51 protein-coding genes (1 of these 51 running past the window's edge) are annotated in these 57,671 nt (G+C 64.6%); 12 read left to right on the forward strand and 39 right to left on the reverse strand.

From position 1 onward, the window contains the following. Positions 1 to 645: 645 nt before the first annotated feature. Both OXG30_05860 and OXG30_05865 read left to right on the forward strand, forming a co-directional pair. A complete protein-coding gene (locus OXG30_05860) occupies positions 646 to 1,239 on the forward strand; it encodes a hypothetical protein (GenBank protein MCY4134421.1) in 594 nt (197 codons plus the stop codon). 104 nt (positions 1,240 to 1,343) lie between these two features. Next, positions 1,344 to 2,024: a hypothetical protein gene (locus OXG30_05865; GenBank protein MCY4134422.1), complete on the forward strand. Its 681-nt coding sequence runs from the start codon at positions 1,344 to 1,346 to the stop codon at positions 2,022 to 2,024. 713 nt (positions 2,025 to 2,737) lie between these two features. On the opposite strand, the gene OXG30_05870 is transcribed toward OXG30_05865, so the two are convergent. From OXG30_05870 to OXG30_05900, 7 genes are all read right to left on the reverse strand, one after another. Further along, positions 2,738 to 2,986, reverse strand: coding sequence for a hypothetical protein (locus tag OXG30_05870; protein MCY4134423.1), 249 nt, complete (start codon positions 2,984 to 2,986; stop codon positions 2,738 to 2,740). A gap of 113 nt (positions 2,987 to 3,099) precedes the next feature. Beyond that, positions 3,100 to 3,360 (reverse strand): hypothetical protein, encoded by a 261-nt coding sequence (locus OXG30_05875; GenBank protein MCY4134424.1) that lies wholly within the window; start codon positions 3,358 to 3,360, stop codon positions 3,100 to 3,102. A 349-nt stretch (positions 3,361 to 3,709) separates the two neighbouring features. Then, the gene (locus OXG30_05880) at positions 3,710 to 4,429 is read right to left on the reverse strand and encodes a hypothetical protein (protein MCY4134425.1); all 720 of its coding nucleotides are present in this window, start codon (positions 4,427 to 4,429) and stop codon (positions 3,710 to 3,712) included. Between the two features lie 71 nt (positions 4,430 to 4,500). Next, positions 4,501 to 5,727: a potassium channel protein gene (locus OXG30_05885; protein ID MCY4134426.1), complete on the reverse strand. Its 1,227-nt coding sequence runs from the start codon at positions 5,725 to 5,727 to the stop codon at positions 4,501 to 4,503. 51 nt (positions 5,728 to 5,778) lie between these two features. After that, entirely contained in the window at positions 5,779 to 7,035 is a 1,257-nt protein-coding gene (locus OXG30_05890; GenBank protein ID MCY4134427.1) for a magnesium transporter, read from the reverse strand. 20 nt (positions 7,036 to 7,055) lie between these two features. Further along, positions 7,056 to 7,985, reverse strand: a complete 930-nt coding sequence (locus OXG30_05895; GenBank protein MCY4134428.1) for a nitronate monooxygenase — start codon at positions 7,983 to 7,985, stop codon at positions 7,056 to 7,058. A gap of 37 nt (positions 7,986 to 8,022) precedes the next feature. Then, the gene (locus OXG30_05900) at positions 8,023 to 9,168 is read right to left on the reverse strand and encodes a hypothetical protein (GenBank protein ID MCY4134429.1); all 1,146 of its coding nucleotides are present in this window, start codon (positions 9,166 to 9,168) and stop codon (positions 8,023 to 8,025) included. A 126-nt stretch (positions 9,169 to 9,294) separates the two neighbouring features. Between OXG30_05900 and OXG30_05905 the strand changes: the two genes are divergently transcribed. The 4 genes from OXG30_05905 (at position 9,295) to OXG30_05920 (ending at position 17,018) form a co-directional block, all read left to right on the forward strand. Beyond that, positions 9,295 to 10,686 carry an aromatic ring-hydroxylating dioxygenase subunit alpha gene (locus tag OXG30_05905; protein MCY4134430.1) on the forward strand — a complete coding sequence of 464 codons (1,392 nt, stop codon included), beginning with the start codon at positions 9,295 to 9,297 and terminating at the stop codon, positions 10,684 to 10,686. A gap of 83 nt (positions 10,687 to 10,769) precedes the next feature. Beyond that, positions 10,770 to 11,861: a hypothetical protein gene (locus OXG30_05910; GenBank protein ID MCY4134431.1), complete on the forward strand. Its 1,092-nt coding sequence runs from the start codon at positions 10,770 to 10,772 to the stop codon at positions 11,859 to 11,861. 87 nt (positions 11,862 to 11,948) lie between these two features. Then, positions 11,949 to 16,058 carry an AAA domain-containing protein gene (locus OXG30_05915; protein ID MCY4134432.1) on the forward strand — a complete coding sequence of 1,370 codons (4,110 nt, stop codon included), beginning with the start codon at positions 11,949 to 11,951 and terminating at the stop codon, positions 16,056 to 16,058. A gap of 192 nt (positions 16,059 to 16,250) precedes the next feature. After that, positions 16,251 to 17,018: a DUF3800 domain-containing protein gene (locus OXG30_05920; GenBank protein ID MCY4134433.1), complete on the forward strand. Its 768-nt coding sequence runs from the start codon at positions 16,251 to 16,253 to the stop codon at positions 17,016 to 17,018. Between the two features lie 138 nt (positions 17,019 to 17,156). Here OXG30_05920 and OXG30_05925 read toward each other — a convergent pair whose 3' ends face one another. From OXG30_05925 to infC, 4 genes are read right to left on the reverse strand one after another with little or no spacing between them, the layout of a single operon-like run. Continuing rightward, positions 17,157 to 17,858 carry an RNA methyltransferase gene (locus OXG30_05925; GenBank protein ID MCY4134434.1) on the reverse strand — a complete coding sequence of 234 codons (702 nt, stop codon included), beginning with the start codon at positions 17,856 to 17,858 and terminating at the stop codon, positions 17,157 to 17,159. A 41-nt stretch (positions 17,859 to 17,899) separates the two neighbouring features. Beyond that, positions 17,900 to 18,283 (reverse strand): 50S ribosomal protein L20, encoded by a 384-nt coding sequence (gene rplT / locus OXG30_05930; GenBank protein ID MCY4134435.1) that lies wholly within the window; start codon positions 18,281 to 18,283, stop codon positions 17,900 to 17,902. A gap of 40 nt (positions 18,284 to 18,323) precedes the next feature. Further along, positions 18,324 to 18,518 (reverse strand): 50S ribosomal protein L35, encoded by a 195-nt coding sequence (gene rpmI, locus OXG30_05935; GenBank protein MCY4134436.1) that lies wholly within the window; start codon positions 18,516 to 18,518, stop codon positions 18,324 to 18,326. A gap of 54 nt (positions 18,519 to 18,572) precedes the next feature. Beyond that, positions 18,573 to 19,139 (reverse strand): translation initiation factor IF-3, encoded by a 567-nt coding sequence (gene infC, locus OXG30_05940; GenBank protein MCY4134437.1) that lies wholly within the window; start codon positions 19,137 to 19,139, stop codon positions 18,573 to 18,575. A 191-nt stretch (positions 19,140 to 19,330) separates the two neighbouring features. Between infC and OXG30_05945 the strand changes: the two genes are divergently transcribed. Beyond that, the gene (locus OXG30_05945; protein ID MCY4134438.1) at positions 19,331 to 19,807 is read left to right on the forward strand and encodes a DUF1844 domain-containing protein; all 477 of its coding nucleotides are present in this window, start codon (positions 19,331 to 19,333) and stop codon (positions 19,805 to 19,807) included. On the opposite strand, the gene OXG30_05950 is transcribed toward OXG30_05945, so the two are convergent. From OXG30_05950 to def, 7 genes are all read right to left on the reverse strand, one after another. Beyond that, positions 19,794 to 20,018 carry a cold shock domain-containing protein gene (locus OXG30_05950; GenBank protein MCY4134439.1) on the reverse strand — a complete coding sequence of 75 codons (225 nt, stop codon included), beginning with the start codon at positions 20,016 to 20,018 and terminating at the stop codon, positions 19,794 to 19,796. The two genes, OXG30_05945 and OXG30_05950, sit on opposite strands and share 14 nt — an antisense overlap. Continuing rightward, entirely contained in the window at positions 20,015 to 20,890 is an 876-nt protein-coding gene (gene hisG, locus OXG30_05955; GenBank protein MCY4134440.1) for an ATP phosphoribosyltransferase, read from the reverse strand. The genes OXG30_05950 and hisG overlap by 4 nt, the downstream gene beginning before the upstream one ends. A 93-nt stretch (positions 20,891 to 20,983) precedes the next feature. Next, positions 20,984 to 21,967: a bifunctional diaminohydroxyphosphoribosylaminopyrimidine deaminase/5-amino-6-(5-phosphoribosylamino)uracil reductase RibD gene (gene ribD, locus OXG30_05960; protein MCY4134441.1), complete on the reverse strand. Its 984-nt coding sequence runs from the start codon at positions 21,965 to 21,967 to the stop codon at positions 20,984 to 20,986. Positions 21,968 to 21,993: 26 nt separating this feature from the next. Further along, on the reverse strand, positions 21,994 to 22,482 hold the full coding sequence (locus tag OXG30_05965; protein ID MCY4134442.1) for a MogA/MoaB family molybdenum cofactor biosynthesis protein: 489 nt from the start codon (positions 22,480 to 22,482) through the stop codon (positions 21,994 to 21,996). Positions 22,483 to 22,493: 11 nt separating this feature from the next. Further along, positions 22,494 to 23,630 carry a hypothetical protein gene (locus OXG30_05970; protein ID MCY4134443.1) on the reverse strand — a complete coding sequence of 379 codons (1,137 nt, stop codon included), beginning with the start codon at positions 23,628 to 23,630 and terminating at the stop codon, positions 22,494 to 22,496. Continuing rightward, on the reverse strand, positions 23,627 to 24,508 hold the full coding sequence (locus OXG30_05975) for a methionyl-tRNA formyltransferase (GenBank protein MCY4134444.1): 882 nt from the start codon (positions 24,506 to 24,508) through the stop codon (positions 23,627 to 23,629). The genes OXG30_05970 and OXG30_05975 overlap by 4 nt, the downstream gene beginning before the upstream one ends. Next, complete coding sequence (def, locus tag OXG30_05980) at positions 24,505 to 25,038, reverse strand: peptide deformylase (protein MCY4134445.1); 534 nt, start codon at positions 25,036 to 25,038, stop codon at positions 24,505 to 24,507. Before def ends, OXG30_05975 begins: the two co-directional genes overlap by 4 nt. Positions 25,039 to 25,060: 22 nt before the next feature. On the opposite strand from def, the gene OXG30_05985 reads away from it, so the two are divergent. Then, complete coding sequence (locus OXG30_05985; protein ID MCY4134446.1) at positions 25,061 to 25,663, forward strand: methyltransferase; 603 nt, start codon at positions 25,061 to 25,063, stop codon at positions 25,661 to 25,663. Positions 25,664 to 25,738: 75 nt separating this feature from the next. Further along, on the forward strand, positions 25,739 to 25,957 hold the full coding sequence (locus OXG30_05990) for a hypothetical protein (protein MCY4134447.1): 219 nt from the start codon (positions 25,739 to 25,741) through the stop codon (positions 25,955 to 25,957). Here OXG30_05990 and OXG30_05995 read toward each other — a convergent pair. The 14 genes from OXG30_05995 to pyrR all read right to left on the reverse strand — a co-directional run bounded on the left by OXG30_05995 (position 25,954) and on the right by pyrR (position 43,826). Beyond that, on the reverse strand, positions 25,954 to 27,666 hold the full coding sequence (locus OXG30_05995) for a hypothetical protein (GenBank protein MCY4134448.1): 1,713 nt from the start codon (positions 27,664 to 27,666) through the stop codon (positions 25,954 to 25,956). The genes OXG30_05990 and OXG30_05995 overlap by 4 nt on opposite strands. 13 nt (positions 27,667 to 27,679) lie before the next feature. Next, positions 27,680 to 28,855: a methionine adenosyltransferase gene (metK, locus tag OXG30_06000; GenBank protein ID MCY4134449.1), complete on the reverse strand. Its 1,176-nt coding sequence runs from the start codon at positions 28,853 to 28,855 to the stop codon at positions 27,680 to 27,682. Beyond that, positions 28,852 to 30,093, reverse strand: a complete 1,242-nt coding sequence (gene coaBC / locus OXG30_06005; protein ID MCY4134450.1) for a bifunctional phosphopantothenoylcysteine decarboxylase/phosphopantothenate--cysteine ligase CoaBC — start codon at positions 30,091 to 30,093, stop codon at positions 28,852 to 28,854. The genes metK and coaBC overlap by 4 nt, the downstream gene beginning before the upstream one ends. A 7-nt stretch (positions 30,094 to 30,100) precedes the next feature. Next, a complete protein-coding gene (gene rpoZ, locus OXG30_06010) occupies positions 30,101 to 30,466 on the reverse strand; it encodes a DNA-directed RNA polymerase subunit omega (protein MCY4134451.1) in 366 nt (121 codons plus the stop codon). A gap of 94 nt (positions 30,467 to 30,560) precedes the next feature. Then, positions 30,561 to 31,094 (reverse strand): guanylate kinase, encoded by a 534-nt coding sequence (locus OXG30_06015; GenBank protein MCY4134452.1) that lies wholly within the window; start codon positions 31,092 to 31,094, stop codon positions 30,561 to 30,563. Between the two features lie 23 nt (positions 31,095 to 31,117). Next, positions 31,118 to 31,435 carry an integration host factor, actinobacterial type gene (gene mihF, locus OXG30_06020; protein ID MCY4134453.1) on the reverse strand — a complete coding sequence of 106 codons (318 nt, stop codon included), beginning with the start codon at positions 31,433 to 31,435 and terminating at the stop codon, positions 31,118 to 31,120. A gap of 56 nt (positions 31,436 to 31,491) precedes the next feature. Continuing rightward, positions 31,492 to 34,668 carry a LysM peptidoglycan-binding domain-containing protein gene (locus OXG30_06025; protein ID MCY4134454.1) on the reverse strand — a complete coding sequence of 1,059 codons (3,177 nt, stop codon included), beginning with the start codon at positions 34,666 to 34,668 and terminating at the stop codon, positions 31,492 to 31,494. Between the two features lie 172 nt (positions 34,669 to 34,840). Beyond that, positions 34,841 to 35,572 carry an orotidine-5'-phosphate decarboxylase gene (pyrF, locus tag OXG30_06030; protein MCY4134455.1) on the reverse strand — a complete coding sequence of 244 codons (732 nt, stop codon included), beginning with the start codon at positions 35,570 to 35,572 and terminating at the stop codon, positions 34,841 to 34,843. Beyond that, entirely contained in the window at positions 35,565 to 36,503 is a 939-nt protein-coding gene (locus OXG30_06035) for a dihydroorotate dehydrogenase (GenBank protein ID MCY4134456.1), read from the reverse strand. Before OXG30_06035 ends, pyrF begins: the two co-directional genes overlap by 8 nt. Before the next feature lie 7 nt (positions 36,504 to 36,510). Next, entirely contained in the window at positions 36,511 to 39,849 is a 3,339-nt protein-coding gene (gene carB, locus OXG30_06040; protein MCY4134457.1) for a carbamoyl-phosphate synthase large subunit, read from the reverse strand. After that, a complete protein-coding gene (carA, locus tag OXG30_06045) occupies positions 39,842 to 40,990 on the reverse strand; it encodes a glutamine-hydrolyzing carbamoyl-phosphate synthase small subunit (protein ID MCY4134458.1) in 1,149 nt (382 codons plus the stop codon). Before carA ends, carB begins: the two co-directional genes overlap by 8 nt. A gap of 43 nt (positions 40,991 to 41,033) precedes the next feature. Beyond that, complete coding sequence (locus OXG30_06050; protein MCY4134459.1) at positions 41,034 to 42,305, reverse strand: dihydroorotase; 1,272 nt, start codon at positions 42,303 to 42,305, stop codon at positions 41,034 to 41,036. Between the two features lie 19 nt (positions 42,306 to 42,324). After that, positions 42,325 to 43,263, reverse strand: coding sequence for an aspartate carbamoyltransferase catalytic subunit (locus tag OXG30_06055; protein ID MCY4134460.1), 939 nt, complete (start codon positions 43,261 to 43,263; stop codon positions 42,325 to 42,327). Then, on the reverse strand, positions 43,260 to 43,826 hold the full coding sequence (gene pyrR / locus OXG30_06060) for a bifunctional pyr operon transcriptional regulator/uracil phosphoribosyltransferase PyrR (protein MCY4134461.1): 567 nt from the start codon (positions 43,824 to 43,826) through the stop codon (positions 43,260 to 43,262). Before pyrR ends, OXG30_06055 begins: the two co-directional genes overlap by 4 nt. Positions 43,827 to 43,919: 93 nt before the next feature. Between pyrR and OXG30_06065 the strand changes: the two genes are divergently transcribed. After that, positions 43,920 to 45,779 carry a fatty acid desaturase gene (locus OXG30_06065; GenBank protein MCY4134462.1) on the forward strand — a complete coding sequence of 620 codons (1,860 nt, stop codon included), beginning with the start codon at positions 43,920 to 43,922 and terminating at the stop codon, positions 45,777 to 45,779. Positions 45,780 to 45,804: 25 nt separating this feature from the next. Further along, complete coding sequence (locus tag OXG30_06070) at positions 45,805 to 46,677, forward strand: polyprenyl synthetase family protein (GenBank protein ID MCY4134463.1); 873 nt, start codon at positions 45,805 to 45,807, stop codon at positions 46,675 to 46,677. Between the two features lie 25 nt (positions 46,678 to 46,702). On the opposite strand, the gene OXG30_06075 is transcribed toward OXG30_06070, so the two are convergent. The 3 genes from OXG30_06075 to OXG30_06085 are packed head-to-tail and all read right to left on the reverse strand — an operon-like array spanning position 46,703 to position 52,588. After that, positions 46,703 to 49,774, reverse strand: a complete 3,072-nt coding sequence (locus OXG30_06075) for an ATP-binding cassette domain-containing protein (protein MCY4134464.1) — start codon at positions 49,772 to 49,774, stop codon at positions 46,703 to 46,705. After that, positions 49,771 to 51,999 carry an ATP-binding cassette domain-containing protein gene (locus OXG30_06080; protein ID MCY4134465.1) on the reverse strand — a complete coding sequence of 743 codons (2,229 nt, stop codon included), beginning with the start codon at positions 51,997 to 51,999 and terminating at the stop codon, positions 49,771 to 49,773. The genes OXG30_06075 and OXG30_06080 overlap by 4 nt, the downstream gene beginning before the upstream one ends. A 7-nt stretch (positions 52,000 to 52,006) precedes the next feature. Further along, entirely contained in the window at positions 52,007 to 52,588 is a 582-nt protein-coding gene (locus OXG30_06085) for a hypothetical protein (protein ID MCY4134466.1), read from the reverse strand. A 172-nt stretch (positions 52,589 to 52,760) separates the two neighbouring features. Here OXG30_06085 and OXG30_06090 point away from each other — a divergent pair, with 172 nt between their 5' ends. Further along, a complete protein-coding gene (locus OXG30_06090; protein MCY4134467.1) occupies positions 52,761 to 53,048 on the forward strand; it encodes an NHLP leader peptide family RiPP precursor in 288 nt (95 codons plus the stop codon). A gap of 9 nt (positions 53,049 to 53,057) precedes the next feature. Here the strand turns inward: OXG30_06090 and OXG30_06095 are convergent, their stop codons facing one another. The 4 genes from OXG30_06095 to efp all read right to left on the reverse strand — a co-directional run. Further along, positions 53,058 to 54,203 carry a hypothetical protein gene (locus OXG30_06095; protein MCY4134468.1) on the reverse strand — a complete coding sequence of 382 codons (1,146 nt, stop codon included), beginning with the start codon at positions 54,201 to 54,203 and terminating at the stop codon, positions 53,058 to 53,060. Positions 54,204 to 54,272: 69 nt separating this feature from the next. Next, positions 54,273 to 56,576, reverse strand: a complete 2,304-nt coding sequence (locus OXG30_06100) for a TOMM precursor leader peptide-binding protein (protein ID MCY4134469.1) — start codon at positions 56,574 to 56,576, stop codon at positions 54,273 to 54,275. Positions 56,577 to 56,670: 94 nt separating this feature from the next. Next, on the reverse strand, positions 56,671 to 57,099 hold the full coding sequence (nusB, locus tag OXG30_06105; protein MCY4134470.1) for a transcription antitermination factor NusB: 429 nt from the start codon (positions 57,097 to 57,099) through the stop codon (positions 56,671 to 56,673). A 35-nt stretch (positions 57,100 to 57,134) separates the two neighbouring features. Beyond that, positions 57,135 to 57,671 carry the 3' portion of an elongation factor P gene (gene efp / locus OXG30_06110; GenBank protein ID MCY4134471.1) on the reverse strand. It continues 27 nt past the right edge of the window, so 537 of the gene's 564 nt are visible here — the last part of the coding sequence; the start codon falls outside the window, past its right edge; it ends in the stop codon at positions 57,135 to 57,137.

Here is a 57,671-nt window from a genome sequence, read left to right on the forward strand (position 1 = left end):
ACGACTAGACCAAGCCGCATAAACCAAGTGACCGGACAACAGGGGGAACCTCACCAGTGCAGCGGAAGAGGGCAGCTTGTTCACTGGCTCAGGTCACAGGCACATCACGCTCAAGGCGCACAAACCAGGACAGGTAGTGCTTGACTTCGGACTCATCCAACCTGAGGAGGGCAGAGAGTCCGAAACGCCATTCACTGTCGGCACCACTATCACTTCCGCCCCCGTTTCAGAAGTTGGCCAAGGCATTTCGGTGAATCAGCAGGAACAGATTCTCAATCCGCTCAAGGCCTGACATATGACCCTGTTAGCTAGAGGTGCGGCGCAATTGGATCCTGGCAAAGACAAGAATCCTGGTCGGAGCCGCCATTTTGCTTGCGCGACTGCAATGGACGATCCGCCCTTAAGCGAGGGCGACGCCAACCCCATCGTAGGAGCCCTCACCCGAGTACCACCTCAGAGCGGCCGAATGTCCAACTCACACACAACCGGTCTAGCACCTGACCTCGCATTTCAACTCAAGCTCCTGCATGCACCCCAACAACCAGGGGAAATGCAGTCCACGCAGTTCGATCACCTCCGATCTCTGACGAACGGCGTATCAACCCTTGATCAAAGATCACAACCATGTAGTATGCGGAAATAAGGATGACTACTGATCAAGTGCAACCCGCTGTTCGGTCATTCCCGACCGAGGACGATCTCAACCAGGCGACCCGCGCCCTCGTTCGATCAGCAGCCGCCTGCGCCGCCTTCTGCGAGCACATCGAACACAATGAGCCAACAACCACTCATGAGGTCGTTGCAGCGGCGCAAGTCTTGCGTGATACCGCAGCTCAGCTGGCCCACAAGTCGGGGCTCTCGCTGTGTGAGGCTTACGCAGCGAGAATTCGAGGGGTTGAGGAGACCAGCCTGCTCCGCTACACAAGCGGGCCAGAAGGCACAGAGCTTGCCGGCGCCAGAGCTGCCGCTGCAGCCACTCGTTGGGATGAAATTCAAGCCGCTCAGTTAATTCACGACCGACAATTCCATCCAGACGTATTCGGCCTTTCTAAAGTCGATCAGCTACGGCACTATACGTTTCACGTAACGAAGTTGGCTGGGTTGCTCGTCGACGCCATCGACCAGGGCACCTGGGACTCATTCCGAGACGAAAGGCTTGCCGACGTCGCGGTCTTTGGCATCAAGCTCGCAACGGTCTGCAACGAACGCCTGCCCGCTCTCCCCATTGACGTCACATAGGGTGCTCGGGCTGCAGCGAGAAATAGTTTGACTAGTTGAACCTCATGGCAGACTCCCCTGAACTTGACGCCAGTAGGACGTCAGGGTTCTGGTCGTCTGAGACCATGAAGAGGCGATTCTGTGAAGAAGGGCTGATAAAACCCTTTGAGAAGGACCTCATCGCCAATTGCGCCTACGAATTAAGAATGGGGCCAGAGGCTCACCTGACTGGTGAGAAGAATAAGCGCCAAAACTTGGACCAACGGGAGCAACTCAGCATCCAACCTGGCCACTTTGCGCAGCTACTTACTGAAGAGGTAGTTCGTATCCCAGCAGATGCGCTTGGGCTGATATCCATGAAATCGCGCTTGAAGTTGAGGGGACTGGTAAACGTCTCTGGTTTCCACGTTGACCCTGGATTTGAGGGGCAACTTCTCTTCTCTGTCTACAACGCCGGACCACAAGCCGTTGTCGTCTCCCGTGGCGAACCGACTTTTCTGCTGTGGTTAGCCGCGCTCGACTCACCTACCGAAGACCTCTACGAGGGCGACCGAGGGTCCGGCGGTATCACAGATGAGGATGTAATGCGATTGCAGGGAAACGTGTACACCCCGCATGTCCTTGCTAATCGAGTAGAGAAACTAGAAGCTAGAATCGGCTGGCGACAGCAGATCCTCCATTATGTGGCGGCAGCAGTAATTGGGGGCCTCATTACACTTGGGATACAAGCATTGGATTTGGACAGCGACTCCTCCAGCCAGAGCGAAAGTGAACCATCACAGCTTGTGGAGCCGAACAATCCTTAATTCTCGGGAACTAGAGAGCTCAGGCCAAACCCGGCAACTCGCTTTGACGTTGTCCAACTACGGAAAACACGAGGGGGAGAGGGACGATCCGATGGAAGGACCGGACTCCGAGACATAGCCAAGGCACTTCGGGGCTGTATCACGCGAGAACGCTGGGGCGGTGTGTCTGCCCAGGAGGTGGAGGTGTCCGGGTTGAACGCCATGCTGCTGCTGAAGCGCGGCTGCGGCGGATCGGCTACAGGCAGTTATGGCTGGAGTTGCTCAAGCGCTGACTAGTTCAGTCACCTTCGGGGCGCACGAATACTCTCTGACCGTCAGAAGTACTTTGCGGTGCCGACCCAGCAAGACAAGGAGCATCCCCATCGTGATGCTGGGATCCACTGGAATGGGTTCGTCTTTCGACCGGTTTGCGCTGACTCGCGTGGGGACCATGTGGATCGCAGCGGCCTTGAACCCACTGGCACCGGTCTCTGTTACGACGATGACATTGGCACCGTCTGGGTGCAGCACGGCCAAGTCAGCGACAACGTCCCCAATCAGATCGTCCTCCAGTGCTACGTGGCACGGAAGATCTTGTAGCACACGCAAATCGTGTTCCTGCTGGTTGTTCATCCAGTGGTCCACGAACGCCTTGGCGGCGCTATGCCTCTGCGAAACTCGCTCCAATTGACTTCTCCTCTCTCGGTTATCCCATTCTGGGAAGGACACTGGGTCTATCCGACGGATCGGTTCATGGCCCCGAAGTCGGCGAAGTCGCGGCCGATCCTGATGAGGGAGAACTCGCCTTCGCCGAACTGCTCGTAGCCGGCGATGTTCGCAGTTTCAAGATCGTCAAACACACCATCAAGATCGCCATCGTTCATTAGGGCGACTCTGCCGTGGTCGTCGCGCTCCAAGCGCACACGGTGGTCGGACTCGTAGGCGGCTCGGTTCATCTTGACCTGATCCAGGTCACTCTGCATGCCTGACCTCCGGGGTCTTCTCCACTGCCAAGAGGCTATCTTTCTGGAAGCACCCTTACAGGCAGACTTCGTAGGGGTTGGCACCTCACAGGATTACGAGGGGATGTGACCGTTCAGGAATCCTGCTTGTCGGATTCGACGATGTTGCTGACGGTTTTGCGGTTGAGTCCGGAGACCTCGGCGATTTGGCGGAGGGAGGCACCGACGCTGTGGGCGACCCTTATCATGTCGTCTCGAATTGCCGCCTCCTTGTTGGTGCGCTCGGAGCTCAGACCCACTACTGCCAGCGCCGCTCCGGTCTCGCCGTCTTGGCCAGCCCGGTACTTCTCCATTCGCCCAACAGCGGCAAGCACCTCTGTTTCGCTGTAGCTCATGACTCCCCCTTCAGTTCGTCTCTAACGCCATCTACCCGTAATCAGCATTTAGCCATGGCGCGGAGGGCGTCGCACATCCGTCTTCGGCCTTCTTCGTCAAGTTCCCCCAGTTGTTGAGTTAGGACGGATCTTGAAACTGAAGTGAGATTGTCGAATGTGGCCACGCTGTCCTGGTTGAGTCCCTCTGCTGGTCCGACCGGCAAGCATGACGGGGCCGTGTGAAGCGTCCTCGTCACCGGGGCCACCACCAACTTGTTCAGGTTAGAAATGGCCCAATCTCGAGAAACCAATATTACTGGCCGACCCTCCTGATCGGGCTGCTCCATGAGCCAGATCTGACCTTGCTGCATCATTCCCCTGGCCAGTGGTCTCCCCAATCTGGTCGAGAACGGGGAGGGCCTGCGCCAAGGGGAATCCCCTGTTCAATCGCCACATCCTTCGGGATTAGCTCGTTGTCCTCAGTCCACACCCACGGTTCAGCTTGGACGAGAGCTCTTGCGGCAGCGAATCCTGCTGCAATCTCTGCTTCTGTCTCGGGCTGCTGGCGGTAGGACTCGGCACATTCCTCATTGCCCCGGGATCGGCGGACGACTTTGTCCAAGCGTTCTACCGCCCGGCGAATTGCTTCGGGGCGGGTGACGCCGACTTCTTCTGCGACTAGGCGGTCGATCGCCTCATGCTGCTGCTTGCTGAACTTTGTTCGGATTCTGAGGGTCGCCTCATTTCGATCCAGGTTGGGGCGGGGAGGGCATTTGCCAACGGGTATTCCCTGTTCCTCGGCCTCTAGTTCTGGGACGCACCGACCGCCTTCAGTCCACACCCATCGGTCAGGTCCTTCTAGGGCGATTTCCGCGGCCATTGCCCGGATCTCCGTGGGGCCATGCTGGGACTGGTCGCGGTTGGACTGCTCAATCTCCAGTTTGGCCCGCATCTGGCAGATGGCTTCGTCCAGGCTCTCTACCGCCCGGCAGATCACCTCAGAGCGGGACTCCCCCACTCCTTCGGCCACCAAGAGGTCGATCGCCTCGATCTGCTTCTTGCTAAACCGCACCAGAACCGGTGTTACCACCCGATAAGTATGCCCACATCGCAACCAGTTTGGTCAAGCGATTTTCATGATATTTCAAGTAATTGTGATTATCACGATCCCATGGGTTGGAGTTCGTCTTCTACGCCTTCTTCTTCGCGGACCAGGTTCCAGCCGAAGCGCTCGGCTAGGGCTTCGCGGCCTTCGTCGGGGCCGCTGGCGATGATCTCGTCGCCGGCATACAGCGCGGCGCTGCCCGGGGGGCGGTAGATGTAGCGGCCGGCCCGGCGGATGGCCAGCACGGTGAATCCGGGCTCGATGTTGAGGGCCAGTTCTTTGAGCGACGTTCCATCGGCACCGCTCAGGCGGGCCACCGGCAGTTCCACCACCACCTCGTCGGAGTCGCCAAGGGCGATCTCCAGTATGGGGTGGACCTCTTCGCCCTGTTCCACCAGCGAGATCATCTGGCGGGCCTGGTCGCCGATGTCCTCGGCGGCTTGGCCCAGATGCAGCAGTCCCCGCAGCGGCGAGGGGTCGATGTTGTTGGACGCCGCCCGCAGCACCCACAGCTCCAACTGGTGGTTCATCTCGTCGAGGCGGCCCTCCAACAGCCGCACCTGCGCGGCCAGGCCCCGGTCGTGGAGCACCAAGGCCGAATAGGCCAAACCCACCGCGGCCTCCGAGAGGTCCTTCATCTCCACCAGCACGTCCACCGCCCGATCCAGGTCGGAGATCCACGGGTCTTCGGGAGCCACCGGCTCCTCCCACATGGGCGCGGCGGCCAGTTGGTGCAGCCGCATGATGCCCGCGGGTGAGCCCCGCAAGAACAGCACGTCGCCGGGCATCATCAGCTGATCGCCCCTTACATCGGTGATCCAACTGCGGTCCCGGCGGATGGCCATCACCCGCATTCCGGCCACCACGGGCAGCTCTAGGTCGCCCAGGGGGCGGCGCACCATATGGGATCCCTCGTGCACAACGAGGCGGTGGGAGATCTCCTCAGCGCTGGACAAGTCGGCCACCAACTCGGCGGGTATTCCCAGCCGGCGGCTCACAATTCGGGAGATGTCCACCGCATCGTTGGCGATCCGCTCGATGGCGCTGATCACCTGGAGCACCGACGACATGCCCTCGGCCTCCCGGGGGTGGCGCACGGCCATGATGCAGGTCGCCCGCATGTCCTGCACCAGCTGGGTCATTTGGATCTCGAGCTCGTCGACCTCGGTGGCCATGTCCGGGTCGCCGAAGTACAGGGCGGCGTAGGCAAGATCGACCATCAGCTCGGAGAGGTCTTTGGCCTCGGCGAGCATGGCCCGAAGATTGCGGGGTTTATCGTCCATTGTCAGGTCTCTCCACGTTAGTCATCAGATTCAAAATGAGTCATTGGCCTTTCACCCTGCTCCCAAAACCGCGATGGCGAATACCAGCGTGAGCGCTCCCACCAGGTCGAGCACCGCGGTCACCGTCGGAATCCCTACCGAATCGGGGTCGACCCCGAATCGCACCGCGGCGATGGTCCCGTAGTAGGCCACCGCCACCGCGACCATCACCGCCAGGATTCCGCCCACCAGGGCGACCCCCACCAGCAGGCCTGTTCCCGGTCCGGCCAGGTCCACCAGCGAACCCGCCCCCTGCGACACCAGGGCCACAATGGCGAACACCGGCAGCGCCAGCCCGATGGTCACGCCCACATCGGTGCGGGCCCCCCGCTGGGGCAGCACCGAGGGGCCGATCAAGCCCAGGTGAAGCTTGCTCGACAGTCGGTTGGCCAAGATGCCGCCTAGAGCCCCGGCAATGGCCAGGTAACCGGGCACCAGCACCAATAGCACCGGTCGGTCCGAGAACACCTCGAACCGGTTCTCCACCGTCACCCCGGCCATCAGCGACAAGAACCCGGCCAGCACCAGAACCGGGATCGACTCCCGCATCACAGTCTTGATCTGCGGCGCTTTGGACCGGAGCGCGGCCGCCAGAGAAACCACCGTGATGGCCGCCAACAGCCCGGCTACCACCGGGGTCACCGTGCCGCGGCGAACCAGGTAGGAGGCCAGGATGAGCGCAGGCAGGGCTAGCACGTCGCCGGCTGCGGTCACCATGGGTGCGGTCACGTTGTCGGGGTCGAGGCCCCATCGCACCGACGCGGTGGCAATGCCCAGCGTCACCAAGAGCACGAACACCGAGGCAAGCGTTCCCCCCACCACCGACACCACCACGTAGTCGGCCACCCCGATGGCGCCCTCCACCCCGATGCCCGACGCCACCGCCGAGGCCAACAGGGCCAGAACCAGTGTCAATAGGAGCGTCAAGACCAACGAGGCCCACACGTTCTGGCCCACCACGCTGGATGAGCGCAGCGACAGCCGGAACGTTCCGGCATGGATGGCCGTGCCCAGACGACTGCCCAGCGCTCCGAAGATCTTCCCCGGCAAGGCGATGGCCGCCGGCACCAGCAGCAGCAGGCCGGGCAGCTCGGCCAATCGCTCGTGGCTGCGACCCAGAACCACTCCGGCGATCACGCTGGTCACCGCCAAGATGCACAGCGCCCCGAGCGACTGGCGCACACCCCGAGGGTCGGGTCCGAGCAGGCGGACCAGTTGCAGCCGGCTACCTGACCGGCGGAGAAACGAGAGCATTGTGCGGGAGAGCATGAAGATGACTTCCCGCCCGGCTACCCCGTCGCGGCCTGACCCAGTTGGCGCAAACGCACCTGGCAGTCGTCCCAGGCCTCCCGCAGGATGTCGGCCACCGGGCGCACCTCGTCGATGCGGCCCATCACCTGGCCGCCGAAAGGCACGGCCACGTCCATCTGCCCGCCGAAGTACTGGTCCATGAGCCGGTCGAGGCCGGGCATCTGCACCTGGTCGTGGTGCTCCATCTCCGCGGTGAGCTCGGTGCGCAGGGCCCTCATGCCGGGACGACCGAACCGGTTCAACAACACGGTGTCGGTTTCCGCCGCCGCCACCACCGCCTGCTTCCAGTTGTCGTGTACCGGCGACTCGGCGGCCGACAGCATCCTGGTGCCCATCTGCACCCCATCGGCCCCCAGGGCCAAAGCAGCCGCTATCGACACCCCGTCGCTGATCCCGCCGGCAGCGATAACCGGCACATCCACTTCGGCCACCACCAGCGGGGCCAGCACCATGGTGGACGAGCCGTGGGGGTTCTTGAACCCGCCCCCTTCCACCCCCTCCACGATGAGCCCGTCCACCCCGGCATCCACTGCCTTGATGGCCCCCCGCAGGGTGGGCACCACATGGAAAACCGTGATCCCCGCCTCTTTGAGCATCGCGGTGAACCGATTCGGGTCGCCCGCCGATGTGGTGACAAACCCCACTCCGTGCTCGATGACGAAGTCGATCACCGTGGCGTCGGGCACCAGCAGCTGGGCGATGTTCACCCCCCAGGGGCGGTCGGTGAGGTCGCGCATCTTGGCAATCTCCACCTTGATGTCATCGAGCTGGCCCGAGGAGGTCTCGATGATGCCCATGCCCCCGGCGTTGGACACCGCCGAGGCCAGCTGGGCTCGGGCGATGTAGCCCATAGGGGCCTGCACCACAGGAATGTCGATGCCCAACAGTTCGGTGATGCGGGTTTTCATTGCGCCAGCCTCATCGGCCTCAGTGCCCCTGGAGAAATCACCGCCGCCGCCCAGGTCCGAAACCCCGCCGCCGGAGCTCGCGCAACAGCGGGGGCAGGGGGCGGCGCAGGGGACGGTGGAACAAGCGCAGACGTTGGTAGGGAGAGGGCCGGTCGGTGCTCCACTTGCCCGGAGGCGCTGAAGTGATCGAGGCCAATCCCACCAGGCAGTTGTCGTAGTTCACCCGCCAGCCGGCATAGTCGCGCCACGCCTGGTCGCGGTCCTCGACAACTGGCACTCCCGCGTTCCGCAGGGTCTCATAAGTGTCGTAGAACTCGTGGCGGCGCACGGTAATCGTGTCCGTGGGCGCCGGGTCGGGGTCGTAGTCGATGCCGAAGAAGTCGGCAATGTTGCGCAGCGCCACGTAGCCCGCACGGATCATGAACGGCGCCGCGGGTGAGTGGGGCACCGCCACCGTCGACAACATGATGGCGGCAGTGTCCAGGATGCAGCCTGCTGCGGTCACCCATGACCGGTCGGAGCGCACCGACCGGAAGTAGGCCAATGCGGGATAAGACTGGTGGGTTTCTTCAATGTGAATGAACCAGTGCTCCCACTCGGTCCAGGTCTCGCCCATGTCTTCGAGGCCGCCGGTCTCGTGGGCCAGGATGATCATGGCCTCGGGTGTGGGCGGGGTTCCGGCTCTGATCTCCAGGCGGGCCACAGCAGACTCCCGAGCGCTGAACGCGCTGTACATGGTGGGCAAGAAGCTGATCAAGAAAGCCACGATGCCCAAGCCGATGAGTGCTTCGAACCCGGCCAGCGTCAGGGTGAAAAAGTCGGTGGTCGCCCGATAGCCCAAGGTTGTGAGCGACCATCCGCTCAGTGTCAAGGCCTCGCGATAGGGACGCACATCCAGCGCCCAGAACATCAGCGAGAACCCGTAGATCACTCCGGTGGCCCATACCACTGGCAAGAACATGAGCGTGGTCGGGGCGTAACGGGCCAGCAGGGCGTCGCGGGCCTCATAGCTCTTTCGGCGGCGGGCAAGCTCCGAGAACAACATCCACATGCCCACGTACACAAAGCGGATCAACACACTGCGCTCGGCCCGGGGCACCATCACGGTCTGGATGGCAGCGAGGAGCGTGCCCAATGCAACCAGCGCCCCGACTGTGAACACGATGGCTTCGCCCGGTCCCATACGGGATTAAAGACTACGGGACTGCTGATGCCGACTCGGTCAACCCGCCTACGCTTTGGCCATGGCGACACTCAAGAGGAGCTCTGTTTCCACTCCAGCTCCTCCTGCACAGCGGAGATACCAGTAATGGCGAAGATCCAGATCGGCCCTGAGCTCACCAACGATGCCCCGGTGGGAACCGCCATTGGAGCTGTCCCGCCCCGGCGCACGCCGGTCGAGGTGCCCACCCACCGGTATATCTCCCCGGATTGGGCCGAGCTGGAGATGGCCCATGTGTGGCCCCGGGCCTGGCAGCTGGCCTGCACCGTCGACCATGTGCCGTCGCCCGGCGACTGGTTCGAGTACTCGGTGGGCAACCTGTCGGTGCTCATCGTGCGGGGCGACGACGGGGTGCTGCGAGGGTTCCAGAACGTGTGCCGCCACCGGGGCAACGTGCTGTGTACCGGCTCGGGGTCGGGTCTCACCGAGCTGCGCTGCATCTACCACCGATGGAGCTGGACGCTTGACGGCAAGCTGCGGGAGGTGCCGTCGCGCCGGGGCTTCGGGGCGCTGCGCAATGACGACTATCCGCTGTTCCCGGTGCAGGTGGGCATGTGGGGACCGCTGGTGTTCGTGAACTTGGACATGGACGCCGAACCTTTGGACGACTATCTGGAGGCCATTCCCGGCCTGCTGGAGTGGGCCCGCATGGACGAGTATGCCTGCGCCTACGACCTGACCGTGCCGCTGCCGTGCAACTGGAAGACCCTCATCGAGGCGTTCAGCGAGACCTACCACGTGCAGGGCATCCATCGGGAGATGCTGCCCAGCTGCGACGACGTCAACTCGGTGAACCGCCTTTACGGTCGCCACGGCTCATTGCACCAGCCCTATGGGGTGCCCAGCCCCCGGCTGCGCGACGGGGCCACCGACCAGGAGACCTGGGAATCCATCATCGTCACCCAGGGCGCCCGCTACGGCCAGGACTCCGAGAATCCGGGGCCTTGTCCGCCGGTTCCTGACGGCGGCAGCGTGCGCGACGTTCTGGAGGGCCTGGTTCGGGCTCAGACCGCCCAAAAGGGCCTCGACCTCGACAGCTTCGACCAGTCGCAGATGCTGGATTTGTTCCAGTTCAACCTGTTCCCCAACATCACGGTGATCGTGATGTGCGACAGCATCACCGTGCTGCGGTCCCGGCCCGGCGGCACCCCCGACGATGCCTACATGGACTTGCTACACCTCGACCGGCGCCCATCCGACACCGACCGGACCCCGCCGATGCAGGCTGTCATCCCCGCCGAAGAGGCCTCCATGAACCTGGTATTCGACCAGGACCTGTCCAACCTCCAACGAGCCCAGCGGGGCCTGCACCAGCCCGGCCTCGACCACATCGTGTTGAGCCGCGAGGAGATGCGGATCATCAACCTCCACTACAACCTCGAAGAGTTCATCGGCATCCGCGAACTCTCCGACGAAGCCGTCGCCGAAATCGAGGCTCTCAGGGCCCAGCCAGCAGCCATCGGCCCCGTCGTCGGCTAAAGGAGATGCTCCACTCAATCGAGTATCCAATACTCGGTTCAATAGAGTATTAGATACTCCACTCAATGGAGTATACTTGGCGGGTGGATCGAAGTCCCTTTCCATACCACGGCCCGCTAGAAGCTGATCAGGTATCTGGTCGAGAGGCCTTAGTAGTCGACATCGCCCAACGCATCACCGATCGCCGGCTCACTGCACTGGTTGGTCCCCGGCGCTACGGCAAGACCAGTTTGTTGAAGCGGGTGGCCGCTGACCTACAAGCCGTCGGACCTCAGCCGGTGTGGATCGATCTCTACCAGCTGACCTCAATGGCCGATCTGGCTAGCGCGGTCGACCGCGGACTTGCCTCCGTTGTAGGGCCGGTGCGTCAGGTGCTCGACTCCATCGCCAGCAGTGTTTCGCTGAAGATCGGGATGTTGGGTATCGAGCTCTCTCGCCGGCATAAGGACAAAGCCGACCCCGTTCTGGCATTGCGCTCCCTCATTGAAGTGCTGGTGGACACAAGCAGAAGGAATGACATATTCGTTGTATTCGACGAGTTCTCCGGAATTGCCGGCGTCGAGGGTGGCGCCGGCGTGCTGAGAACTGAGCTGCAACATCATTTCCAGTCGCTGGGCATCGTCTTCGCGGGTTCGGAACCCTCCGTCATGAGAACTCTGTTTAGCGAGCAAGCGCAACCCTTCTTCGCCCAAGCCGACCTTGTGGAGGTCGGGCCCTTGGCTGATGTAGCAGTATTCCGCATCATCGAAGACGGATTCGATCGCACCAATCGGAGTACCGGTGGCGTTACCAGCCGCATCGTGGACTTCGCCAAAGGGCACCCTCAGCGAGCAATGCAGCTCTCCGACGCTGTTTGGAGGCTCGTCGAACCAGGCGGGTCCGCCAATTCGCAGACTTGGGAGCAAGCCCTTGCCGAGGTGCGGGCCAACGTGGACACAGGATCGGAGCGCGTCTTCGGATTGCTTCCAACGGGCCACCAAAAGACTCTCAGGGCGGTGGCCTCAGCCGAAAGCATTTACGGCCGTCAGGCACAGCTGCTCAACCTGTCGCCGGGCACCGCCCGAGGCGCGTCTGAGGCCCTAGTCGGAAATGGCCTGCTGCGAAACCAAGACGGCCAACTTGTGGTCGTCGACCCCCTACTAGCCGACTGGCTCCGCCGCCGCTTCCCCCTATGAGCCCACTCAACGATAGGCCCAGATCAGAGGCCATCCTTACATGATCACAGAGTGTCAGTTTTGTGACTGAAAGCTAATCTCTCTTGAGTGAATCGCCGTGAAACAGTCGAGCGAGCCGCGGAGCAGTGGGCCAAGGAACTCACCGACGAATCCGGGCGCAACCGGTTGTTGTACTACCGAGTGCTAAACCGAGGCACACTGGAATTGGACCAAGCCAATCCTGGCGCGAAGAAGCGCCTGTTGACCGGCAAGAGTGTGCAGGCCAAATCGTTGTTTCCCGGTGAGTTATTCGACGACGCTCTCCGGCGCATCCGGGCGGTGAACCGCCAGGCCACTTCCAACTACGAAGAGAAGGGCATCAATACGCTGTTTTTGGGATGGGGGATGGCGACCTGGACACCGGTTTCGTCGCGTGCAACGCCAGCCGCGCCCGTGCTGCTGTGCCCAGTGGACTTGGAGCGAACCGGTGCCGCCGAGACGGATTTCGACATGAAGCTGAGCGGCGACTGGACCCTCAACGAGGCGTTGCTTCAGCACTTGGCCAACGAATTCAAAGTGGATGTGTCGGGCGAAGACCTCATGGACCCCTACGGCGACGGCGAGCAGATCAGCGAAGAGGAGGAAAGGGCTATCTTCGCCAATCTGAGTCAGAGGGCCGAGCGGGTCCCCGCATTTGGCATCGAAGAGCGGGTGGTGCTGGGCAACTTCATGTACAAGAAGATGCCGATGGTCAACGACATCAACGAGAACCTCGGTGCTCTGGCCGAAAGCGATCTCATCGCGGCCATAGCAGGCGACGAGGAGGCTGGTAACTCGCTGCGAACCCACCATGCCAGCGATGTGAAGCCATCGCTGCCCGACCGCCCCCGGCCCCAGAACGAATACTTGGTTCTAGACGCAGACTCATCGCAGAACGCAGCCATAAACGCGGCGGTCGCCGAAGGGTCGTTCGTGCTCCAGGGTCCACCAGGCACTGGCAAGAGCCAGACCATCTCCAACCTCATAGCCACCATGATGGCCGAGGGTAAGAGCGTGCTGTTCGTGGCCGAAAAGCGTGCAGCCATCGACGCAGTCAACAAACGATTGACCCGAGTCGGACTTGACCGGTTCGTTATAGACCTCCACGGAGGCATCTCCTCCCGCAAGGAGTTGGCCCGCCAGTTCAACCAGTCGATCACTGACATCAGCCAGAACCCTCCCGTCGACCGGCAAGACCTCCACCGGCAGTTGCAGGAAGCCCGAGACGAATTGACAGGCCACTCCGAGGCATTGCACCAAGAGCGCGAGCCGTGGGGGGTCTCGTACTTTGAGGTGTTGACAAGGCTACTGTCGCTGAAAGAGTCCGAATCTGCCGGCGACAACAGGCCACAGCCCCCTATCCAGTTCTCACCCCCGGCCCTGGCCGAATTGGATGAAGCCACCGCCCTCCAAGTATGCCGCGACCTCAAGGATTGGGCCGACCTGTCCGAGCCGCTTCGGTCGGGTCGCTCACCGTGGGCCGGCGCACAGGTGGTCACCAGCGAGAACGTCCGCACACTTCAAGAACTCCTCACTCGCCTCCTCGGATATTCGCCTGAGCTTCTCTCTCCCCTTTCACGAGGAAAGGGATCGAGAATATGGGCATGGCTCTCCAGCAGCAGCTACCGAACCGCTGGTAGAACACTCAAACAGCTCAATGGGTTCCTGCCCACTCATCGTCTGGCAAAACAAGCTCCCGCTGACTTGCTATTGGCTGCCAAGATGCTCCTGGATGACCAGGTCACGCTGTCCAGCCTGCCCCGATTAGTCGAAGTGGAACAGCGCCTACGAGGGGCTCACGCGGGTCCGCTAATTGAATGCGTCGGAGATGGAACCTTATCGGCCAATTTGCTGGAAGCTGCCTTCAACAACTCCTGGCTGAGGTCGATACAGCGAGAGATGCTGCTTGAAGACGGCCGATTGTCGGGGTTCCAGGGAAGCCGGCAGAGCCGCTATGTAAGAGAGTTCCAACAGGGTGACACCGAACACATTCAGGGCAATCCAGCCCGGGTAGCCCGGCGCATCGCCGAGCACGCAGTTACCGCGCTCAACGAGAATCCAGATCAAGACCAGCTGATCCGTAAAGAGGCAAAGAAGAAGACGCGCCATTTGCCGCTTCGCCGGATGTTCGAGCAGGCACCCGAGGGGTTACTTGCGCTTCGCCCCTGCTGGGCCATGTCGCCCCTTGATGTGGCTCAGACTTTGCCGCCACGGCCGCTGTTCGATTTGGTGGTGTTCGACGAGGCCAGTCAGGTGTTGCCTTGTGATGCCATTCCTGCCCTGCTGCGGGGGCGGCGGGCCATGGTCGCAGGGGACTCCCGCCAGCTTCCGCCGACGACGTTCTTCGACGGCTCTGGAGGAGACGATGACCTCGACGAGGACGAGGAGTCGATGTCAGACTACGAATCGATCCTGGACGTCATGGATACCCGGCTGTCCCGTCGCCCGCTCGCTTGGCACTACCGCTCTCAGGATGAGCGGCTCATCGCCTACTCCAATCAAGAGATCTACCACGGCAGTCTGACCACCTTTCCCGGCGCCAACTCTGACAAATGCCTGAGTTGGGAACTTGTGCCACACCGGAGGGGGGTGGCCACCGAAAAGGGGAGCAACTCCGACGAGGTACTTCGGGTTGTGGGTCTGATGATCGATCACGCTCACCAGCGACCAGCTGAGAGTCTTGGGGTGATCGCTATGGGATTACACCACGCCAATCGCATCGAAGAAGCACTGCGAAGGCGGATCGAAGAGGAGAACAGCTCAGAACTCGAGGAGTTCTTCAAGGAGTCGCACGAGGAGCGGGCTTTCGTGAAGAACCTAGAGCGGGTGCAGGGCGATGAGCGTGACGCCATAATCTTGAGCATCGGTTACGGCAAGAACGCCGACGGCAAGATGCAGTACCGATTCGGGCCGCTGAACCAGGAGGGCGGCGAGCGGCGGCTGAATGTGGCTATCACCAGAGCCCGCAAGCGCATGACGCTTGTGTCGTCATTCGACTACGCCGACATGGACCCTGAAAGAACCCGTTCTACTGGGGCCAAGATGCTTCGAGGCTTTTTAAAATTCGCCCAATCCGGCGGCACCGAATTGGACGGCGCTGATGAGCAGACACCACTAAACCCATTCGAGCTAGACATTCTCGACAAGCTTGGAGCAGCTGGCCTCGATGTCGTACCCCAGTACGGATGCTCGGGCTATCGAATCGACTTTGCGGTGAGGCATCCGACTGTTCCGGGCCAATTCGCTCTCGCAGTAGAGGCTGACGGCGCGAGCTACCACTCCTCCCCCACCGCCCGGGACCGCGACCGGCTTCGCCAAGAGCATCTGGAGCGCCTTGGTTGGCGATTCTGCCGTATCTGGTCAGCAAACTGGTTCAACGACCACCGAACTGAGGTTGAGCGAGTGCTAGCTGCATACAAAAAGGCGGTCGCCGAGACCGACGGCGGAGGGATGCCCCCCAGCGTCGAATTGTCGGATGAACCCCGCGGCAATCCCGATTGGGGCATTTCGGCAGCTTCGACGGCACTTCTTCCACCACGACTCCCCAAGCCCCGTATACCTCACTACACCTCAATTGATGATTATTCACACGAAGAACTGGTCTCGATAGCCCAATGGATCGAATCCGACGAACTCTTGCGCACGCAGGCCCAATTATTCGAGGAAATTTTCGAAGAGCTGCCCTTCAAACGCCGCGGTACCAAAATCAACGCGGCCATCAACAAGGCCATCCAAGCCTCAGGGGACAACCCAAGGGCAAGGGATTCAAATGGAACCGAGCCCAAGCGGGAACAGCTACCTACACCAGATGCAGCAAGCGGATCTTCAACAGATGGCTCGGCCTCGGGGTTGTCGAGATACACCCACGAGATCGTCGGCATTCAATTGTACCAGGACCGCCTGAGGTGGTTGATGAGAGGAGGGCCAAGAACCAAGGGGGGATGGCAGCTGAGAGAGGTGGGCCTAATACTTGTGGCCCAGCCCCACAACCCCCATGACAGCAACGCAATCAGTATCAAGTATCAGGGCCATGTCGTCGGCCATATCGCTCGAACCCGGACAATTGACTTTCACCGTACCTACGGAGACAGGCTCATCGCTGGCATGGAAGTGGATGGCCTAGTTGTCGGTCGCCCCGACGACTGGAGTGTGATCCTAGACATCAAGAGCATCCGCTAGCTGGGAGTACTCCCCACTGCTGGTCATCTTGATGACGGCACATGTGTATCTAAGGCCGAATCCCAGTCAAAGTTCAAAGTGGCCATTTGCGACTTGGCCGATATGCTCACTTTGACGATCGCTGGAGGGACGTCCAGCCGCTGAATCACATTTCCCCCGCCCAGTCCGTCCTAGCACATCTTTGGACATCCCGTGTGGCTCAGCTATCTGGACGAAAGCGGCAATACCGGTGGCAATCTGGGAGACCCAGATCAGCCGTTCCACCTGATCGCCGCGGTCATGGTCCCCGAAGAACAGGTTCAAGCCCTGTCTGCGGCATTCAATCGCCTGCCTGCCTTTGCCGAGGAGTTTCGCCCGGTACGCGAACTTCGCGGCGCCGATCTCTATTCGGGAAGAGGGCCCTGGAAAAGCTTCTCCCCCTCGGAACGCATCGAGACTTACCGCGTCGCACTATCCCTGCTGGGCCAGCATGGAGCCTTCGTGGCCCATGCCTCGATTGACAAACTGGCTCTGCGTCAATCCGCTTCATCAGAACCAAAGATGCCGCATCTCTTGGCCCTGCGGTTCCTGGCTGAGGAGATCGATAGCTACTTGAAGCAGCAGCACGATCCGCTGAAGCAGCGAACCCTGCTTATCGCCGACGAAACAGATGAACACGAGGCATACGCCCATGGCCTTGTCGCGCAGATGCAAGTACAAAAGGCGTCGTTGGCTGGGGGTCCGGCTCTGACGCGAATCGTGGATCAAGTTCACTTCGTGCAGTCAGAGACGAGTCCGGGCGTTCAGTTGGCAGATCTTGCAGCGTTTGCTCTGACTCGTCGCAAGCGCTTCCCCGCCTCTTCGCGTCGCCCCTCGGATATCGCAATAGCAAGGCTGGCCGAAATTGTGGACAGCAGGGTTGTGGCCTCGCGAGACACATGGCCTCCACGCGATGAAGGCCCGCCAAGCGGACCTTCATAGTGGCTGGATCGCCTCGGTGACCCAAAGCTGCGCCTCGGTGACCCAAAGCGCTCACAGCCAACCAGGATGTTACCCCTTCATCAACCCTGATCAAACGAGGTTGTCCGAGACGACGGATGACTAGGGCTCGATATTGGATCAGCTGCGGCGTTGGCGGGCGACTTCGAAACAGAGGATGGCGGCGGCTGAGGCGACATTGAGGGATTCCACCGGCTCAGCCATGGGGATGGACACCCAGCGGTCAATGGCAGCAGCTTGATCGAGGCCGTGGGTTTCGTTGCCCACCACCAGGGTGAGGGGGCCGGCGAGGTCAGCTTCGTCGCATGGTTCGCCCTGATGGGGATGGGCGCCGATGCGCTCCCCCACCGATGATTCCTCGGCCAATGGAATCTGAAACAGAGCGCCGGCCGACGCCCGAACGGTTTTGGGATTCCAGGGATCCACCGATCCGGGGCTGAACACCACCGCTTGGGCCCCGGCAGCCACTGCACTGCGGACGATGGTTCCCGCGTTGCCCGGATCGGCCACCCCGGCCAGCTCAACAACGAAGTCTCCATCAGCCAAAGGCGCCGGCTCGGGAATGCGGGCGGTGGCCATGACTCCCTGGGGTGTGACCACTGAGCCAACCTTGGCCAGCACACCGTCGCCTACCGTCCAGGTGGGGGCGCCCACTGAGACTCCCAGGTCGGCCCACAGGTCGATCACCGGCTCGACGAACACGTCCACGATCTCCACATCAGCGGCCAGCGCCTCGATCAGCAGCCGCGGACCGTCGATTGCAAACTTGCCGGCCTCGGTGCGCTCTCGACGGCGGTTCACCAAGCGGCGCAGCTCAGTCACCCGAGGATTTCGGGCACTGAGTGGGGTGTTCGGGGGCAGTGCTACCCCACCGAGGCAGACTCTTGCTCCGCCTCGGACGCAGCCTTGGCCACCTCGACCAACGCAGTGAAAGCCGCCGGATCATTCACAGCCATTTCCGCCAGGATCTTGCGGTCCACTTCGACTTCGGCCAACTTCAATCCGTTGATAAACCGGCTGTAGTTGGTGCCGTTCTGGCGGCAGGCGGCGTTGATGCGCTGGATCCACAGGCGGCGGAATTCGCCCTTGCGGGCCCGGCGGTCCCGGAAGGCGTACTGGCCGCTGTGCATCAGCTGCTCATTGGCACCTCGGAACGTGCGGCTCTTGTTGCCGTAATACCCCTTGGCCCGCTTCACCACCGCCCGGCGGCGCTTGCGGGCGGTGACGGCGCGCTTGACTCTGGCCATCGTGTGACTCTCCTTGAACTCGTGCTCGTGCTATCAGGCCCTACAAGCCCAGCTGGCGCTTGACCGCCGGGGCGTCGGCAGACGACACCTGAGCGGGGCCGCGCAGCTGGCGCTTGCGCTTGGGCGACTTCTTCTCGAGGATGTGGTTCTTGTAGGCGCTGCGGCGGCGGATCTTGCCGGTGCCAGTGGTCTTGAACCGCTTGGCCGCGCCTCGGTGGGTTTTCATCTTGGGCATAGCTGTTATCTGCGCTTTAGAGAGTTATAGATCGTATTGATCTAGTGGTTTGATCTATTGGACAGTGTCGGTTGCCGCCGCCTCTTCGGCTGCTTGGCTGGCCGCCCGGGCGGCCTGTTTACGGGACTGTCTTTTTGCCGGTCCCAGCACCATGACCATGTTGCGACCATCCAGCCTTGGATAGACCTCGACCTTGGCCACATCTTCCACCTCGTCGGCGATGTCGTCGAGAATGCGCCTCCCCAATTCGGGATGCTGCACCTCGCGGCCGCGGAACATGATCGTAACCTTGACTTTGGAGCCATCTTCCAAAAAGCCCCGCACCTTGCGTGTCTTGGTCTCAAAGTCGCCAGGCCCGATCTTGGGTCGGTACTTCATCTCCTTGACAATGATGTTGGTGCTGTTTCGTCGAGACTCCTTGGCCCGTTGGGCCGCCTCGTACTTGTACTTGCCGTAGTCCATGATCCGACATACCGGGGGGTTCGCCTTCTCAGCGACCTCCACCAGGTCCAAGCCGGCATCACGGGCCATGTCCAACGCCTCCGGCAGCAGGGTAATACCTATCTGCTGGCCATCCTCGCCAACGAGCCGAACCTCTCGTGCTCTGATCCGGTCGTTGATCCGGGGCTCAGCATCTGCCGTAGCTATGGCCGATCACCGCTCTGCAATGCGCATAATCCTCTCTCTCGACTATGGGGGCTGGCACGCTGGGAACTTTTCGATCCCGTTTGCGTGCCGGAGTTGCGGGGTAACAGTATCAGCGTTAGGGCGCAATCACGCCAGACGAGGCAAAAAGGAGCCGAAGAAAGAAAATGAGCACACTGTGGACTCCCGGCGGCGAGGTGCCGGTTGACGACGGCCGAGAACGGTCGGCAACCCCTCCGCCGCAGGGCGCATCAGATCAAGTTGAAGACCCGCTGGCCGGGTTGAGCGATGAGGAACGGGCTCAGGCCGAGGAACTGGCCCAGCAGCTGGCCGAGGCCCGGGAGCAGATCGCCAACACCCCGGCGTCGGTGGTGGTGGGGAACCACGCCATGGGGCTGTATGAGCTGGGAGCCATCCACCTCAGCCAGCAACCGCCCAACTTGGAAGAGTCCCGATTGGCCATCGACGCCCTGGGTGCGGTGGTGGAGGGGCTGGAGGGACGCCTCGGCGAGCACGAGGCCACCCTCAAAGATGCCCTTCATCAGATCCGCATGGCGTTCGTGCAGGTGTCCCGGGCGATGGAGGGTGGCGCCGAAGACGCCGAATACTCAGAAGAAGACGATCCGGGGTCTAGCGGGGAGTAATTCCTGCCGCTTCCCAAACACCCCGGTGGCCCGCGGCCAATTGGAAGGTCACCGCGACGCCTGCCTCGATAGTGCGGGTCCCGTCGGCAATGGCGGTGCAATGGAAGGGATAGGCCGTACCGTCTCCCGCGGCGATCGTCCCCCAGCCTGTACCGCTGTCGAAGCTGGCAACGGTGCCGATGAGGGGGATGTTGCGACCAGCCAAGCTCAATGGACGATCTTGGCCAGCGGCAGCTCGATGATGTCGCTAGCCCCGGCGTCTCGCAGATCGGGGATCAACACGTTGATGTCCGCTTTGGGCACCACCGTCTCCACCGCATAGCCGTGGCCCCCGAACAGCTCGTTGACCGTGGGTGCCTTCATGGACGGCAGTAAGTCGATCACTTTGTCCAGGCTTTCCGACGGCACGTTCATCTTGACCAGCACCTTGCCCCTGGCTTCCAGCACCCCGCCCAACAGGGTGTGGATCTGCTCCATGGCATGGCGACGCTCAGGGTGGGCGTAGCTGGCCGGGTTGGCGATCAGCTCGGTGTAGGAAGTGAGGATTGTGTGGATGATCTTGAGGCTGGCCGCCCGCAGCGCCCGCCCGGTCTCGGTGATCTCCACCACTGCGTCCACAATGTCAGGGGCCTTTGCCTCGGTGGCTCCGTACGACAGGGCGATGTCGGCCTCAATGCCCAGACCGTCGAAGAACCGCTTGGTCAAAGCGGGATACTCGCTGGAGATCTTCACCCCCTGGGGCAGATCCCCGACTTCTTCCCACGGCGAGTCGTCGGGCACCGCCAGCACCATGCGGATCGGCCGAGAGGTGTTCTTGGAATACTGAAGCTGGCCCAAAGAGACCACGTCACTGTCCGTCTCGGTCACCCAGTCGCGCCCGGTGATGCCCAAATCGAACAGCCCGTCGGCCACATAGCGGGGAATCTCCTGGGGCCGCAGGATGCGGACTTGATCGATGCGGGGGTCGTTGATCGTCGCCTTGTAGGCCACGTCCGAACTGCGGTTCACCGGGATGTCGGCGGCGTCGAAGAGCTCCAAGGTCGCCTTTTCCAACGATCCCTTGGGCAAAACCAACGAGAGCATGACTCCAACGCTACCGGTCGCCGACCGCCGGTCTGCGATTAATACCGGCTATTCGGGACGAAGGTCGATCCGCCGGTCTGCGATCAATACCGGCTATTCGGGACGAAGGTCGATCCGCAGGTCGGGGCCAAGCCGGGTGACCGTAGTGATCTCGCCTCGCCACAGCTCATCGATGGTGGGAACCCCTGGACCCGCCATCATGGGACGGCCGTCGCCGCCGCCGAACAGGGCGGGGGCCAGATACACGGCGTAGTGGTCAACCAAGCCGGCCCGATGGAAGGCAGCCGCGGTCGCTGCGCCCCCCTCGACCAGGAGCTGGATCACTCCCCGCTCCCCCAACTCCCCCAGCACCTGCTCCAGCGGCCCGTCCATCTCCAGAGCGGGATGGACCCGAGCATCGGGCGGGGCGGTGCCCAACACCACCCGCAACGGTTGGCTGGTACGGGGAGGGACCCCAGAGGGCGGCTGCCAGTCGCGCACCGTCAAGGCAGGATCGTCGGCCCGGACGGTGCCCGCTCCCACCAGCACCGCGTTGCTCTCGGCCCGGAGCCGGTGTACATCGGCCCGGGCTTCGGGACCGGTGATCCAGCGGCTGGTGGCATCGGGGGCGGCAATGCGGCCGTCCAGGGTGGCGGCCAGCTTCAGCACCACCCAGGGAAGCCCGGTGCGGCGGTGTTTCAGATACGGCGCCAGCAGATCGGCGGCCTCGGCTCCCCGCACGCCCACCTCGACCAATATCCCCGCCTCTCGGAGCGCAGCGATGCCCCGGCCCGACACCGCAGGATCGGGATCCTGAACGGCCACCACCACCCGGGCCACCCCTGCGGCGACAATGGCCTCGGTACACGGACCGGTACGACCCTGGTGGTCGCACGGCTCCAACGTGGTGTAGAGGTCGGCACCCCGGGCTAACGGACCAGCGGCCTCCAGGGCGTTGATCTCGGCGTGATTGCCACCGGGCGGTGATGTGGCCCCCAGGTACTGATCCTCGCCGGTGTCGACCACACAGCCCACCCACGGATTGGGAGAAGTGACCAGCCGACAGGAGCGGGCCGCCTCCAAGGCCAGATCCATCATCTGGGCTTGTTGATGCTGTCTGGATGTCAATGCTCGGTGGGCTGGTCAGCCAGCAGGCGCAAGGCGTGGGGAACCACGTCGAGCACCGCCTCCAAGCACTCCACTGAGCCTTTGGGCGAGCCGGGCAAGTTCACGATCAGCGCCGTGCCCTTAGTGCCGGCGATGGCCCGGGACAAGCGCCCGAACGGGCTCACCAGCCGGGATGCTTCGGCCAAGCCGTCAGCCCGGCGCTCCAACACGGCGGCGGTGCCCTCAGGAGTGAGATCACGAGGGCCGAATCCAGTCCCCCCAGTGGTGACGACGAGACCGGCGAATCCGTTGGACATGTCCAACAGGGCATCGCGCACCGATTCGACGCCGTCCTCAACGGCCCTGCGGTCGGCGATGTCGTAGCCCTCGCCAGTGAGCATCTCCACCAAGGCATCGCCCGAGCCGTCTTGGCGGGTGCCGGCAATCACGCCGTCCGACACAGTCAGTACTTTGGCGGCCAGACCCGCCGTTTCAAGATCAGCCATTGCCGGTCACACTACCCACCGGAGGTCTTGTATATGACAGCAAACATGCCGTCGGTTCTGTGGTCTTGGGGGAGAACGAGGGCGCCGCGACCGTGGGATCGCCAGCGGGAATCGGTTATGGGAACTATGGCGGCATCGGGGTGCTCTTGGGCCACAAATTCGTCAATGGCCACCGTCTCAGGCCTGGTCATGGTGCAGACGCTGTATATCACCGCTCCCCCTGGGCGGATCAGGCCGAACGCGGCTCCAACCAACTCGGCCTGGAGGCGGGCCAGCTCCTCCACATCATCGGGTTCTACTCGCCAACGGGCGTCGGCCCGCCGCCCCAGCACGCCCAGACCCGAACAGGGGGCGTCAACCAGCACTCGGTCGAAAGTCCCGGGGTGAAACGGCGACCGGAGGCCGTTGGCGGCCACCGCTCCCGCCAGGGAGACACCGGTCTTGGCGGCATTGTCCGCCACCAGGGAGGCTCGATGCCTCCGACTATCAGCCGCCACCACGGTCGCATCACTCCCAGCCAATGCGGTGGCCTTGCCACCGGGGCCGGCGCACATGTCCAGCACCCGCTCTCCCGGCTGGGGGTCGACCAACTCCGCCACCCATTGCGACGCTCGATCCTGGACATAGCCGTCGGGCCGGGTGGACACCACCGCCGGGCGGTTCATCTGCTCCAAGGCAGCGTGGGCATCGTCAGCCCCGAGATCATGCTCCAGCCGGGCCACCATCCAATCCGGATAGCTGAGCCTGACCGCCTCAGTGGGCCAGGCTGGCTCTAGCTCACCCACCCGGCGCAAGACGGCGTTGACGAATCCCCGTTGGCGTCTAGGGGCAGCTTCAACGGTTTCGCTCACCGCGGCATAGGCCGGGGTGTCCAACATGTGCATCTGATAGGCCCCGACTCGCAGCAGATTTCGGGTGGCGAGATCAGGCGGCTCCGACACGAAGGCGTCGATGAGGTGGTCCAAGGCCCGACGCATGCGGGTCACCCCGTAGACCAGCTCGGTTATCAGCCCGGCGTCGCGTTCGGGCAGCTTGGCTGAGGCCAATACCAAATTGGCAAAGGCCCCGTCGCCCTCGATCCGGTCGAGGAGCTGGGCGGCGACGGCTCGGGAGTTCCCCGTCGCCCCACCCGGCCGGGAACGGCTCACGATCCGAGCCGGTCGCCCGGCGTCGGGCGAGCACCCCGGAGCCAGTCTTCGGCGGGTTGGCGCGACTTGCCCTCGGCCTGAACCTCCACCAGGCGGAGTTGCCCGTCGCCAGTGCCTACGACAGGTCCGTCGAGCTCCCCGGACGATTGGGAACCGTCGACTGGGTCAGCCGACCAGATCTTCAGGGTCTTGCCCTTCCACGTCGTCCACGCCCCGCCCACCCGGACTTGGCGATGCAAGAACTCCGCCGAACTCGCCCAGTCGAGGCGAAGCTCTTCGCGGGTGATCTTGGCGGCGTAGACCGGCTCTCCCTGCTGAGGTTCCGGAGTGCCCAGGCCATCTTGTAGGGCGCTGACCAGCATCGGAACCGCGGCCTCCACCAAATCAGCCCGCAACGACGCCGCGGTGGCCTCGGGGGCGATGGGTACTTCTACCCTGCGATAGACCCGGCCGGTGTCGAGCCCCTCGGCCACCTCCATCAAACACACCCCGGTGGTCTGGTCGCCGGCCAGGATGGCCCGCTCCACCGGGGCCGCCCCCCGCCAGCGGGGCAACAGCGAGAAGTGAATGTTGACCATGGCCAACCGATCCAGAACATGGGGCTTGATGATCTGGCCGAAGGCCACCACCACCCCCAGATCGGCGTCGGCGTCCAACACATCGTCCACTTCAGACGACATCGGAATACCCAGGTTCAAAGCCGCGGCCTTCACCGGGCTGGGCGAGGGGTCGGCTCGCCGCCCTCGGCGCTTGTCGGGCCGGGTCACCGCCAAGGCCACATCGAATCCGGCCTCATCCAGTGCCTCCAAGAACGGCACCGACTCCTCAGGAGTGCCGAGGTAAACGAGCCGGCGAATGTCCGCCGGCGGGTCGATCACGGCAGCGACAGCCCGTCGCCACTAGCGGGGGGACTACTCGCCCCGCCCATCGCACGCTGGCGTAGGATGCGCTTGGCCTCCCGGCGCTGATCCTCGTCCAGGTAGTCGAGCAGCATCTTGCCCGCTAAGTGGTCAAGCTCGTGCTGAAACAGCCGAGCCTCAAGGTCCTCGGCCTCAAGGCTGACCTCGTTGCCGTCCAAGTCATAGCCCTTCAAGTGGATGCTGCGGGGGCGGACAATCTCCCACGACAACTCGGGCACCGACAGGCAGCCCTCGTTGTAGGACCACTCCCCGTCGCTCTCGATGATCTCGGGGTTGACCAGCACACCGGGCCCCTCGCCGAAGTCGTACACGAAGAACCGCTGCGACACCCCCACCTGCGGAGCAGCCAAGCCGATGCCGGGGGCCTCGTACATAGCGGTGAGCATCTCCTGGCAAAGATCGGCCATGGTGCCGTCGATGTCGGCCACATCTTCGGCCACGCGCCGCAATACCGGGTCGCCATACACCCGTATCCGCAGTGGGGCCATCGTTTCAGGTTACCGTCAAACCGTGGGCGACTCGCATTACTTCAGCGCCTCACCGGGCGGAAAGCGGCGGCCGGGAACCGTCGGTTTGCGGGTGGGCGATCTGGATGTGGAACTGGCCACCGACCGGGGGGTGTTCTCCCCCGATGAGCTGGACTTCGGCACTCGATATCTGCTGGACGAAGCGCCCCGACCGCCCCAAGACGGCTCATTGCTCGACCTGGGCTGCGGCTACGGCCCTATCGCGGTGGCGCTGGGCCAGTGGGCGCCCCAGGCCCCGCTGTGGGCCGTTGATGTGAACCCCCGGGCCTTGGAGCTGTGCCGGGCCAACCTCGACCGCCACAACCGACCCGACGCCACGGTGTGCCAACCCGACGAAGTGCCCTCCGATGTGCGCTTTGCCGCCATCTACTCCAACCCGCCCATCCGCATCGGCAAAGCCGCCCTCCACGAGGTGCTGGCGACTTGGCTGGGCCGGCTGGCCCCCGACGGCCGGGCCTACCTGGTGGTGAACAAGAACCTGGGCTCCGATTCTCTGGCCCGCTGGCTCAACCAACAGGGCTGGCCCACCACCCGGCTCAGCTCCCGCCGCGGCTACCGAATCTTGGAGATTCGACCACAGAGCTGAGGCACATTGTCATATTTCGGGGCTACAATGAGAGGGCTTCCCCCGAAGCACAACCAGCGCGAAAGACAGACAAACATGGATGTCACCACAACTGTCATGCTGAGCGTTTACGGGGCAAGCATTGTCAGCGTCGTCGGCTTCTATATGCGACGCATCGAGCAGCGCATCGACAAGCTTGAGTCCTACTTGGCAAGTGTCATCGAGCGCTACGACAACAAATTCGAGCGGACCGACGACAGGCTGCACAACCACGGGGAGCGGATTTCCACCCTTGAGGGTCGCAGCCTCGACTAAATCGCTCTGATGGGGTCGACGTCGATACGGAGTCGGCCGCTGGGGCGCTCCACTGAGGCGAGGGCGTCGCAGAGGGTGTCGTAGTCAGGGGCCCGCAGGAAAAACTGCCCACTGGGGGCGGGGGCGATCTGAACTCCCAACGGCGTGCCGAGACGCGCCATATACTCACCGGCCTCCGGCCCGGACACCACCGCGATGGCCCCGTAGGGAGGCAGGACTAGCTCCTGGCGACGATCTCGCTCAGCGCGGGCCAACCGCGACGGATCAGCCCGGAGCGCCGCGGTTACCACGGGATCGTCGGGCAGGCGGGTTTGCAGCACGATCTTGCCGCCAGCGTCACGGGGACCGGTGATCCGGGCCGCTCGGGCAATGAGGGCCAACGCCTGCTCCCGGGCCCGGAATCGGGGAGCCAGCAGCTCCTGGTCCAATTCCAAGAATGCCACCGTGTCGAACGGTCGGCCCAAGTGCAGCACCGCCTCGGTGCCCACCACCACCCGGGCGGTGGGCGGGCCGTCATAGCCGCTGCCGGTGGCCTCGGCCACCGGGGTGCGAATCAGGGCCTCGATCTCCTCGCGAACCCGCTTCACCCCGGCCCGGAGGTTGCGCATCTTGGTGCTGCCGCACTCGGCGCACGCCAGGGGGCGAACATGATCACCCGCCCGACACCGCAACTGCTTGTCCTCGGTCTGGCGCATGGATGCGCCGCACTCAGTGCATACGGCGAGTTCGCCGCACAGGTGGCAGGCCAGCAGCAGCGCCCGGCCCCGGCGGTTCAGCACGCAGGCCACCCGACCTCCGTCTCGCAGGTCCCGCACCAGCTCCGGGGAGTACAGGCCGGCGCGACCAGGGTCTTCACTGCGGCGGTCCACCACAACCACCTGCGGCCAGCTGTCCCGCTCGGTGCCCCGAGAAGGGCGCATCACCAGCCGAGACCGCAGCGCCTCCAAGGAGGGCACCGGCGACAGCAGCACGCAGGGCACGCCCGCCCGCCGGGCCCGCTCGACGGCCACGTCCCGGCCGCTCCACGTGGGCGCCGAATCCGAGCGGTACGACTCGTCGTGCTCGTCTACCACCAGCACTGCGGCCAGTTCAGGGGCCGGCGCCCACGCCGCCGACACCGTGCCCACCACGGTGGCCCCCGCCGCGGCCGCGGCCCAGCCATCGGGGTATCGCACCGCCCACACCCCTTCCCGTGCTAACCGCCTGGCCAGATCATCAGCCCGGTCGTGGTCAGGCGCCAAGATCAGCGCCTGGCCTCGGGACGCGGCGGCAAGGGCGATAGGCAAAGGATCGTCGGAGGGCCCCTGGCGCAGGGTGCGGCCCTCTCCCTCAAAGAGATCGGCGTAGTCTCCCGAGGGCACCAACCGGGAACGCGACGGCCGGGGCAACCCAGCCACCACTCGGGGAGGCGAGGCAGTCCGCAGGAAGTGGGCCCGGCGTCCGGCCCAGCGCCACGCCGCCCACTCGCTCAGATCTATCAGCTCCCGTCCAGGCCCCAAGCTGCTGAGCTTGGCCAGCGGGGTGAGCTCCACCTCTTCGGGAGCCTCCACGCCCACCTCGGTGATCCAGCCCCCCACCCGGCGGCCGTGCAGCACCACCCGCACCATGGCCCCCAGCCCGAACCGGGGATCGTCGGTCCAGCCTTCGGGGACCGTGTAGGTGAACTCGCGATCTATGGCTAAGACGTCGGTCAGAACCCGAACGTTCAAAAGGCCAAGACTGCTAGAGACCCAGGGCGGAGCGGAGGTCGTCCACCCGATCGGTGCGCTCCCAGGTGAAGATGCTCTCGGGACTGCGTCCGAAGTGGCCGTACGCCGCCGTGTTCCGGTAGATCGGCCGCAGCAGCTCCAAATCCCGGATGATGGCCGCAGGGCGCAAATCGAAGATTTCATTCACTTGGTGGCTGATCTTGGCCGGGTCCACCCTCTCAGTGCCAAAGCTCTCCACCATCACCGACATCGGGCGGGCGATGCCGATGGCATACGACACCTGCACTTCGCAGCGGGATGCGGCGCCAGAGGCCACCACATTCTTGGCCACCCAGCGGGCCGCATACGCGGCCGAGCGGTCCACCTTGCTGGGGTCTTTGCCCGAGAAGGCGCCCCCGCCGTGGCGGGCCATGCCCCCGTAGGTGTCGACAATGATCTTGCGCCCAGTCAGGCCGGCGTCGGCCACCGGTCCACCCCTCACGAACTTCCCGGTGGGATTGACCAGCACGTCGTAGTCGTCGTCGCGGAACTGCTCGGGAACCACGGGGTCGATCACCTGCTCTTTGAGGTCGTCCTTCATCTCGTTGAGATCGGTTCCGTCGCGGTGGTGGGCCGAAATCAGTACGGCACTCAGCCCAACCGCCCGGGTTCCCTCGTACTCGAACGTCACCTGGCTCTTGCCGTCGGGCCTCAGGTAGGGCACACACCCCGACCGTCGGACCTCGGTCAGGCGCTCCACCATACGGTGGGCGATGTGGATGGGCAGCGGCATCAGCTCGGGGGTCTCATCGCAGGCAAAGCCGAACATCATTCCCTGGTCGCCGGCCCCCTGCTCCAGCGGATCGAGCCGGTCCACACCCTGGGCAATGTCGGGAGACTGATCATCGATGGACACCATCACCCCGCAGGTGTTGCCGTCGAAGCCGTAGTCCTCTCGGTCATACCCGATCCCGGTGATGGTGTCGCGCACCACCCGGGGAATGTCGATATACCCGTCGGTGGAGATCTCTCCGGCCACCACCACCAGTCCAGTGGTGACCAAAGTCTCACACGCCACCCGGCTGCCGATGTCCACGGCTAGCAGGGCATCTAGCACTCCGTCGGATATCTGATCGGCGATCTTGTCAGGATGGCCGCCGGTGACCGACTCAGACGTGAAGCGGTGTCGGCCATTTGACCCTTGGCTCATTGATTCTCCTCACGGGCTTCAGCCCGGTCTTCCATCACCAAGTCGAGGATGGCTCGAGCCACTTGGCGTTTGGAGCGCAGTCCGACCGGCCGGACTCGGCCATCGGAAGCTAGCACCAGCACCTCGTTGGTGTCGTAGGCAAAGCCGGCGTTCTCGGCCGCCACATCGTTAGCCACGATGTAGTCGGCCCCCTTGCCGTTCAACTTTGCGGCGGCGTTGTCGGCCACATCGCAGGTCTCAGCGGCGAATCCCACCAGGATCTGACCCTCGGGCTTGGACGCCCCCAGCGCGGCCAAGATGTCGGGGGTGGGCTCCAACTCGATGGCCGGAACCCCGTCGCGCTTTTTGAGCTTCACCCCGGCCGGGCCGACCGGGCGGAAATCGGCCACCGCCGCCGCCATGATCACCACATCGGCCGCCGCCGCCGCCGACTCGGTGGCCTCGGCCATCTCCTCTGCGGTGTCGACTCTCACCACCGTGACCCCTGGCAACACGGTCGCCTCCGGAGAGCCGGGGCGGTCCACGGTGGAGACGACGGTCACCTCGGCCCCCCGACCGGCCGCCTCGTCGGCAAAGGCATAGCCCTGCTTGCCCGAGGAGTGGTTTCCGATATAGCGCACCGGGTCGATGGGCTCTCGGGTGCCCCCCGCGGTGACCACCACCGAAAGGCCGGCCATGTCTTGGCGCTCGCTGCCGGCGCCGACTGCCTGGATCACTGCGGCCACGATGTCTTCCGGGGAGCTCAAGCGTCCGGCACCCTCGTCGCCTCCCGCCAGGCGGCCCGATTCCGGCCCCACGATGTGAACAGCCCGCTCGACCAGGGTGGCGATGTTGTCGGCCACCGCGGGGTGCTCCCACATCTCGGTGTGCATCGCCGGGCAGATCACCACCGGGGCCCGAGTGGCTATGAGAGTGGCGGTCAGCAGGTCGGAGCTGATGCCGGCGGCGTAGGCGCCGATAACCCGGGCGGTGGCCGGCGCCACCACCACGCAGTCGGCAGTCTGGCCCAGCGTGGTGTGGGGAATGGGGTCGTCCTCGTCGAAAAGACTCATCTGGCTGCGCTCAGAGGCCAATGCATCAAAGGTGGCCCGGCCCACAAACCGGGTGGCGCCCTTGGTCAAGACCGGGACGACATGGGCACCGGCGTCCACCAGCCGACGGCAAACCTCAACCGCCTTGTACGCCGCGATCCCCCCGCTCACGCCGAGCACGATGCGCTTGCCGGCGAGCGATTTCATGGTTTTGTCAGGACGCTGAGTCCAGATCGGCCTCGTCTGGACCAGCGTCGTCCGGGTCGGCTTGTTCCAGGCCAGCCTCGCCGGTTGGGATCATGGCATCGGCCAGAAGCTCCTCTTCGGTGACCTCGGGAGGATCGGTGGCGATGATCTTGTCGGAGGCGATCTCCTCGAAGGCAATGGACAGGGGCTTGCGCGACATCGTCAGCACCTGGGGCGGAACCATCGCGCCCAAACCCTCGCCCAGCTGGCCGAAATAGGAGTTGATCTGACAGGCCCGCAGCGCTCCCAGTGTCACCAAACGGAACTTGGAGTCGGTGCGCCCCAAGAGCTCCTCAATGGTCGGATACATCATGGTGTCGTGCTGTTCAGACATCAGTACGGGCCTTTTCTTGCGTGCCTTCTATTGAGTGCAGCCTTCTTCCCAAAAGTCTGGGGAGAGCGGGCTAATGATATCAGGACAGGGTGACTTATTCGGCATTGTCCAAGCGGGCTTCTTCGATCAGAGCGCCGATGGCGGCCACCGCCTCGTCAAGGCTGTCGTTGACGACGTGGATCGCGTTGAGCTCGTAAGCCCGGATTCGCTCAGAGTCGGCCAGAGCCAGCCGTTTGGCGATATGGCTCTCGGAATCGCCCCGGCCTCGCAGACGGGATTCCTGCTCTGCCGCCGATGGTGCTTCGACGAAGATGCACAGAGCCTCGGGATGGCTCTCCCTTACTTGGACTGCCCCTTGGACATCGATCTCCAACAGAACGTCGCAGCCTGCCGGAGGATCGGGTTGCGGCGTTCCGTAGAGGTTTCCGGCGATCTCTGCCCATTCCACGAAGCCGTCTTCGGCGATCTTGGCCCGGAACTCGGACTCTTCGGCGAACACATAGGCAGTTTCCGGCTCACCTGGTCGACGCACACGCGTCGTCCACGAGCGACTGAGCCATAATTTGGGGTCCGCGGCCACTAAAGCAGCCGCGATCGTCCCCTTGCCGACCCCGCCGGGGCCGGACAAAACGATGATGAGGGGATGATCTACTAGTCGCCGCAGCGTGCGAGCAGCGAGGCCCGCTGCTGATCGCCCAGCCCGCGGATGCGACGGCTGTCGGCAATGCCGATCTCGTCCATCATCTTGCGGGCCCGAACCTTGCCCATGCCTGGAAGGGACTCCAAGACGGCGAGCACTTTGGTTCCGGCGATTACCTCATCGGTTTCAGCGTCTTCCAGCAGTTGGGAGAGCGTGATCGTCCTCATCTTGAGCTTGTGCTTGACGTCGGCTCGCCTGCGGCGCACCTCGCCAGCCTTGGCCAACGCTGCCTGGCGCTGTTCTGCTGTCAGTTGTGGGGGTCCTGCCATTACACCATTGTAGTTTAGGCTGCAAGTCATGTTGGGGATTTGGAGCCTGAGACCGTTCAGCCAGCCAGCGGAATGCGTAGCACCCAGCCCGCCTCGATGCGATCTGAGTTGGTGAAGAGCCCTCCTCCGACCTGTCGGCGCCCCATATTCGCAGCCTCAATCCGCGTCCAGTAGCCGGCATCGCCATACGCCTTCTGTGAAATGGCGCCGAGGCTGTCTCCTGGCTGCACAACGTAGGAGACATACCGGGCGCCGACCGCAGCGCTGGCGCGAGGCACGGAGATTGGGTTGGGGATGTTCAGGACCCACCCGTACCGGATCGAATCTGAACTGGTGAACATATAGCCGTCGTTCTGGCGGCGTCCCCGGTTGGCATCGAAGATGCGCTGCCACTGCGCAGCGTCCCCGTAGGAGGCTTGGGCGATTGCCTCCAGCGTGTCGCCGGGCTTGACGCTATAGGTGAGGAAATAATGCGCTTCGGAGTCAGCAGACGCTTCCTCACCGGTGTCGTCAGAACCGCCGTCTGCTGCAATCCCACCACTATTTGCGGAGTCGGATGCCTTATCGTCTTTTGAAGCCCCCACCAGCTCTCGGTTGACATGGCCCTGCGGCTGGTTGCCCTGTCCGCTTGACCCCGTTAATAGGATGCTCGCTTCTCCCTGCGATTCAATATCCAGCACCGAACCCCGGACGAAGCTCCGCTCGTCGATGCCCACCCGCAGTGGGATATCGCGGTCGGATACACCGGTGTGGCGAGATGTGACCCTTATCAGCGCACCTTCGCTGCGGCTGGGCAGGTCAACGATCAGCTGAGAGGGATCTTGGCCCAGCGGCTCCCACTGGTCGTCTCCGAGCAGCTGGCAGTCGATCTCGTAGTCGGCGCCGGGGCTCGACTGGCTCTCTACGTCAAGGAAGAGCCTGATGTTGATCGAAATCGGGGTTTCGACAGACACCGTGAATTCAGCCGATTCGCCCATCGCAATCGATTGAGCCGACTCTTGTTCCACGTTCACTTCCACCGGGGGAAGCTGGACCGGGAACCATGCGTCGGAGGAGATGGTAGGAATGCCGGCGAAAGAGGGGCTCTGCCCGCTGCCCGCGCCCGGGTTGTTGCCCGCGCCCGGGTTGTTGCCCGCGCCCGGGTTGTTGCCCGGTTTGACAGTCTTCGGCACCGCGGTGTCGTTGTCGGCGATTGTGGCGGTCACGGTCTGGCCGCCGAGCGCGTTGTACTTGGCGTCAGACGACGACACCGCATGGGTGATGGCCGCCGACCGGCTGTCGCCGGGGTTGTCCACGTCGTCGTCCACCGCCGACACCGTCACCGTCTGCGCCGTCGACCAATCAGACGGCCGGAACACCAGCGTGAGCGACGCCCCCGCCGTCCCCCCCTTCTTGCTCACCTTCGCCGCCGACGGCGACCCCGACGCCACCGCCACCGACACATCATGAGTCGGCTCGGAGTCCAGAACCACCGTGTAGGCATCAGTCCCCGACGGCTCCGACACCGCCGTCGACCCGCCCGACTGCGAAATCGACACCCCCGCAGTGTCATCGTCGGCCACCGTGACCGTCGTCTTCGCCGCCGACCCCAGGTCATAGGCCGCCCCGTCAACCAAAGTCAGCACAATCGTCTCAGAGCCCTCATCCACCGAATCGTCGAGAACCGCAACCGGAATGCTCACCGCAGACGCCCCCTTGGACACCGCCACACTCCCCGGCAAAGCCGTGAAATCGCTCCCCGACCCCGCCGAGCCGCCCACCGTGTAAGACACCGAGAACCCCGCCGGCGCCACCGGAGACAACCCCACCGACACACTCACACCCCGACTCCCCGAAGCCTCACCCCCCGAATAAACAGCCGAACCAAACCCCACCACCGGCACAACCACCGGCACCGCGGTGTCGTTGTCGGCGATTGTGGCGGTCACGGTCTGGCCGCCGAGCGCGTTGTACTTGGCGTCAGACGACGACACCGCATGGGTGATGGCCGCCGACCGGCTGTCGCCGGGGTTGTCCACGTCGTCGTCCACCGCCGACACCGTCACCGTCTGCGCCGTCGACCAATCAGACGGCCGGAACACCAGCGTGAGCGACGCCCCCGCCGTCCCCCCCTTCTTGCTCACCTTCGCCGCCGACGGCGACCCCGACGCCACCGCCACCGACACATCATGAGTCGGCTCGGAGTCCAGAACCACCGTGTAGGCATCAGTCCCCGACGGCTCCGACACCGCCGTCGACCCGCCCGACTGCGAAATCGACACCCCCGCAGTGTCATCGTCGGCCACCGTGACCGTCGTCTTCGCCGCCGACCCCAGGTCATAGGCCGCCCCGTCAACCAAAGTCAGCACAATCGTCTCAGAGCCCTCATCCACCGAATCGTCGAGAACCGCAACCGGAATGCTCACCGCAGACGCCCCCTTGGACACCGCCACACTCCCCGGCAAAGCCGTGAAATCGCTCCCCGACCCCGCCGAGCCGCCCACCGTGTAAGACACCGAGAACCCCGCCGGCGCCACCGGAGACAACCCCACCGACACACTCACACCCCGACTCCCCGAAGCCTCACCCCCCGAATAAACAGCCGAACCAAACCCCACCACCGGCACAACCACCGGCACCTCAACCGCAGTGTCCTTGCTCTTGCGCGTTTTGTCGCGCACGTCGGTTGTCGCCCTGCTCGGATCGCCAACGGTATAACCGACCTTGTCGCCAGCCAGGACGTCCAGGCTCACCTCCACATGGCCCATAGACCTATCGAGGTTGATGCCGTTGCAGAGGCTGACGAGCAATTTGAAGTTCTCGTCGTCGAGGTCTGAAGGCTGCGTGCTGTCATACAAACCAGGCGTCTCCGCACCCGATGGCTGACACGGATAGCGCTTGTCATTACCATCTCTGTTTGAGACACGTTGGGTGAACACCAGCTCTCGGGTTGGGATACTGACCTTCTTGGAAGTCTCACCGGATCTGACAGTGATGGACTGAAGATTGTCGCTGTTTATGGAAGTCGCGCTGAACGAATTGTTGACGTAGTACTTGACATAGATGTCCTGTGTCGGGGCCGGACTGATGGTGAGGGTGAATGACGCAGACTCCCGTTCGTAAACCCGGGATTGATCGGCGGTCACCGTGACCACCGGCTTTGTCTGGGCGGCTGCGGACGACGGCGCCAAAGCAACGAGAGACCCCGATACAAGCGCCAGCGCAGCCACAGCCAGCGCAGCTCGTATGCTCAACCCAGCAGAAAGGCAGAAAGAACGAATCACGGCGAAGAACCTTGTGTATGAGCGCAAAAGCGCAGGATAAGAAGCCCTAGCTCCGCTCAAGAACGCTAAGCGGGCTCCGCCGTGGCGAACACGGTAGCCGCCAAGCGCTCAGTTCGTCAATGTCGGCTCGTGGATGCCCCGCCTATGGCCGAGTGGGCCTGATGCTGTCGGCAACCTGCTTGGCCCTGTCGGCCATGGCCGTCAAAGCCCCGTCTTGCTGGCTTGAGCCCCTGTCAAGCGCTTGAACCTCGGCAGTCACGGTCCGGCCGACCACCAGGATGGAGGCCCCAGCGGCGATAGCGGCCTCAGGGGTGGCCACGGAGGCCTGATCGTTGTGGCTTGAGCCGGGGAGGCGGATGCCGGGCACCACCCGCTTCAGCTCGGGCGCCACTTCCTTGACCACTCCGATGTCGGCCGCCGAGCAGATCACACCGCCACAGCCGGCGTCGCGGGCCAGTGCCGCCCGCTCTTCGAGCACCGCCCGGGATCGGTCGGCATCGCTGGTGAGGATGGTGACACCCAGCACTTGGGCGGCGCCGTCGCTGCCCTCGGCCAGGCCCTGCACTCCAGCCCGCAGCATGTCGGCCCCGCCGACGGTGTGGACGGTGAGCCAGCGGACCCCGGTTCGGCCCAACTCGGCCGCGGCCCTCTCCACCGTGGCGGGGATGTCGTGCAGCTTGAGGTCGGCGAACACCTCAAAGCCCCGTTCGATCATGGCGGTGATCGCGGTGGGGCCAGCGGTGGCGAACAGCTCGAATCCGACTTTGGCCACCCCCATCGATGGGTACACGGCATCGGCCATCAAACAAGCCAGATTCAGATCGTCCACGTCCAGGGCGATGGCCAACCGGGGATCGCGCGTCGTTTCACTCATGGGCTGCTCCTATCAGCTCGTCCAATCGGCTCACACCACGGGATGCACACCAGCGAGCGAGGTCCCGGAGCACTTTGGCCGGGGCCCGGGGGTCGGCGAATGTGGCGGTGCCCACCTGCAAGGCGCTGGCCCCGGCCATCATCATCTCCACCGCATCGGTACCCGAGGCGATCCCGCCCACCCCGATGATGGGCACATCAGGCAGGGCGGCGTACACGTCGTAAACCGATCTCACCGCCACCGGGCCCATGGCCCGGCCCGACACCCCTCCCCCGCCCGCGCCCAGCACGGGCCGGCGGGCTTCGGTGTCTATGACCATGCCCAGCAGGGTGTTGATGAGGGTCAGGGCCGCGGCCCCGCCCTCCACGGCGGCGGCGGCGATGTCCACCAGATCGCCGGTAGCGCTGAGCTTGGCCCACCGGGGCAAGCCGCAGGAGGCGGTGGCGGCCAGCGCGGCCTGGGTCATGGCCGCCGAGTGGGAGAACATGCGGCCCCGATCCTCCAGATTGGGGCAGGAGACGTTCACCTCCACCGCCACCACGGCCTCAAGGGCAGTTCCTCCGGTCGCCGCCAGCAGGTCGGAGGCGGCGGCGAAGTCGTCCAGGGAGCGACCCCAGATCGACACCACCACCCGGGCGCCGGTGTCGGCCAGCACCGGCAGCTCCTCGGCCAGCCATCGGGGCAGGCCGGGACCTTGCAGGCCGACGCTGTTGATCATTCCCGCTGGCACCGGGTGGACTCGGGGCGGGGGGTTGCCCGGCCACTCAAAGGGGGCCAGCGATTTCACCACCACCGCGCCCAGCGCCGAGTAGTCGAGGTAGCGGGCCAATTCGGTGCCGTGGCCCACCGTGCCCGAGGCGGTCATCACCGGGTTGGGCAACCGAACTGAGCCGATGGCGGTATCCAGCTCCGGTTTCCGACCCCTGGCCACTAGAGGCTCACAGCTCGAAAGCCAGCTGATCGCTGGTCACCCCGCGGTGGTATTCCTGGAGGGTCCGAACCCGCAGCTGGTGGCGGGCCCAGTCGACCATGCCGTCGGCGGCCGCCAATCCGGCCGAGGCGGTGGTCAAAAGCGGCACCCGGTTGCGGCTGGCCGCCCGGCGGATGTGATCGCCATCGGCCCGCGATCCCCGGCCTCTCGGGGTGTTCACCACCAACTGCACCCGCCCTTCGTCAATCAGCTCCACCACGTTGGTGCCCTTCTCGCCGACCTTGGCCACCACCTCGGCCACCGGCACCCCGGCCTCGGACAGCGCCGCCGCAGTGCCGGAAGTGGCCGCAATGGCCAGGCCCAGCCCGGTGAAGCCCCGGGCCATCTCCACTCCGGCGGCCTTGTCCCGGTCGGCCAGCGACATCAACACGGTGCCGTTGGAGGGCAGCGGGGCGCCCGCGGCGATCTGGCTCTTGGCAAAGGCCAGTCCGGGGCGCAGGTCGATGCCCATCACCTCGCCGGTGGACTTCATCTCCGGGCCCAAGATGGCGTCGGCCTCGGGGAACTTGTTGAACGGCAGCACCGCCTCCTTGACCGAAATGTGGTCGCCGTTGGCCCGGCGCCCCAGCAGCCCCTCCTGGCGCAGATCGGCCAGGCTGGCGCCCATCATGACCCGGGTGGCCACTTTCACCAGGGGCACGCCGGTGGCCTTGGCCACAAACGGCACCGTGCGCGACGCCCGGGGGTTGGCCTCCAGCACGAACACCTGGTCGGCCTCCCCGATGCCGAATTGCTTGACCGCGAACTGCACGTTGATGAGCCCCACCACATCCAGGGCGTGGGCGATGTCCTTCACGTAGCGCTCCAACAGGGCCACGGTGGCCTCGGAGAGGTGGACCGGCGGCAGCATGCAGGCACTGTCGCCGGAGTGAACCCCGGCCTCCTCCACATGCTCCATCACTCCGCCGATGAGAATCTCGCCGGTCATGTCCCGGATGGCGTCCACGTCCACCTCGGTGGCGTCCTCCAAGAAGCGGTCGATCAGCACGGGCCGCTCCGCCGACAGCCCGCCCTCGCGGCCCAATGAGCCGGAGGCGGCCATCTCGGCCATGGCCTCGGCCAAGTCGTCGTCGGTGTAGACGATGACCATGGCCCGGCCTCCCAGCACATAGGAGGGCCGCACCAACACGGGGTAGCCGATGCGGTCGGCCACCGCCAGGGCATCCTCCACGGTGGCCGCGATGCCCCCGGCCGGCTGGGGGATGTCGAGGCGGGCGCACAGGGCATTCCAGCGCTCCCGATCCTCGGCCAGGTCGATGCTGTTGGGGCTGGTGCCCACCACCAAGCCGTTGGGCAGCACTCCGGCCAGCTTCAGCGGGGTCTGCCCGCCGAGCGACACCACGATCCCGGCAATGCCGGGGCCGCCCGCGGCCTGAGACGACGCCAGCTCGGCGTCGATCACATTGAGCAGGTCTTCTTCGGTGAGGGGCTCGAAATAGAGTCGGTCGCTGGTGTCGTAGTCGGTGGACACCGTCTCGGGGTTGCAGTTGACCATGATCGTCTCGTAGCCCGCCTCCGACAGCGCGAAGCAGGCATGGACACAGCAGTAGTCGAATTCGATTCCCTGACCGATCCGGTTGGGGCCCGACCCCAAGATGATGACCTTGGCCCGATCCGAGAGGGCCACCTCGCCCACGTCCTCATAGGTGGAGTAGTGGTACGGGGTTTCGGCCTCGAACTCGGCCGAGCAGGTGTCCACCGTCTTGAACGTCGCCTCCACCCCCGCGCCGATGCGGGCCGCCCGAATTTCGGCAGCCGGCACATTCCAGAGATAGCCGAGCTGGGCATCGGAGAACCCGAACTGCTTGGCCCGCTTCCACGCTCGGCGGGTCATGGCCTCGAATCCGCACTCTTCCAGCGCGGCCCGCTCTTCGGTGATCTGGAGGATCTGGTCGCAGAACCACGGGTCCACCTTGGTGGCCTCGAACAGCTCCGCCACCGTGAGCCCCCGCCGCAACAGGGCCTCGAGCTGGAAGATCCGCTCGGGGGTTGCCACCGCGGCGGCGGCCAGCAGCTCCTCGTCGCTGAGGGAGTCGTAGGCGGCCTCAGCGGGGTCGGCATTGAGGCCGTAGCGGCCCAGCTCCAGTGATCGCAGCCCCTTCTGGAGCGACTCGGTGAAGGTGCGGGCGATGGCCATGACCTCCCCCACCGACTGCATCTGGGTGTTGAGCACCCCCGACACCCCGGGGAACTTCTCGAACGCCCACCGGGGCACCTTGGTGACCACGTAGTCGATGACCGGCTCGAAACACGCCGGGGTCTTCTCGGTGATGTCGTTGGGAATCTCGTCGAGGGTGTAGCCCACCGCCAGGCGGGCGGCGATTTTGGCGATGGGAAACCCGGTGGCCTTGGAGGCCAGCGCCGATGAGCGCGACACCCTCGGGTTCATCTCGATGATCACGAACTCGCCGTTGTCGGGGTTCACCGCGAACTGAATGTTGGATCCGCCGGTTTCCACTCCCACCCGGCGGATGCAGTCGAAGGCGGCGTCCCGCAGCGCCTGATACTCCACATCCGACAGGGTCTGGGCCGGGGCCACGGTGATGGAGTCGCCGGTGTGGACCCCCATGGGGTCGAGGTTCTCGATAGTACACACCACCACGCAGTTGTCGGCCTGGTCGCGCATCACCTCGAGCTCGTACTCCTTCCAACCGGCGATCGACTGCTCGATGAGGATCTCGCTGATCGGGCTGGCAGCGAGGCCGCGAGCGCACATCTCCCGCCCCTGCTCAGGGGTATGCGCGATGCCGGTACCGGTTCCGCCCAGGATGTAGGCCGGGCGGATGATCACGGGAAGCCCGATGCGCTCCATGACCTCCATCGCCTCTTCCAGAGTGTTGGCGGTGGCCGACGGGGGCACGGGCAATCCGATGTCGATCATGGCCTGGCGGAACTTGGCCCGGTCCTCGGCCGTGGAGATGGCGGTCTGGTCGGCGCCGATCACCTCCACCCCGTATTTGTCCACCACCCCCGACTCGATGAGCTCCATGGCCAGATTCAGCGCGGTCTGCCCGCCCAAGGTGGGCAGCAGCACGTCGGGCTGCTCCCGTTGGATGATGCTGGTGAGCACCTCGGCGCTGAGGGGCTCCACATAGGTGGCGTCGGCGAACTCGGGGTCGGTCATGATCGTGGCCGGATTGGAGTTGGCCAGCACCACCCGATAGCCCTCGTCGCGCAGCACCCGGCAGGCCTGGGTTCCGGAGTAGTCGAACTCGCAGGCCTGGCCGATCACGATGGGGCCCGACCCGATGAGAAGGATCGACTCGATGTCGGTCCGCTTAGGCATGGGTCGATCCCCCGAGAAGCTGCCCCTGCGACGGGCCTGCCACCGTTGGGTGCAGACCGGCCATGAGTTCGTCGAACTGGACGAACAGATAGCGGGAGTCGTGGGGGCCGGGGCCGGCCTCGGGGTGGTACTGGACGCTGAACGCGGGTAGGTCTCGGCAGCGCAGGCCCTCCACGGTGTGGTCGTTGAGGTTGATGTGAGTGATGTCGGCGCCGGGTATGGAGCTGTCGGCCACGCAGAAGTTGTGGTTCTGGCTGGTGATCTCCACCGCTCCAGTGGCCAGGTTGCGCACCGGGTGGTTGCCGCCGTGGTGGCCGAAGGGAAGCTTGTAAGTCTCCCCGCCCAGCGCCGAGGCCAAGAGCTGGTGGCCCAGGCAGATGCCGAAAATCGGCACCTCGCCCAGAAGTCCCGTGATGGTGTCCACCGCGCCGGCCACCGCGTCGGGATCGCCGGGACCGTTCGACAAGAACACCCCGTCGGGCTTTCGGGCCAGTACGTCGGCCGCGGAGGTGCCCGCCGGCACCACCTCCACATGGGCGATGGTCCGCAGGTGGTACACGATGGTGGCCTTGAGCCCGAAGTCCAGGGCCACCACCCGGTGGGGCGCGCGGCCGTCGTCTCGGATGCTGGTGAAGTGCTCCGACTCGGGGCGGGTCACGGTGGCCACCAAGTCCACCCCGTCGGTGCCGGGCTCGGCGGCGGCCGCCGCCCGCAGGTCGGCCTCGGCGGCGGTGCCGAAGGCGCCGGGCATGGCGCCGGCATCGCGGATGTGGGTGGTGAGCCGCCGGGTGTCAACCCCAGCGAGACCGGCGATGCCCTGGGCTGCCAGGAAGGCCTCCAAGTCGTCGGTGGAGCGCCAGTTGGAGCGGCGGCGGGCCATGTCCCGCACGATCACGCCGCGACAGAACGGTCGGCGGCTCTCGTGATCGGCCGGCGCCACGCCGTAGTTGCCGATGTGGGGATAGGTGAAGGTGATGATCTGCCCGGCGTAAGACGGATCGGTGATCACCTCCTGATAGCCGGTGAGCACGGTGTTGAACACCACCTCGCCGGAGGTGATGCCACCGGCGGGCTCCGCGCCGATGGCCTCGCCCTCGAACACCTCGCCGTCGCTGAGCACCAGCGCCGCCTCGCGGATCATGGGTTCATCTCCGACGCAATCAAGGCGAAGCCCGGCCAATGGATCATGGCCGCATCTCCTGGTCGACCAGCACCGCCCGCCCTCCGACAATGGTGTGGCGCACCCGGCCGCGCACTTGGCGCCCGGCATAGGGGGTGTTGCGGGAGCGGCTGGCCAGGTCGTAGGGGTCTACGGTCCAAGTCTCTTGCGGATCGAACACGCACAGATTGGCCGGAGCACCGGACTCAATCGGCCCGCCGTGAATCCCCTTCAATCCGGCAATGGCCGCCGGTCGCCAGCTCAGCAGCCCCACCACCTCGGCGATGGGCAGGTCCAACTCGGTCAGCGCCAGGGCCAGGGCAGTCTCCAGGCCGAGCATCCCCGGCGGCGCCTGGTCGAAGGGCATCTCCTTGGCGTCGGAGGAATGGGGGGCGTGGTCGGTGGCGATGGCATCCACCGCTCCATCGGCCAAGCCCTCGCGCACCGCATCTCGATCATCGGCCGGGCGCAGGGGCGGGTTGACCTTGAACACCGGGTCGTAGGAGGCGCAGGCATCGTCGGTGAGGGTGAAATGGTGGGTAGCCGCCTCGGCGGTCACCTCCACCCCGGCTTGGCGGGCGGCCCGCACCATGGCGATGGAACCCCGGGTGGACAGATGCTGGAAGTGGACGGGAGCGCCGGTGAAGCGGCTTAGGGCGATATCCCGCATGACCATGAGCTCCTCGGCCTCGGCGGGCACGCCGGGAATCCCCAGCCGGCTCGACCACTCCCCCTCGTGCATGTGGCCACCGGCGGCTAGGGAGTCCACTTCGCAGTGCTGGGCCAATATCACCCCCAAACCAGCGGCGTACTCCATGGCCCGGCGCATGAGCCCGGCTTCTTGAACCCCGTTGCCGTCGTCGGTGAACAGCCGCACGCCCAGCGCAGCCATCTCGGCCATGGGGGCAAGCTGGTCCCCCTTACGGCCCACGGTGATGGCCCCGGAGGTGTACACATCGCAGGGCGCCTTGGCCCCCAGGGCCAGCACTTCTTGCACCACTGCCGCGCAGTCGATGGGGGGGTTGGTATTGGGCATGGCCACCACCGCGCTGAACCCGCCCCGGACCGCGGCCCAGCTCCCGGTCTCGATGGTCTCGGCCTCCTCGGCACCGGGCTGGCGCAGGTGGGCGTGCAGATCGACGAAGCCGGGCGCCACCACGCAGCCCGAAGCGTCCAAAACCTCATCGCCGGACAGATCAGTGCCGACCGCCGCAATCCGGCCGTCGTCCACCACCACGTCGGCGGTGCGCTCACCGGTCTGGTCGACAACCAAGCCGCCCTTTATCACTGTGTTCATGAGGCTTCGCCTTGGGGGCTCATGCAGCCTCACCTTCAGGGTGCAGATCGGGGTCGGCGGCCAACAGGAGATAGAGCACGGCCATACGCACCGCCACCCCGTGGCGGACCTGCTCATTGAGGGTGGCATTGGGCTGATCCAGCACCTCGGGGGCGATCTCCACTCCCCGGTTCACCGGGCCGGGGTGCATAACCAGCGCCCCCGCGGGCAAACGGGCCGCCCGATCCACGGTGAGCCCCCACTGGGCGGTGTACTCCCGCAACGACGGCAGCAAGGCCTCAGACTGGCGCTCGTTTTGCACCCGCAGCCCGTACACCACGTCGCAGTCGCTGAGCACGGCATCGAGGCTGAAGCTCACGTCCACCGGCCACGAGTCCACCGCGGGGGGCAGCAGCGTGGGAGGGGCCACCAGGGTGACCTTGGCCCCCAGCGAGGTGAACGCCATCACGCAGGAGCGGGCCACCCGGGAGTGCTTGATGTCGCCCAGTATCACGATGCGCCGACCGGCCACCGAGCCGAGCCGGTCGCGGATGGTGTAGCAGTCGAGCAGCGCCTGGGTGGGATGCTCGTGCCAGCCGTCGCCGGCGTTGACCACGCGGGCATGGGTCCACGCCGCGGTCTGCTGGGGCACCCCGGCCGAGCGATGGCGGACCACGATGGCGTCGGGCCCCATGGCCGAAACGGTGGCCACGGTGTCTCGCACCGACTCGCCCTTGTTCACCGACGAGGCCGACACGCTGAATCCCATCACGTCGGCTGAAAGGCGCCGAGCCGCTACCTCGAAGGAGAGCCGGGTCCGGGTGGAGTCCTCGTAGAACAGCATGGCCACCGTCTTGCCCCGCAGGGCGGGAACCTTGGGAATGGGCCGCTGCGACACCTCGGTGAAGTGGTCGGCCAACCGGCACACTTCTTCGATGCCCTCGGCGCCCAGATCGTTGATCGACAAGAGGTGCTTCATTTGACGATCTCCCCGAGGTCGACGCCGTCGCGGTGGGCGTCCACCATCTCGTCGCGGCGGGTGGGCAGGTTCTTGCCCACGTAGTCGGGGCGGATGGGCAGCTCCCGGTGGCCCCGGTCCACCATCACCGCTAGCTGCAAGGTCCGTGGCCTTCCATAGCTGTTGAGCGCGTCCAGCGCGGCCCGGATCGTGCGGCCGGTATACAGCACGTCGTCCACGATCACCACCGCCTGGCCGTCGAGATTGAACGGAATCTTGGTGGGCGCCTCCGGCAACAGGGGCCGCAGCCCGATGTCGTCGCGGTGGAAGGCCACGTCGAGGGTCCCCAACGCAGGCTTGACCCCCTCGATCTCTTGCAGGGCACCGGCGATGTCCTCGGCCAGCCACACCCCGCCAGTCTGCAAGCCCACAATCACCACGCCGTCGAAGCCGTGATTGCGCTCGATGATCTCGTGGGCCATGCGCCAGGTGGCCCGCTTGATGTCCTCGGCTTCCATCACTCGGGTTCGGGCAGAGAAAACGCCCCCGTAGGGGGGCGTTCGCCGGCGCTCGCGTTCAGCCAAACTCGGTTTCCTCCATGTCCGTACGGGCCTCGCCGGACCCACTTCACGGGTGTTTCGGAAACTATACACTGTCGAGGTCTAGTCTTGGGAGGGATGGAAGCACGGATTTCCCGCCCAACCGTCGCCATGGCCAACCGGGTCGTCGAGCCCTCGTTTTCCAACGTGCTCCCGCATTTCGCCCCCCTCGCGATCTTCCCTCTCATCGTGTGCGCCGCCATCTACGGAGGATGGTGGCTCGGGGGTCCGCTCGCCCTCTTCGCACTCACAGACCAATTCGACAGGATCCTCGGCCTAGAAGAGCGGAATATGGATCCGGCCACCACCTGTGAGAGCCAGCTTTTCCTCTACAAGCTCTCGCTGTGGCTGTGGGGCGCGTTCTGGCCAGCGGCTTTCATATTCTCCCTCTGGCAGATGCTGGTCTCCGATCACCTGGCCTTGTGGGAGATCGGACTCATGGCCGTGGCTCTCGCTCTCGTAGCCCAGTCGGTCTTCATCGTGGGCCACGAACTAGTCCACCGGCGCGTCACCTGGGAGCGACGGCTCGGCGAGTTTCTGCTGGCTTCTTCCTCCTATCCGCATTACGCCATCGAACACGTCTATATCCATCACCCCCATGTGTGTACCCCCCTGGACCCGGGCTCCCCGCCCAAGGGGATGTCCTTCTGGAAGTACCTGCTCCCGGAGCTGAAGCACAATCTGCTGGGCGCCTGGCGCTTCGAACAGTCCCGGCTGGCACGCCGCCAACTGCCGAAGTGGCACTACACGAACTCGTTCTGGCGCTATGGCGCGGGAATGGTCTTCTGGTACGGACTGGTACTGTGGATGGGCAGCCCGTTGGCCGTGCTGGTCTACATCCTGCTTTGCGGCGCGGTGGTCTTGTCGATGAAGGCCAGCAACTACGTGCAGCACTACGGATTGCGCCGGATCCGCATGCCTGACGGTGGGTTCGAATCGGTAAAGCCGCGGCACTCCTGGAGCGCCGACTACAAGTTCACCAACTGGATGTATTACAACATGCAGCGCCACGCCGATCACCACATCGCGAACCAGCGCTATCCGCTCATGCAGCATCATGACGAGTCAGCCTCGCCGCAGCTGCCGGGCTGCTATGTCCAGATGAACAGACTGGCGCTCCTTCCCAAGCAGTGGTTCGAGACCATCGATCCCCTGCTCGACCGACAACGCGCCCAGTTCTACCCCGAGATCGACGACTGGCGCCCCTACGACAGCCGGGCGTTCGCGGCACGCCCCGCCGACTTTGACATCATCGCAGAGATCCACGCCGCGTCCCCGCGCCTCACCGCGTGGATCAACCGCTCCCCAGAGCTGCTCGACAGGCTGCGGGACCGGGAGTTCACCGACCTGGAGGCGCCGGATGGAATCGGCCCGCATCCGGAGTCCGAGGCGACGGCGCGCCGCGAGATGGCGCGCCGGTACTGGATGCATGAGTTAAGCCTCTCGGAAATGAAGGCCCAACTCGCCGACTTACCCGTGCAGGACAGCCGCGAGGCCGTCGCGGCAGCGCTCAAGTGGTCCAACGGCAAGGTCTTCCAGGTCGCCGTTCACGAGATGCGCGGGAGCTTGTCGCTCGTTGAGGCAGGCACAGCGCTGTCGCGTGTCGCCGAAGCCTCGATCGCCTTCGTACTGGCAGCGGTGGAGGAGGAATTCGCCGATCGGGGTGGGACGTGCGGCAGCAGCGGGGTAGCAGTCGATGGTCTTGGACCTCTGGCAAGCGGTGAGGCGATGCCGGGCGAGCCTCTGGATGTGCGGTTCGTATACGAAGGCAGCTCGGCCAAGCGCAATAAAGCGCTGTGCCGCCGCTTTCGCAAGGCTCTCCGCGCGCTGTCGAACAACAACCTGCTTCTGGCACCGGTCCCGCGCGGCGGCTGGAACCGGCACGCGTCCCCGCCCTCTGGTCCGGCCCGGCGGCAGGGTTCCTCGGACGTTGCATAAAGAAGGGACCAACGCCCGCGACGATGTGCTCGAAGGCGCATGCCTGCCTGAGGGCCGGAGTCGACTCTTAGCGGTCGACGAGTTCCTAGCGGCGAGTCGGGAGCGGGTCGACTCCCACCTCGACGCTGCACTGCCGGCCGCGACGCAGTATCCCGCCGAAATCCACCAGGCCATGCGCTATGCCGTTTTCACGGGCGGCAAGCGTGTGCGCCCGGCGTTGGCATTCGGCGCTGCCGTAGCGGCGGGCACCGACCCCGAGCTGGCCATGCCGGTTGCGGGCGCAGTGGAACTGGTCCACGCCTGTTCGCTGGTGCTCGATGACCTGCCGTCCCAGGACGACAACCCAGTTCGCCGGGGACAGCCCGCGGTCCACATGGTCTTCGACCAAGCGACGGCTGTTCTGGCCGGCAGTGCCCTACTGGTCGAGGCGTTCGCTCAATGCATGCAGCTTCCCGATCCCGCGGCAAGCGCCGCCGTAGGCACCCGTCTGACCCGCACGATCGGATCCAAGGGATTGATCGGCGGGCAAGTCGACGACCTTGCATTCAACGCCTCAGAGACAAGCCTGGAAGACGTCGAATTCATCTATTTGAGGAAAACCGCCGCGCTGTTCAGCTTCTCGACCTGGAGCGGTGGTGTCGTCGGGGGGTTCTCGGGCGAGCAACTCGGCCGCCTCGACGCCTTCGGTCGCGCCTACGGGCTTGCCTTCCAGATAGTTGACGATTTGTGTGACGAGGATTTGGATGAGTGCTCGATCCTGCATGTGCTGACGCGGGAACAGGCGCGAGAGCGCGTCCACGAATTGGTCGACGAGGCAGTACGCGAAATCGAGGCGTTCGAACCCGACGACTGGGTACTTGCGGGGCTGGCGCGGCAACTCGAAAGATTGATGCCATAGGCACTCGGGCAGCGTGTGCGGCAGCTCAAGCGATTTGCCTGCTCATCAAGTCCTGGAATACGCCCGGAGTCTCGGCCAGCTCCGCAAAGGAGCCCTTCTGGACGACCTTGCCCTCACGCATCACACATATGCGGTCGGCCTGCCGCAGGGTGGACAGGCGGTGAGCGACAACGATCCGCGTGCAAGTCAAGCGCGACAGGTTGTCCAGGATTCTCGACTGCGTCTCGGTGTCCAGCCAGCTCGTGGCTTCGTCCAGAATCAAGATGCGGGGATCGCGGATCAGCGCGTGGGCGATCTGGATTCGCTGACCCTCACCACCAGAGATAACGGTCGCGCCCGCTCCTATCGGTGTCAGCATGCCCATCGGCATCGCCGCAATCTCGCGGTCCATAGCGACAAGCTGCGCTGCCCACCACGCGTCCTCCGCGGTGAAGCCTTCGTGACCGCCCGCGATGTTGTCCCACAGATCGTCGGGATGGTGCTGCACATGCTGCGGCGCCACGCCGATCTGTCGGCGCACCGCCTTGAGATCGAGATGTTGGAGGTCGCGGCCATCGAAGTAGACCGATCCATTGGAGGGCCGTTCGAGCCCAAGCGCGAGCCGCAACAGGGTGCTCTTCCCGGAGCCAGACTCGCCAGCGATGGCCACAAACTCGCCCTTTCGGACCCGAAGCGATACTTCGTCAAGAACGAGCGGCCCGCCTGCATCGTAGCGGAAGGAGATTTGGTCGAAGGAGACTTCGCCGTCCAGTTCCTCCACGAACTCCCCTTCGGCCCTCGTCTCGGTGGTCACGGCCAGCACGGGCCGGATGTGATGCCATGCAGGCACGACAGCGGCTAGAGCACCGAACGATTCACCCAACCGCATGACCGCGCGCTGATAGAGCAAGAACAAGACGTAGATGACGGTGAAGTCGCCAGCCGTAACGGCGCCCGCTCCCACCAACGTCGCCACTAGGATCACCATCGCTCCGGCCAGCGATGGCACAGCCGAGCTGAATGCCCGCAGGTGAGACTCAAGGGCGTCAAACTCCAGTTCCGCACGCTTCTGTGCGCGGTAGTCCCGCGCCCAGGTTGCGAAACCCGAACTCTCGGCACCGTAGACGCGCAGTCTTGGAATGCCGTTGATGAGTTGGAACAGCCGGCCGGCGAGCCGTCGAAGGGCAATCAGCCAGCGGCCAAGCGGGGCGTTCTGCCGCAGTCCGAGTGCCACGGTCACAAACAGCGAGAGGAGTCCGAAGGCGGCTGTCAATGCGCCGAGCCGGACATCGCGCCATGCGATGACCGCGAAAGCAGGCGACAGGAACAAGATCGCCAGCACTCCGTTGCCGATCACGCCGTGCGCGGCGTCGCGCGCCTGCTGAAACGCCATGCCCCGCACGGCCAGGTCGTTGGCCGGGTGCCGTCGCAGCACGCTGGTCGGCAACCGCAGCAGTCGGTCCCAGAAGGCGGCTTCTACACGGGAAGCCACGCGGGCCTCAATACGCATCAGGGACATGTCCTGCAAGATGTGGAGCAGGGCACGGGCGAGACCGAATGCCACCAGGGCCAGACTGACCCCGTACAGAAACCCGGTATCGCCAGCCGGGATCGCCTGATCCGCGGCGAAGCCGAGCGCCACGGCCGGCAGCAACATGATCAGGCCGCCCAGAAGCCCGGTCACCACGAGAAGCGCCAGGCCCGGGCCCAATCCCAATCGGGCAACGCCCCACAGGTCGCGCCAGCCGACACCGGCAGACTCCAGCGAAGGATAGAAGGTCCAGGCCTCCGGTCGCAGCGACTCGGCGTTGGCGGACGTTATCCGTCGCTGGCCCCCGCTGACGGGATCGACTTCCCGGTAGTTTCGGATCGCGCTGGGCAACAGCGCAACGGGTCGGCCGTCCTCGGCGCGGAACGCCAGCATGGCCCCGCTGTCGCCGACCCACCAGCGGTCTTCTAGAGCGAGCCGCACCTTTCGGCTGCGCACTCCGGACGCGCTGAGCACTCTGGCAAGTGCCACTTCGTCCGTGGATCGTTCGGAGGAAGGGGCTGGCGGACGCTGGAATTCGATACCTGCGTGCCGGCCGATCACGCTCAGGACATTCTGCAACCCCGAGCCCGACTCCTCGGCGCCCTCGTCCTGGCGACGGTCAGCCGCCCTGCCTCGTGAACGACGAGCCCAAAACGAGTCCGACTCCTCGGCACCCCTTTCCGAACGACGTGTTGACAGACGCCGAAGTGGATGACGAAGAGACTCCGAGTCCGACTCCTCGGCACCCTCGTCCAGGCGACCATAGGCATCGAAGAGGCGGCGACGGGCCTCTTCCTCGTCTTCTCGGCGGCCGATGACTTGCGCCCGAGCCAGATTCACTTGACCGACAATGGCCAGTTGGCGGTTCAGTCGCTCGAGCGAAAACGCGATCCGGTTGAAATCATCCAGGGCGGGCAGCAACAGTCTGCGCTCAGCAAGTTCGGCTGAGGATACCGGGGTAATGTGAGTCTCCTGCGTCAACGTGAGCCAGGTGGCGGGTGTGAGCGGCAATGCACCGCCAGCGCCATCACCGGTCGTCCCGATTTCGGCGAGATCGATCAGGTCCATGAACAGACCCGCCTCAGGAGGCAACCCGGTTACCCATACCGCGCTGCGGCAGGCGGTGAGTCTGCCGTCTTTTGCCGCCGACCCCTCACCGGGTTCTAGGAGCGCATCCATGCGCGGAAAATGGGCAATGTCGCGTACCAGCATCGCCGAGATGTCCGAGATCCATGCATCTATCTGTTCGGCCAGTTCTGCACTGCCGATTGCACCGAGCCGGGAGTAGGGCAGGCGCCGCAGCACGGCGACTGGCATCCCCTTGGCGATCAGCCCCCAAGACGTTTTGCCGTCCAGGATCGCTATTCCAGGCAGGAGCCGGCCAGCACCGGCGCGCAGCACGTGCTGTGGCGCGGACTGCTCAACTCCCTCCCGTCTCTCGACCAGGAACAGGTCGACCGCGCCGGATTCGATGAGCCAGGCAAATTCGGGATCGCCCATGTCGGCAGGCCGATTGGCAGCGCACGTCACCGCTGTGCCCCACTCGGCGGCGGCCTGAATGAGCGTCAAGTTCGACCGCCCGCTCATCCGGTCAGCTCCGTCTGCACGAGGCGGTGGTACACACCGTGCGTTTCTGCCATCAACTCATCGTGTGTGCCGTGCTGTACAGTCGCACCCCTGTCGAGCACGATGATCTGGTCGCAGTCGCGAACCGTGCTCAACCGGTGAGCGACGATCATGCAGCTGATGCCTCGGCGGCGCAGCGCGTCGTCGACGTATGCCTCCGTTGCGGCGTCCAGGGCGCTCGTCGCCTCGTCGAGAACCAGTACCGTCGGGTCCCCAATCAGAGCCCGGGCGATTTCCAGGCGCTGCCGCTGTCCACCGCTGAAATTGACTCCGTCTTCTTCTACCAGAGCGGAATAGCCGCGGGGCCGTCTGAGAATGTCGTCGTGGATCGCAGCATCGCGGGCTGCGGCAACCATGTCATCGTCGGGCACCGCCGGGTTCCACAGAGTGAGGTTGTCGCGAACGGTGGCAGAAAAGAGGAAGATGTGCTGGTCCACCATCGATACGGAACCAGCCAGCACCTCGTCGGGAATCTCGTCCCGGGGCCGGCCATCGAGCAGAATCTCCCCCGACCAGGGGTGCAGGATGCCCGTGACAAGGCGGGACAGCGTCGACTTCCCCGACCCGCTCGGACCCACCACCGCGACGCGCTGACCCGGCTTCAAAGCGAGGCTGAGGTTCTTGATCAGTGGAGGCCGGCTTCGGTTATAGCCGAAAGTCACATCGCGCAACTCCAAATGCCCCGCCAGGCGCAGACGCCCGTTGAAAGTGGCGATCGACTGCGATGCTTTTGCCCGGCCGGCCGAGCCTGGGTCTATGGGCGTCTTGGTGATGTCGTCTAGGCGCTGCATGTCGGTCAGAAGGGTTTGGCGCTCGCGCGCGAACTCGCTGAAGCGCCCTACGGGTTCCAGAAACACCATCGCGATGAGGTAGACAGCCACCAGCGCGCCCAGCGTCAACTCGCCGGACGCGACCCTCGTCGCGCCGAGCGCCAGCACCGCGGCTCCCCCCAGGAACATGAACATGTCCGATGCGGCGGACATGAGGCTGCTCAGTTCAAGGAATCGCTGGCGTACCCGCAACTCGCGCGCCTGATGGCCGCTCCAGCGGACGAACATGGCATCTTCCGATCCCCTCATTCGAAGAGTGTCGGCCTGATTCGCCATGGTCGTGCCGATGCCCACCAGCAAGCCCTGCTCGCCGCGCAGGGTGGAGGCCTCGCCGGACCGGACCCGCGCCACCAGGGTAGAGAGCAGCACATTGAAAAGCGCCAGTGCTGATACAACAAGCGCCAAGAGAAAGTCGTAGGCCATCATGGCGGCTAGGAAGACGATGCTCATGGCGACGTCGACCAGCAGGCCCAGGAGTCGCTCCGACAGGCCTCGCGCAACCTTGTCGACGGACAGGAGGCGAGCGGTCAGGTCGCCGACAAGTCGATGACTGAAATAGTCCGCCGGAAGGCGCAATATCTGCGATACGGAGCGGTTGCCCAAGACGATCGCACTGCGGGTCGCCAATCGCCCCAGGAACCGCTGCTTCAGCAGGGTGACGCAATACACGAGGAGACCCGCTCCCGCCAGCGCCCCGGCGACGCCGAGTCCCCACGGCTCGCCGTCTCCCAGCACCCGGTCGATGAACAGGCTGGCCGCGAACGGCGCCGCCAGGGCCAGCACGGCCAGCATCAACCCGCAGAAGACGGCCCATGCCGACCAGCTCCAGACACCATTCAGCCAATGTGGGAGGCGCCGCAGCAGCCCGATGGGAGCACCCGTTGGCCGGAAGGCCGGACCCGGGCGGAACGTCAGGGTCACCCCTGTGAACCCCGCGTCGAACTCCTGCGGGGAGAGCTTTCGGCGGCCGAAGGCCGGATCGTTCAAGTAGAACCACTTGCGATCGAATCCCTCCAAGACCACGAAGTGGTTGAACTCCCAGAAGAGGATCATCGGGAGCGGCATCTGCGTGAGGCGGCCCACCGGCACGCTCCAACCCGAACCCTCGAGACCGTGGTGCTCTGAGGCCCGAATCAGCCCGGCAGCCGTGGATCCGTCCCGCCCGACTTCACATGTGCCGCGCAGTTCCGTCAGCGACACCCAGCGTCCGAAATAGGCCAGCACGCTGCCAAGGCAGGCCGCGCCGCATTCGGTTGCGTGGGCCTGGGGGAAGAGAGGCGTAACGGATCTCCGACTCGGCACGTCATGGCGTTCTCGGTCACCACGCGCCGCCCCTCGCAAGCCATGCCATGCCATTTCAGGCCTATCCGAAGCCGAGGAGCGTAGCGATTGAGTATCGTCCGTGAACGATCCGAGCCCGGCACGGCGTGCCGTGGGCAAGGTCGAGTTCGGATGCCGGCGGGAGGTTTATCTCTATTCGCCGCATGGGGTCCGCGGCGGCGGTTGCCGCCGACGGCACCAGATCCCCAACCGGCGACCATCCGGCGGCAATCGCGCTGACGCTCCCTTCCATCTGGTGGATGGCTCCGTCGGACAACTGCACTTCAACCGAAGCCGACATGCCGGGTTGCAGGAATCCGGCCACGCGCGGTGCCGCGAACAGCGTGGCTTGCAGGCGACGATCTTGGGCATCACCGGTGGTTGGGTATCCGGGCGCTGAGGTCACGGCCTCGTCGTGCGGACCCGGTACGAGCAGCACGCAGTCGCCCGTGACTGCGCGGGCCATGTCGCCGAAAACGACCCAGGCACTGATGCCGACGAGAATCAATCCGACGGCACCCAGCGCGATGCGCTCGTGGGGCGCAGAGACGCGGAGCAGACGGTCAAGCTGCTGCCGGTTGGCGCTGGCCGCGATCGCTTGTTCGCGAAACGGATTGTTGAACATAGGCCCTGTCTCTTCCCTGTCGCGTTGCCGCAGGCGCTGGGCCCAGGCCACCCAGTATCGGTGCGAACCAGGCGCATCCCGGACACCTCCCTGACGGGGCGGCAAGCCACATGAACGGGTAGGGCAAATTCAACTAGTATGATGATTCCAAGTCAATAAAGGAGGGCACAGAATGAGCCAGATGTTGCAATCGGCAATCCAGACAGCAGAGGAGATGCAGCGGTCGCTGATCGAGAAGGCGGGGGAGGATGCCGGGTTCCGCGCACAACTCGTTGCCGATCCGAAGGCCGCCGTCAAACAGGAGTTCGGCATCGACGTGCCTGACTACGTCAACCTTCAGGTACACGAGAGCAGCATGAGCGATCTGCATCTCGTCCTGCCCCCTGACCCCGACGCCTGGGTGGAGTTGGACGAGGAGACTCTGGAAGCGATCTCTGCCGGCCTTTGCTGCTGCGGCTAAGAAGCAGTCTCAACAATCCGCAGGCTTCGCGGGCGCGTCAGCTGCGGCTGAAACCAGCAGCGGAGGAAACACGAGACAGAACACGTAGGCCTTGACCTCTTCGAAGCGGTCGCCGACCAGCGCCATCTTGAAGTGGTGGATGCCCCTGACAACCATCAGCATGCCTCGGCGCCCGAACACCGTTTCCGCTCCTGCCCACGACTCCGCCAGTGCAGACAGCTTCTCTGGTACGACCAGTTCCGTTGCCCGCAGTCCGTCGATGACTCCCATCCAAGGTTCGATGTCCTTCACCCATTGCGCGTCCTGGGCGTAGCAGCTCACGCCCAGCTCAGATCTCACGCCGCCTCCATCAATGTCGAGGTGCGCCGCCAAGTGGGCGAATGCACCTCGGGCCTCGAGGTCGCCTATGAACGGGGCGAATGCCTCAGGCTGTCCGGGCCAGCCGGCTCGCTCCAGGACCGATATCAGCTCATGCGAGTTCCTAATGCCAGTGATCGCCACTCGCAAGGCCCTCCTTCGATCTGGAAAGCCGCCCACCGCGCCGATCTGCACACCTGAGGGCATAGCCCGAAACAGCTGCTCCGCGTGTCGGCGTACCGCGCTGTCGGGCGCCCAACCGCAGGCGGCGACGACCGCGTCGGCAATGACGCACAGGTCTTCGGGCACCTGGGCCAAACCAGGGTCGGTCGGCGCGTCGGCGGTGGGATAGAGGAAGATCCCCGGATCCGGCAACGGCCCAGGATGCGCTGGATCGATGTCATACTCGAACAACAGCTTCGTGTCGGCGATCCGGTGCATAGCGGTCCCTTCACGTCCCATCTCATGAAAGAGACTGACAACCGCTTTTGCGGACATCTCTTCAGGCCGCGACCGAGACCACTCCTCGAAATGCGCCGCAGACAGGCTCCCGCGGAGCAGCGCGAGGCCCAGGTCAGCCCTGGGCTCGGCTTCATGCAATCGCAACTCGAAACCGAAACCAGAAGTCGCGAGGCTGATTGGCAGCCTGCTCGATCGCTCCACCAATCTGTCCCATCCGGCACCGTCGATCAACGCCGGGGGAATCCGGCTCTTGAACTGCTCCAGCAACTCGCCGACGGAATCCGCCTGGGCCAGCATCTGCTCCTCGATGCTGGCGTGAGCCTCTTCGATGTTCATCGCCCCAATCCTTTCTCTTGTCCTTATCTCTATATCTCTATCTCTATCGCCTAATCTTGTCAGCGTCGTTCAGGCGATAACGGGGATGGGATTCAATTGGTCCTCAGGGAGCGGAGTCTCCCGCCAACTCATCGAAACGGGCACATCGAACAGCCGTCCGGGGGCAAAGCGGGCCCAGAAGTGGCGCATGCCCGGCACGATGACGCGCGCCACCGGCAGGCCGATGTCGGGCCGGGTCTGGTCGAGCGCGAGGAACTCCATGCCGCGGGCTTCGACGAGCGCGCGGCAGTACTCCACGTCTTCGCGGGTGTCCGAGGTGTCGGGAACCGGATAGTCCAGTTCGCCCCGCGGCGCGGCGTCGGGGGTCGGCGCCAGCCAGAGATGATCCGCCAGCCTCCCCGTCTGCCACCACCAGCGGCTCATGGGGTCGTTGGCCGCGTAGCCGGACCTGCGTCGCGCCGGGTCGCCCACCCATTGCAGACACTGGTTCAACTCGCACACCGCCCGCAGCGCCGCAATGTGGGGATCGGTGTGCGCCCCGGCGCCATAGATGATGTCCTCGGCGCCGTCGCCGGGCCTGCGGGAAACCGCCACAAACACCGGGATGCCGAAGTCCCCTGTCGCGTCCAGCACCCACATCTCGCGCTCATGGCGTCCGTAGTACGCCCGCGCTGCCGCAAGGTACTCGTCGTCGAAGCTCGACAGATCCACTTCCGGCAGACGCAGCCGGTTGTACCACCAGACCGCGAAGGCATCGCGTTCCACAAGTTCGAGGAACCCCTGAAAGATCGCTTCCTCGAGTGTGTTCCCCGCGGCGCACCCGTTCGAGTCCGCCCGGAGACCGGAACCGTCGTCTCCCTCCCCTGCCATGCCGTAGAGGATTGATGTGGGCAGATACCGGTGCCGGTCTTGGGTGAACGACCACACGGGCGACCAGTGTATCTCCGCTCCGGGATCAAGCCGGGGTGGCACGAAGTTGTAGGGGTGGCCGCGGGCGTTGATCTGCTCCGCGTCATCGAGTTGCCGGTCGCTGAACAGTTGCACGTCGTTCGGGTGGATAGCCTCCGACTCTCCCGCAGCCTCGAAGTCCTCAAGGCTGCGCCGGCAACGGATCTCATCGCCATGAAACGCACCGCTGTAGCGCTCGATTGCCTCGCAGAGGGCGCTCGCCTCCGCCTGCTGAGGGGTGCTGCCCTTGCCCGCGCTCTTGCTTCGCAAGCTGCGTCGCAAGGAACTGAGGCTGCGGCTCCTGAGTGCGTAGTTGCTGCCTGCCCAGTACACATGCAGCCAAGGGTCGGCCTCGTCCGACACACGGGTGAGCCATGTCACCACGCCGGTGATCGGGCTCACGAGGTGCCGGTACTTGGCCAGTGTCGCCTCGGGAGGGGCCACGCGCCGGCCGCCGCTGTTGTGTACCAGTTTGGGGCTCGGCTGCAACCGTACCGGTTCTGCCGGCCGGTCGGCGCGGTAGCGGGCTTCATCACCGCACGCGGGGCATTGCGGGCGACGCATCGCGGGGTGCAGCCGGCTTTCGAGGCTTGCCGCATCCAGCGAGATCGCATGCTCGTGTATGGGCGCCGACTCCCCGAGCACCAGCCACTTGGCGATCTCGGCTGCGGCCAAACCGCACACCGCCTCCAGCACCACCGGCTCCACCGCGCGGGGGCGCACGGCCGAGGCCTCCCCGCCCAGGTTGCGCACGAAACTGTGAACCTCCTGGTGGCCTTGGAGGCGATAGGCGAGACACGCCCAGCAGGGACCCTCCGCCGGACGGAAGACCGGCCCGAACAGCGGCTGCATGCCGCTCGGCCTGGCCAGGATCCAGGGCGCACCGGATTCGAGGTGGCGGCGGTTGACAGCTTCGTGGCCTTCCTCGAGGTAATCGGCGCACACCACCACAGAAACAGAGGGGTGGGCGATGCCCGTCTCAATACCCATTGCCGCGAGCTGGCCGGCGAGCGGTCCGCCATCGCCGACGATGGCCACCGTCGACTCTGCCAGACGCTGTTGCACCCAGCGCGGCGAGGCGCCGAGTGACGACCAATACGCCGCCCGGTTCGGGGCCATGTCGTAGTCGCCCGATACCAGATACCCCCGCGACGCCAAGGCCGTGATCGCAGCCTCGGCCTCGGAGGCCGAGTGCGCGGGCAACAAAGCGTCGGCGATCTCCCCGTGAGTGCGCTGTCCGTCGCAAAGGGGCACGAGGTCGCAATGGATCTGCCCGTTGATCAGCGTATTGAAGGCCTCCGACACGAGCAGCAGCCTCTCATCGCCGATCAGCCGATACTCGAGATGGGGGGTGAGAATCGGCACCTCGATGAGGCCGAGGTCGGCAGGCGTGGTTCGGCTCAACATCGGCACCCGCCGGGTCATCCTTCCGAAGTCGAAGGCGCGAGTTTCCCGGTCTTCGGGGTTGTGGGTTGTGCCTGGGAGGAGATGAACGCCGTTCACCGCTTCGCCTGCCCTCTCATCCGTCCTCGGTTGGGCGGACAGTAGCCGCGACCTGAGACAACATGCCGTTGATGAATCCCGCTGAGGACGGTGTGGAGTACTCATGGGCCAACTCCACCGCCTCGTTGATGATCACGGCCACAGAGATATCGGTGCTGTGGGCGAGCTCAAAGCTGGCTAAACGCAGAATGGCCCGATCAAGCGCTGGCATCCGGGCTACAGGCCATCGATCGGAGAACTCCTCCAAGCGGGCGTCGATTTCGTTTTGGTGCTCGGCCGCCCCGCTCACCAGCGTGTGGGCGTAGGGGTCGAGCGGCAATTCTTGGTCGGCCAGCAATTCAGCCATGTCCGCGCCCTTAGTCTCGGCCTCATAGAGCAGGCCCAGCACCCGTTCCCTCACTTGGCGGCGCTGTGACCCGGCAACCAGCGGATCGGGCGAGCTCATTTGTCACCGAGGAGTCGTCGAGGGCGCCGGAATGCTCATGCCCGGCTGATGTACTCGCCGGTGCGGGTGTCCACCTTGATCCGCTCGCCCGGGTTCAAGAACAGCGGCACCTGTACCACCAGTCCGGTCTGGCAGGTGGCCGGCTTGGTGGCCCCCGACACCCGGTCGCCCTGGACGCCGGGCTCGGTCTGGGCGATGTCCAGCTCCACCGCGGCGGGCAGGTCGGTGCCCACGATCTCGGTGCCGAACATGCCGAGGATCACCGAGTTGTTCTCCACCAGATAGTTGACCGCGTCGCCCAGCACGTCGGCGCCCACGTGGAGCTGCTCGTAGGTCTCGCTGTCCATGAACACGAAGCTCTCGCCGTCGGAGTACAGGTACTGCATCTCCCGGCGGTCGATGTTGGCCCGCTCCACCTTCTCACCCGCTCGGAAGGTGCGGTCGAGAACGGCGCCGGTGCGGGCGTTCTTCAACGTGGTGCGCACGAAGGCCCCGCCCTTGCCCGGCTTGACATGCTGGAACTCGACCACGTTGAACAGGCCGTCGTCGAGGCTCAGCGTCATGCCATTCTT

This window comes from bacterium (assembly GCA_026708015.1).
In the GTDB taxonomy this organism is placed as follows: Bacteria; Actinomycetota; Acidimicrobiia; order Acidimicrobiales; family Bin134; genus Poriferisocius.

Excerpts from the sequence above, each read along its gene's own strand:
- OXG30_05860 (MCY4134421.1), top strand. The coding sequence starts at position 646 with ATGACTACTGATCAAGTGCAACCCGCTGTTCGGTCATTCCCGACCGAG.
- OXG30_05865 (MCY4134422.1), top strand. The coding sequence starts at position 1,344 with ATGAAGAGGCGATTCTGTGAAGAAGGGCTGATAAAACCCTTTGAGAAG.
- OXG30_05870 (MCY4134423.1), bottom strand. The coding sequence starts at position 2,986 with ATGCAGAGTGACCTGGATCAGGTCAAGATGAACCGAGCCGCCTACGAG.
- OXG30_05875 (MCY4134424.1), bottom strand. The coding sequence starts at position 3,360 with ATGAGCTACAGCGAAACAGAGGTGCTTGCCGCTGTTGGGCGAATGGAG.
- OXG30_05885 (MCY4134426.1), bottom strand. The coding sequence starts at position 5,727 with ATGGACGATAAACCCCGCAATCTTCGGGCCATGCTCGCCGAGGCCAAA.
- OXG30_05890 (MCY4134427.1), bottom strand. The coding sequence starts at position 7,035 with ATGCTCTCCCGCACAATGCTCTCGTTTCTCCGCCGGTCAGGTAGCCGG.
- OXG30_05895 (MCY4134428.1), bottom strand. The coding sequence starts at position 7,985 with ATGAAAACCCGCATCACCGAACTGTTGGGCATCGACATTCCTGTGGTG.
- OXG30_05900 (MCY4134429.1), bottom strand. The coding sequence starts at position 9,168 with ATGGGACCGGGCGAAGCCATCGTGTTCACAGTCGGGGCGCTGGTTGCA.
- OXG30_05905 (MCY4134430.1), top strand. The coding sequence starts at position 9,295 with ATGGCGAAGATCCAGATCGGCCCTGAGCTCACCAACGATGCCCCGGTG.
- rplT (MCY4134435.1), bottom strand. The coding sequence starts at position 18,283 with ATGGCCAGAGTCAAGCGCGCCGTCACCGCCCGCAAGCGCCGCCGGGCG.
- rpmI (MCY4134436.1), bottom strand. The coding sequence starts at position 18,518 with ATGCCCAAGATGAAAACCCACCGAGGCGCGGCCAAGCGGTTCAAGACC.
- OXG30_05945 (MCY4134438.1), top strand. The coding sequence starts at position 19,331 with ATGAGCACACTGTGGACTCCCGGCGGCGAGGTGCCGGTTGACGACGGC.
- hisG (MCY4134440.1), bottom strand. The coding sequence starts at position 20,890 with ATGCTCTCGTTGGTTTTGCCCAAGGGATCGTTGGAAAAGGCGACCTTG.
- ribD (MCY4134441.1), bottom strand. The coding sequence starts at position 21,967 with ATGATGGATCTGGCCTTGGAGGCGGCCCGCTCCTGTCGGCTGGTCACT.
- OXG30_05965 (MCY4134442.1), bottom strand. The coding sequence starts at position 22,482 with ATGGCTGATCTTGAAACGGCGGGTCTGGCCGCCAAAGTACTGACTGTG.
- def (MCY4134445.1), bottom strand. The coding sequence starts at position 25,038 with ATGGCCCCACTGCGGATACGGGTGTATGGCGACCCGGTATTGCGGCGC.
- OXG30_05990 (MCY4134447.1), top strand. The coding sequence starts at position 25,739 with ATGGATGTCACCACAACTGTCATGCTGAGCGTTTACGGGGCAAGCATT.
- metK (MCY4134449.1), bottom strand. The coding sequence starts at position 28,855 with ATGAGCCAAGGGTCAAATGGCCGACACCGCTTCACGTCTGAGTCGGTC.
- coaBC (MCY4134450.1), bottom strand. The coding sequence starts at position 30,093 with ATGAAATCGCTCGCCGGCAAGCGCATCGTGCTCGGCGTGAGCGGGGGG.
- rpoZ (MCY4134451.1), bottom strand. The coding sequence starts at position 30,466 with ATGTCTGAACAGCACGACACCATGATGTATCCGACCATTGAGGAGCTC.
- mihF (MCY4134453.1), bottom strand. The coding sequence starts at position 31,435 with ATGGCAGGACCCCCACAACTGACAGCAGAACAGCGCCAGGCAGCGTTG.
- pyrF (MCY4134455.1), bottom strand. The coding sequence starts at position 35,572 with ATGAGTGAAACGACGCGCGATCCCCGGTTGGCCATCGCCCTGGACGTG.
- carB (MCY4134457.1), bottom strand. The coding sequence starts at position 39,849 with ATGCCTAAGCGGACCGACATCGAGTCGATCCTTCTCATCGGGTCGGGC.
- carA (MCY4134458.1), bottom strand. The coding sequence starts at position 40,990 with ATGATCCGCGAGGCGGCGCTGGTGCTCAGCGACGGCGAGGTGTTCGAG.
- OXG30_06050 (MCY4134459.1), bottom strand. The coding sequence starts at position 42,305 with ATGAACACAGTGATAAAGGGCGGCTTGGTTGTCGACCAGACCGGTGAG.
- OXG30_06055 (MCY4134460.1), bottom strand. The coding sequence starts at position 43,263 with ATGAAGCACCTCTTGTCGATCAACGATCTGGGCGCCGAGGGCATCGAA.
- OXG30_06065 (MCY4134462.1), top strand. The coding sequence starts at position 43,920 with ATGGAAGCACGGATTTCCCGCCCAACCGTCGCCATGGCCAACCGGGTC.
- OXG30_06075 (MCY4134464.1), bottom strand. The coding sequence starts at position 49,774 with ATGAGCGGGCGGTCGAACTTGACGCTCATTCAGGCCGCCGCCGAGTGG.
- OXG30_06080 (MCY4134465.1), bottom strand. The coding sequence starts at position 51,999 with ATGGCATGGCATGGCTTGCGAGGGGCGGCGCGTGGTGACCGAGAACGC.
- OXG30_06085 (MCY4134466.1), bottom strand. The coding sequence starts at position 52,588 with ATGTTCAACAATCCGTTTCGCGAACAAGCGATCGCGGCCAGCGCCAAC.
- OXG30_06090 (MCY4134467.1), top strand. The coding sequence starts at position 52,761 with ATGAGCCAGATGTTGCAATCGGCAATCCAGACAGCAGAGGAGATGCAG.
- OXG30_06095 (MCY4134468.1), bottom strand. The coding sequence starts at position 54,203 with ATGAACATCGAAGAGGCTCACGCCAGCATCGAGGAGCAGATGCTGGCC.
- OXG30_06100 (MCY4134469.1), bottom strand. The coding sequence starts at position 56,576 with ATGACCCGGCGGGTGCCGATGTTGAGCCGAACCACGCCTGCCGACCTC.
- nusB (MCY4134470.1), bottom strand. The coding sequence starts at position 57,099 with ATGAGCTCGCCCGATCCGCTGGTTGCCGGGTCACAGCGCCGCCAAGTG.